Source organism: Facklamia sp. HMSC062C11 (genome assembly GCF_001810675.1).
In the GTDB taxonomy this organism is placed as follows: domain Bacteria; phylum Bacillota; class Bacilli; order Lactobacillales; family Aerococcaceae; genus Facklamia; species Facklamia hominis.
In genome coordinates this window covers 1-48562 of sequence record NZ_KV802407.1, presented here as the reverse complement: position 1 = coordinate 48562, position 48562 = coordinate 1, and the positions used below count along the sequence as shown (strand labels likewise).

The 48562-nt window shown below is 36.8% G+C and carries 33 protein-coding genes and 2 pseudogenes; 32 read left to right on the top strand and 3 right to left on the bottom strand.

The genetic code is table 11. The features are described from left to right. The first annotated feature begins 377 nt into the window (after window positions 1–377). Together HMPREF2758_RS06970 and HMPREF2758_RS06965 are read left to right on the top strand one after the other, a co-directional pair. Window positions 378–1238, top strand: a complete 861-nt coding sequence (locus HMPREF2758_RS06970) for a nuclease-related domain-containing protein (protein WP_070609765.1) — start codon at window positions 378–380, stop codon at window positions 1236–1238. A gap of 281 nt (window positions 1239–1519) precedes the next feature. Next, the gene (locus HMPREF2758_RS06965; protein WP_070609764.1) at window positions 1520–2449 is read left to right on the top strand and encodes a manganese-dependent inorganic pyrophosphatase; all 930 of its coding nucleotides are present in this window, start codon (window positions 1520–1522) and stop codon (window positions 2447–2449) included. A gap of 59 nt (window positions 2450–2508) precedes the next feature. Here HMPREF2758_RS06965 and HMPREF2758_RS06960 read toward each other — a convergent pair whose 3' ends face one another. Then, on the bottom strand, window positions 2509–4221 hold the full coding sequence (locus HMPREF2758_RS06960; RefSeq protein ID WP_070609763.1) for an Rqc2 family fibronectin-binding protein: 1713 nt from the start codon (window positions 4219–4221) through the stop codon (window positions 2509–2511). Between the two features lie 152 nt (window positions 4222–4373). On the opposite strand from HMPREF2758_RS06960, the gene HMPREF2758_RS06955 reads away from it, so the two are divergent. The 4 genes from HMPREF2758_RS06955 (at window position 4374) to HMPREF2758_RS06940 (ending at window position 8334) form a co-directional block, all read left to right on the top strand. Continuing rightward, on the top strand, window positions 4374–5318 hold the full coding sequence (locus tag HMPREF2758_RS06955) for a metal ABC transporter solute-binding protein, Zn/Mn family (protein ID WP_070609762.1): 945 nt from the start codon (window positions 4374–4376) through the stop codon (window positions 5316–5318). A 367-nt stretch (window positions 5319–5685) separates the two neighbouring features. Then, entirely contained in the window at window positions 5686–6672 is a 987-nt protein-coding gene (locus HMPREF2758_RS06950) for an ABC transporter substrate-binding protein (protein ID WP_070609761.1), read from the top strand. 2 nt (window positions 6673–6674) lie between these two features. Continuing rightward, the gene (locus tag HMPREF2758_RS06945) at window positions 6675–7556 is read left to right on the top strand and encodes an ABC transporter permease (protein WP_070609760.1); all 882 of its coding nucleotides are present in this window, start codon (window positions 6675–6677) and stop codon (window positions 7554–7556) included. 1 nt (window position 7557) lies between these two features. Then, window positions 7558–8334: an ABC transporter ATP-binding protein gene (locus HMPREF2758_RS06940; RefSeq protein WP_070609759.1), complete on the top strand. Its 777-nt coding sequence runs from the start codon at window positions 7558–7560 to the stop codon at window positions 8332–8334. A 767-nt stretch (window positions 8335–9101) separates the two neighbouring features. Here HMPREF2758_RS06940 and HMPREF2758_RS06930 read toward each other — a convergent pair. Then, window positions 9102–10271: a helix-turn-helix domain-containing protein gene (locus HMPREF2758_RS06930; protein WP_070609757.1), complete on the bottom strand. Its 1170-nt coding sequence runs from the start codon at window positions 10269–10271 to the stop codon at window positions 9102–9104. A gap of 239 nt (window positions 10272–10510) precedes the next feature. Here HMPREF2758_RS06930 and HMPREF2758_RS06925 point away from each other — a divergent pair, with 239 nt between their 5' ends. The 22 genes and pseudogenes from HMPREF2758_RS06925 to HMPREF2758_RS08765 form a co-directional block, all read left to right on the top strand. After that, on the top strand, window positions 10511–11665 hold the full coding sequence (locus HMPREF2758_RS06925) for a CapA family protein (protein WP_070609756.1): 1155 nt from the start codon (window positions 10511–10513) through the stop codon (window positions 11663–11665). 104 nt (window positions 11666–11769) lie between these two features. After that, on the top strand, window positions 11770–13422 hold the full coding sequence (locus HMPREF2758_RS06920) for an LPXTG cell wall anchor domain-containing protein (RefSeq protein ID WP_070609755.1): 1653 nt from the start codon (window positions 11770–11772) through the stop codon (window positions 13420–13422). A 62-nt stretch (window positions 13423–13484) separates the two neighbouring features. Further along, window positions 13485–13850 (top strand): DUF6568 family protein, encoded by a 366-nt coding sequence (locus tag HMPREF2758_RS06915; RefSeq protein WP_070609754.1) that lies wholly within the window; start codon window positions 13485–13487, stop codon window positions 13848–13850. Window positions 13851–13861: 11 nt separating this feature from the next. Next, entirely contained in the window at window positions 13862–14407 is a 546-nt protein-coding gene (locus HMPREF2758_RS06910) for a hypothetical protein (RefSeq protein ID WP_070609753.1), read from the top strand. 144 nt (window positions 14408–14551) lie between these two features. Further along, a complete protein-coding gene (locus HMPREF2758_RS06905) occupies window positions 14552–14992 on the top strand; it encodes a hypothetical protein (protein ID WP_070609752.1) in 441 nt (146 codons plus the stop codon). 73 nt (window positions 14993–15065) lie between these two features. Further along, window positions 15066–15659, top strand: a complete 594-nt coding sequence (locus tag HMPREF2758_RS06900; protein WP_070609751.1) for a uracil-DNA glycosylase family protein — start codon at window positions 15066–15068, stop codon at window positions 15657–15659. Window positions 15660–15672: 13 nt separating this feature from the next. Beyond that, complete coding sequence (locus HMPREF2758_RS06895) at window positions 15673–16674, top strand: acyltransferase (RefSeq protein WP_070609750.1); 1002 nt, start codon at window positions 15673–15675, stop codon at window positions 16672–16674. 108 nt (window positions 16675–16782) lie between these two features. Further along, window positions 16783–18621: a polysaccharide biosynthesis protein gene (locus HMPREF2758_RS06890; protein ID WP_070609749.1), complete on the top strand. Its 1839-nt coding sequence runs from the start codon at window positions 16783–16785 to the stop codon at window positions 18619–18621. Window positions 18622–18636: 15 nt separating this feature from the next. Further along, window positions 18637–19266 (top strand): sugar transferase, encoded by a 630-nt coding sequence (locus tag HMPREF2758_RS06885; protein WP_070609748.1) that lies wholly within the window; start codon window positions 18637–18639, stop codon window positions 19264–19266. Continuing rightward, on the top strand, window positions 19263–20096 hold the full coding sequence (locus HMPREF2758_RS06880) for an NAD-dependent epimerase/dehydratase family protein (RefSeq protein ID WP_070609747.1): 834 nt from the start codon (window positions 19263–19265) through the stop codon (window positions 20094–20096). Before HMPREF2758_RS06885 ends, HMPREF2758_RS06880 begins: the two co-directional genes overlap by 4 nt. Further along, a complete protein-coding gene (locus HMPREF2758_RS06875; RefSeq protein ID WP_070609746.1) occupies window positions 20096–21235 on the top strand; it encodes a glycosyltransferase family 4 protein in 1140 nt (379 codons plus the stop codon). The genes HMPREF2758_RS06880 and HMPREF2758_RS06875 overlap by 1 nt, the downstream gene beginning before the upstream one ends. 23 nt (window positions 21236–21258) lie before the next feature. Continuing rightward, window positions 21259–22380 carry a glycosyltransferase gene (locus HMPREF2758_RS06870; protein WP_070609745.1) on the top strand — a complete coding sequence of 374 codons (1122 nt, stop codon included), beginning with the start codon at window positions 21259–21261 and terminating at the stop codon, window positions 22378–22380. 12 nt (window positions 22381–22392) lie between these two features. Next, window positions 22393–23634: a hypothetical protein gene (locus tag HMPREF2758_RS06865; protein WP_070609744.1), complete on the top strand. Its 1242-nt coding sequence runs from the start codon at window positions 22393–22395 to the stop codon at window positions 23632–23634. Continuing rightward, complete coding sequence (locus HMPREF2758_RS06860; RefSeq protein WP_070609743.1) at window positions 23627–24664, top strand: glycosyltransferase family 4 protein; 1038 nt, start codon at window positions 23627–23629, stop codon at window positions 24662–24664. The genes HMPREF2758_RS06865 and HMPREF2758_RS06860 overlap by 8 nt, the downstream gene beginning before the upstream one ends. Further along, the gene (locus tag HMPREF2758_RS06855; protein ID WP_168163139.1) at window positions 24654–25673 is read left to right on the top strand and encodes a glycosyltransferase family 2 protein; all 1020 of its coding nucleotides are present in this window, start codon (window positions 24654–24656) and stop codon (window positions 25671–25673) included. Before HMPREF2758_RS06860 ends, HMPREF2758_RS06855 begins: the two co-directional genes overlap by 11 nt. A 52-nt stretch (window positions 25674–25725) precedes the next feature. Then, window positions 25726–26721: a glycosyltransferase gene (locus tag HMPREF2758_RS06850; protein WP_168163138.1), complete on the top strand. Its 996-nt coding sequence runs from the start codon at window positions 25726–25728 to the stop codon at window positions 26719–26721. Further along, a complete protein-coding gene (locus HMPREF2758_RS06845) occupies window positions 26718–28133 on the top strand; it encodes a lipopolysaccharide biosynthesis protein (protein WP_070609740.1) in 1416 nt (471 codons plus the stop codon). The genes HMPREF2758_RS06850 and HMPREF2758_RS06845 overlap by 4 nt, the downstream gene beginning before the upstream one ends. 90 nt (window positions 28134–28223) lie before the next feature. Further along, window positions 28224–29330, top strand: coding sequence for a non-hydrolyzing UDP-N-acetylglucosamine 2-epimerase (gene wecB / locus HMPREF2758_RS06840; RefSeq protein ID WP_070609739.1), 1107 nt, complete (start codon window positions 28224–28226; stop codon window positions 29328–29330). Further along, on the top strand, window positions 29323–29877 hold the full coding sequence (locus HMPREF2758_RS06835) for a hypothetical protein (protein WP_070609738.1): 555 nt from the start codon (window positions 29323–29325) through the stop codon (window positions 29875–29877). The genes wecB and HMPREF2758_RS06835 overlap by 8 nt, the downstream gene beginning before the upstream one ends. 240 nt (window positions 29878–30117) lie before the next feature. Further along, window positions 30118–31608, top strand: coding sequence for a DUF5677 domain-containing protein (locus HMPREF2758_RS06830; RefSeq protein WP_070609737.1), 1491 nt, complete (start codon window positions 30118–30120; stop codon window positions 31606–31608). Beyond that, window positions 31601–32671 (top strand): hypothetical protein, encoded by a 1071-nt coding sequence (locus HMPREF2758_RS06825; protein WP_070609736.1) that lies wholly within the window; start codon window positions 31601–31603, stop codon window positions 32669–32671. The genes HMPREF2758_RS06830 and HMPREF2758_RS06825 overlap by 8 nt, the downstream gene beginning before the upstream one ends. Window positions 32672–32877: 206 nt before the next feature. Continuing rightward, window positions 32878–33009: pseudogene (locus tag HMPREF2758_RS08765) on the top strand (hypothetical protein); the annotation flags it as partial. A gap of 160 nt (window positions 33010–33169) precedes the next feature. Here HMPREF2758_RS08765 and HMPREF2758_RS08870 read toward each other — a convergent pair. Further along, window positions 33170–33349: pseudogene (locus HMPREF2758_RS08870) on the bottom strand (transposase); the annotation flags it as partial. Window positions 33350–33850: 501 nt separating this feature from the next. Here HMPREF2758_RS08870 and HMPREF2758_RS06820 point away from each other — a divergent pair. From HMPREF2758_RS06820 to HMPREF2758_RS06805, 4 genes are all read left to right on the top strand, one after another. Continuing rightward, on the top strand, window positions 33851–34402 hold the full coding sequence (locus tag HMPREF2758_RS06820; RefSeq protein WP_070609735.1) for a hypothetical protein: 552 nt from the start codon (window positions 33851–33853) through the stop codon (window positions 34400–34402). An 867-nt stretch (window positions 34403–35269) separates the two neighbouring features. Beyond that, window positions 35270–38974, top strand: coding sequence for a YobI family P-loop NTPase (locus HMPREF2758_RS06815; protein ID WP_210384439.1), 3705 nt, complete (start codon window positions 35270–35272; stop codon window positions 38972–38974). Between the two features lie 243 nt (window positions 38975–39217). Continuing rightward, window positions 39218–40168, top strand: a complete 951-nt coding sequence (locus HMPREF2758_RS06810; protein ID WP_070609733.1) for a pneumococcal-type histidine triad protein — start codon at window positions 39218–39220, stop codon at window positions 40166–40168. A 285-nt stretch (window positions 40169–40453) separates the two neighbouring features. Continuing rightward, the coding region (locus HMPREF2758_RS06805; protein WP_070609732.1) for a Cna B-type domain-containing protein at window positions 40454–48562 on the top strand (8109 nt) is incomplete at its 3' end.

Genomic DNA, 48562 nt, shown 5'->3' with positions numbered 1-48562 from the left:
ATTGTAACTCTCAACCCCTTGAGAGTACTAAATTAGGGTCGAATTGTAACTCTCGGGTCTCTGAGAGTACTAAACTAGGGTCGAATTGTAACACTCGCCCCTTTGAGAGTACCAAATCAGGGCCAAATTGTAACACTCAACCCCTTGAGAGTACAAAAATATAAGCCGAGTGTTAATGCAAGCCTGTTTGAATGTACCAAGATTAGTTCGCCTAGTTATACTGGAGTCACTTAGAATACTGGTTTCCATTCAAATTCTCATTTTTTAATTCTAGAAGCTGTTGCTTTAAAAGTTCTTAAATTCTTCGATAACAAGAATTTTTAAGAATATAGCGCATTTGAGAACCTACTTAATATTTATTGTTAAGAGGTGAGACTATGCAAAAATTTCAACAGTTACAAGAATTGTATTATCGTGGTGCTTTAAAAAAGGGGAGTCCTGAATGGCGTGAGTATTTTGCTTTAAAATATGGGATTGAAGGAGAAGCGCAGGCCAATGAGTATCTCAAGCGTCATTTGCCAAAAAATATCAAATTGATTCACAATTTGAATCTTGATATCGCTGGTAAAACACAGATTGACTATTTAATTTTAGCTAGACATCTCTGGTGGGTCATAGAAATTAAAAATTATAATGGAGTATTGAAATATGAAAATCAACAAGCAACATTAAGAGGAGAAGCTTTCCATAATGACCCATTTGCTGCGATGCGACGTCGTATGACATTAGTTAAGGAATTAAGTCAACAAACACAAAGAAGTTTAAACGTTGTTGGTACATTTATTAGTATTCATCCTGAAGGGGAAGTAATCTGGGATAGTCAGGAAGCATTTGATATTGTTATGCGACACCAACTAAATCGATACCTCGTTCAAAAAATTCAGGATTGTAATTTAAACCAAGCGGATTATGTTCAAGCAGACATGGATTTAATAAATCAAGTGGTTAATCAAGAATTCGCTTGCGTGGATGACATCTCACAGGAGACATGGCAAGCACTAAGAAGGGGATTACGCTGTAATCGTTGCGGGAGTTTTAATCTTGAGATTGAGAATCGTCGTTTAACTTGTTGCGATTGTGGGGATCGTTCTTCTAAAAAACAAGCCATTCAAATTGCGATGGATCAATATCATGCACTCTACCCAAGTCGACCTAAGGTGAGTGTTCAGACTTTGTATTCTTTCATAGATTGTCAAATCTCCCGAAAAACCCTCTTTTATGCATTAAAAAAGGATTAGTCCTTCCAAGTTCCATTTTGATCCAATTAGAAAGCTCTATTCCTACTACTCTTTGCATATCGGATTTTGATCAAAAAAACTGAGTTATTGAAAAATTTAGCCTGAGCCAATGCAATAGGGCGAGCCATTCCAAAACCCGCCTTCAATCAATAAAAAGGTCGAGTCGCTCCATTAGCTATCCTAATACAATAAAAAGATTGTCTCATACCTAGCTAGCGTTTCACTTTTTGCTTAAAAATGATAGAATAGACCTAGTTTATTGATTATTAGGAGGAAGTAACATGACAAAATATTTAGTTTTTGGCCATAAGAATCCAGATACGGATGCGATTTCTTCAGCCTTGACTTTTGCGTATTTCTTAAATCAACAAGGTCATGAAGCTGAGGCGGTTGCTTTAGGTGAAGTGGCGGATGAACCTGCTTTTGCCTTAGAAAAATTTGGCTTCGATAAACCCCGGGTGGTCAAGACGGTTGCTAACGAGACGACCCATGTGGCTTTAGTAGACCATAATGAACCCCAACAATCAGTGGAAGACTTGGATCAAGTTCAAGTAGACTATGTCATTGACCACCATCGTATCAACGGCTTTAATACGGCTCAACCTCTATACTATCGTTGTGAACCGATTGGATGTACAGCGACTGTCTTATTCAAAATGTTCCACGAATATAATATAGAAATTCCGGCTAATTATGCTGGGATTATGTTATCCTCGATTATTTCCGATACCCTCTTATTAAAATCACCAACGACCACTCAAATTGATATTGATGCTGCACACAAACTGGCTGAAATTGCTGGCGTAGACCTCGAAGAATATGGTTTGGAATTCTTAAGAGCGGGCGCTGATCTCTCTAAACAAAGTGATCTATCCATTGTGGATGGCGATGCTAAGAACTTTATTATGAATGGCCAAACAATTCGGGTTGGTCAAAGCAACGTGATCGGCTTTGATGAAGTGATGAAGCGTAAAGAAGGCTTGCTAAAAGTCATGGAAGACAAGCGTCAAGAATTAGGCTTGACCCTTTATCTCCTAGTGATCACCGATGTACTGGAATCCACCTCAATTGGTTTAGCAGTGGGGGATGATATTCGTATCCTAGAAAAAGCCTTTAATACGACCATTGAAGATCAAGAATTTGAATTAAAAGGCATTGTGTCACGTAAAAAACAAGTGGTACCGCCATTAACGGCTGTCTTTGGCGAATAATTCAATCTATAAATAAGCCACCCAAGGGATCAAGATTGATCCTTTGGGTGGCCTTTTGATTAGTCTTCTTTAAGGGTTAGTTGTTGGACTTTCTCCTGACTTGGGGTGACATAGAGTGTCTGCTGTCCTTCATAAATAACAAAACCGGGCTTGGCACCATTAGGTTTGCGAAGGCTCTTTACTTGGACGGTATCGACGGGGACATTGGCTGATTGAGAAAATTTTGAATAATAAGCGGCGAGCATGGCTGCTTCTTCTAGGGTTTGGGCTGAAGGCTTATCCGATTCAACAATCACATGCGCCCCCGGGATATCTTTAGCGTGAAGCCACCAATGATTTTTGCTAGCTTTTTTGAGAGAGAGCTGGTCATTTTGTTGATTATTCCTTCCGACATAGATCATCACCCCATCACTCGACTGATAGCGGCGAGGTTTAGATTGGATTTGAGCCCGCTTTTTGGTTTTGGAAGGTTTTTGAGAGACGTAGCCTTGTTTAATGAGTTCCTGCTTGATCTCTTCGACATCTTCTAAATCGGCTTGGCTCAATTGGACCAAGATCCCTTCCAGATAATCAATCTCTTCTTGTGTCTTCTTCTCTTCGAATTGGACATACTTTAGGGCATCCCGGTATTTTTGATACTTTTTAAAATATTTTTGTGCATTATCAGTGGCAGAAAGTCGAGGATCTAAAGAAATCTTTAGGGGTTGATTATCGTTATAATAATTGGCTAAGGTGACTTCTTGACTGCCCGAAGCCACTTGATGGGCAAAGGCATTTAAGAGTTCCCCTTGGAGGCGGTACTGGTCCGCCGCTTGGGCTGTTTTTTTGTCCTGGGCTAGCTTCTTAAGTTTCTTTTGGTCTTTGTCGAGCACTTGGTTGACTTTCTGTAAGATCGACCCCGTTAATTGTTTAATGCGGTCTTGATGGATTTTTACTCGATAGAAGGATTCGAGAAGGCTAGATAGACTAGGGTAGGACTGGCGTTTATTGGCATCGAATTGTGGTAAGCTGAGGGCATAGAAGTCCACTCGATCTTCCTGTGGATAGAGGCTAGGATTCGGGTAGTCGATGGCTGATTTGACCCGTTCCAAAGCTTGATAAGCCGATAGGTCTTCTTCCTTCATCCAATAGGCAATACTTTCTGCTAGGAGTTTGCCCATCCCCTGGATAAGTTGATAGGCGAGACCGTCCTTGAATTCAGCCTCATGGGCTTGACAGAAGCTATACAGGTCAGCTTCAGCTAAATCATAGGGATTAATCTGGGTCTCATTATGAGGTGGACGCTTGAAGCTTGCGCCTGGTGTCAAAGATCGATAGGCATTCAGGTTGGAGGGGACGTGCTTAATGCAGTCGATAATTGCTCCCTGGGCTTGATTAATCAGAATGATATTAGACCGCCGTCCCATTAACTCGAAGCTTAGGCAATAAGTCTGTTCCAAGCCAATCTCATCCCGACCTGAGAAGATAAAATCAATGATCCGATCATTCTGGTATTGTCTAATTTCTTCAAGCAAGGCTCCTTCTAAGTGCTTGCGCAACAACATACAAAACATGGGAGCCTGTTGAGGGTTGGCAGGCTTGTCCTGACTCAGATACAGGGAAAAATAATTGGCATGAGCCGATGCGGCCAGTCGATGAATTTGGCGATCTTTACGAATAAGGATCTGAAGTTCTTGTTCAAAGGGTTGGTATATTTTATGGATTCGACCACCTTGGAGTTGGTTGGTCAATTCTTGCGTCAATGCTCTGGTAAAAAAACCATCAAAAGACATGGTATCACGCTCCTTTTCTAGTAATCACAAGCGGATTAACAGTCCTATTTTACCGAAAAAAAGGCACTTTAGCTAGAAAAAGCTTGACAGAAACCTAGACGAGCCTTAAAATCAATAAGTAATGATTACTATTTATGTAAAGGAGTCAAAAAATGAAGCAATTATTAAAACATAACTTAAAAAAAGCTAGCTTAGTATTAATCATGGTCGCATTAAGCTTGGCAACAAGCTTGACAGGTCTGCAAGGGGTGCAAGCAGAAGAAGGAAAGCAGCTACGCATCGTCACTTCCTTCTATCCCATGTATGCCTTGACCAAGACCCTGGTTGGTGATTTACATGACGTACGGATGATTAATTCAGCGAATGGTATCCATGGCTTTGAACCCTCCGTCAAAGATGTAGCGGCCATTCAAGAATCGGACATCTTTATTTATCATTCGAATATTCTAGAATCCTGGGCCAAAAAGCTAATGGGAAATTTAAAATCTTCGGGTGTTGAAGTTGTAGAAGCCTCTAAAGGATTAGAAATGGAAAAAGTTCCAGGACTGGAAAATCTAGGCAAAATTAAAGGCATGAAAGAAGAATCCTCATATGACCCTCATACTTGGTTGGACCCGGTTGAGGCAGCGGATGAGATTCAATTAATTGCCGATGCATTGAGCAAGATTGACCCAGACAATGAAGCAACTTATCAAGAAAGAGCTAAGGCCTTCAAAGAAGAAGCTGATTCCCTAGTTAGTGAATACCAAGACAAGTTCAATGCTTTAAGTAATAAGACTTTTGTGACTCAACATACTGCCTTTTCTTATTTGGCACGCCGGTTTGGCTTGGAACAATTAGGGATTGCTGGGGTATCTTCTGATATCGAGCCAGGATCAAAAAAGATGATTGAAGTACAAAAGTTTATTCAAGACCATGCGATTAAGACGATTTTTGTAGAGCCTAATGTCAGCCCTAAGTCGGCGGAGACGATTGCTCAAGCAACCGGTGTCGACGTTCAACAGATGAGTCCTTTAGAGAGTGATCCTCAAAATGATAAGACCTTCTTGGAAAATCTTCGTCAAGTCCTGGAAACGCTCTATGAAGGATTAAAATAAGAAAAAATTGACAATATTATGAGAAAACCTTTCATTTTTCTTGACAGAATGAGTTTTATCTTATAGACTAGACTCAAGTATTAAGAAAGGGGTCTGGTTATGAAGACAAGGATGATCACAACTCAAAATAATTGGCAAAGCTTGCTGAGATAGGTTGTAGACTTGGATTCGTCCCTGGATACAGCCGTAGTTTAGTGTAACTACTTTTGTATCTATGAGGCCAACCTTTCCAGTCTACCCATAGATATGTGGACCATATACTATGCGGTAGGCGATGATATCCGTTCATGAGGAGCTAACACGCAGGGTATGTGTGTTAGCTCTTTTTTTGAATCAATGATGGAGTCAGTATAGAAAGGATCTCACTATGAAAAAAATAATAATTGTATTTAGCTTATGTTTCTTAGCCTTTAGTTCAGTCCTATTGGGCAAGCCGTCCAGTGTACAAGCCAAGGATCAAAATTTGTCGATTGCGATCGTTCAACTTGTCTCGCATCCTTCCTTGGATCAGATCAATCAAGGGATTATTGATCAACTTCAATCAGCGGGTTATCAAGAAGGCGATAATCTTCAGGTTGATCAGGTTAATGCCCAGGGAGACCTCAACCTCCTGCAGTCCATGAGTCAACAAGTCGTGTCAAAGAAGCCTGATCTGATTTTTGCCATCACGACACAAGTCGCTCAGAGCTTACAGGCAGCGACGTCAGATATTCCTATCATTCTAGCGGGGGTGACAGATCCAGTCGCAGCTGGTTTGCTTGATGACTTGGAGCATCCAGGGGGTAATATTTCGGGAGTGTCGGATTTGATTCCACTGGAAGATCATTTTAAGTTGATGTTAGCGATTGATCCATCCATTAAGAAACTGGGTTTGATTTATACGACATCGGATGATTCTGCCAAGGCCACCTTAGAAAAGGCTCAAGAAGCTGCTCAGGCAGTGGGAATCGAATTGGTGACTGAAGGAATTAGCCAGGCACTCGACTTACAAATGGTCGCCGAAAAATTAGCCCCTCAAGTGGACGCTTTCTATGTAGGGGCGGATAATACGGTAGCAGCAGCCTTTGATAATTTACTGACGATCACGGACAAGGCTAAGCTGGGTATCTATCCATCCATTGATCAGATGGTCAATCAAGGAGGAGTGGCTGCCTTAGCGATTAACCAGGCAGAAATTGGCCATTTAGCAGCTGATTTTGCTTTAAAGGTGGTTGATGGTCAAGCCATTGGAGACCTGCCGGTAGCTTACTTGGATCATAAGGAAAAGATTTTTAACAGCAAGACCCTTAAATTATTAGGCTTAGAACTTCCCGAGGATCAAGCCCAAGACTTCAAAGACGTGGCAGGTGACTAGAGATGGCTCTTTATTATTCAGCATGTATTCAAGGAATCCTATGGTCCTTAATGGGGATGGGATTATATATCTCCTTTCGGATTCTAGGTTTTGCCGATCTGACTTCGGAAGCTTCCTTTACTCTGGGGGCTGGAGTAGCAGCTATCTTAATTCAGTCCGGTTATTCACCGCTTTTGGCTACGCTGTTAGCGATTGGAGCAGGAATGTTGGCTGGTTTGGTGACAGGCTGGTTGACGACCTTCTTGGCTATTCCAGGATTATTAGCGTCTATTATTACGATGACCGGACTCTATTCAGTCTCCTTGCGGGTGATGGGCCAGCCCAATTTGTCACTTAGAGGCAGTGATACTTTATTTAGTCTCATGGAACAGGTGGTGGCATCGAGTGATCTGGCAAGATTGGTCCTAGGCTTGGTCTTTGCCTTACTGGTTGTCGCCATGTTGTCGCTGCTTTTTAAGACGGATTTGGGACAAGCTTTAGTTGCTACAGGAGATAACCGGATCATGGCTGATTCCTTGGGGATTAATACGCATCGGATGCTTCGGTTGGCTTTAATGTTGTCCAATGGATTGATTGCTTTAAGTGGGGCTCTGGTGGCTCAAGATAATGGATTCGCTGATATTCAATTAGGGAATGGAACTGTCGTGATTGCCTTTTCTGCCATTGTCATTGGCGAGGTCATCTTCCGTCAGCAGCTGTCCTTAACTAAACGCTTGATGACGGTGGTTTTGGGGGCGGTTATCTATCGCTTGATTTTAGTAGCTGTTCTTCAATTAGGTTTTAATGCCAATGATTTCCGCTTCCTATCGGCCTTTGTGCTAGTCCTATTCTTAGCCGGCCCAAATCTCATCAAACGCTATTTCCGACAAAAGGGAGGTTACTAAGATGGCCTATTTTGAATTATCAGATGTCAGCAAATATTTTAGAAAATCCGACGGCAAGCAGGTATTAGGTCTGGATCACATCAACTTGAGTCTTGAAAAAGGGCAAGTTCTGGCCATTATAGGGACCAATGGGGCAGGCAAGTCCACTCTTCTCAATAGTATCGCGGGTAGTTTGGCGATTGATCAAGGAACGATTCAGATTGATGGTCAAGAGGTGAGTCAATGGGGACCACAAAAAAGAGCCAAGTTAATTGGTCGAGTCTTTCAGAATCCATCGCACGGGACTGCACCTCGGATGACGGTTTTTGAGAATCTGGTACTCGCTCAAAAGCGAGGTCAGCGCCGCTTATTTAATTTTTCCTTGACGGAGGCAAATCGCCAAGCACTGGCTGAGGAATTAAAGGGCTTTGGATTGGGCTTAGAAGAAAAGCTTGATTTGCCGATGGAATCTCTATCGGGAGGCCAACGGCAGGTCGTCTCTCTAATCATGGCTATCTTGAATCGGTCCAAGTTGCTCTTATTAGATGAGCATACTGCGGCCTTAGATCCTCGGATGGCTCGTCAGGTGATGGAGGACAGCCGTCGTTTGATTCATGAAAAGGGGCTCACGACCTTGATGATCACCCATCATTTGCAGGATGCCTTAGATTTTAGTGATAAAATAGCGATCATGCACCAGGCTCGCATTGAACACGTTTTTGATGGGGAGGAGATCCAGCAGCTGACTGCCGCTGAATTAATGGATTATCTCAATCAATTAAGCTATCAAGTTGGATAAATTGGATGAAAAAGCTCGCTAACCCGGTGTGGGTGGCGAGCTTTTTTGGTTTGTGATGGGGGGCTATTTTGCTGTTTGTGTGAGTGATAATAGAAGTGAAGTTGTAACACTTAGTGGTGTGAGAGTAACAATTTGGGGTGTGATTGTAACTCTTGGTGGTCTGAGAGTAACAAACTGAGGTGGAAATGTAACTCTCGTGGTTGTGAGAGTACCAAATTTGGGTGTGATTGTAACTCTGGATGGTCTGAGAGTAACAAAACGAGGTGAAAATGTAACTCTCGTGGTTGTGAGAGTACCAAATTTGGGTGTGATTGTAACTCTGGATGGTCTGAGAGTACCAAAACGAGCTGGAAATGTAACTCTGGTTGAGTTGAGAGTAACAAAATGGGTTGAAAATGTAACTCTTGGTGGTCTAAGAGTAACAAACTGAGGTGAAAATGTAACTCTAGTAGTCGTGAGAGTAACAAACTGGGGTGGAAATGTAACTCTGATTGGTCTGAGAGTAACAAAAAGGTTTGGAAATGTAACTCTTGGAGGTCTGAGAGTAACAAACTGAGGTGAAAATGTAACTCTCGTGGTTGTGAGAGTACCAAATTTGGGTGTGATTGTAACTCTGGATGGTCTGAGAGTAACAAAACGAGGTGAAAATGTAACTCTCGTGGTTGTGAGAGTAACAAATCGGGGTGGAAATGTAACCCTCGTGGTTGTGAGAGTACTAAAACGAAAGGTAAAAGCCCGATCTCAATGAAAAAGGATCGGGCTTTAGTTTATTTAATGATGGATTTGGCGTACTGAGAAGGAGACTGGTTAAATTCTCGTCGAAAGGCCCGCGAGAAGTACTGGATGGATCCGTAGCCTAGTTTTTCGGCAATTTGGGATAGGGTTAACTGGGATTCGTAGATGTACTGCTTGGCTTTTTTTAATCGAAGTTGGTTGATGTAGGACTTGGGTGATTTGCCGGCGTACTTATTAAATAGAGCTTGAAGGCTTGACCGTGATAAATCAAATTGGTCGACCAGTTCTTGCACTTCATGCACTTCAAGAATATGGGTCTCCAGGTAGTCGATGATCGCTTGGAAGGTCTCATCCTCATAATTATCCCGCATAGAAGTCTGAGGAAGTGCATGTCCAGCTTGTTGGGCACCATTGATACACTGAATAAGAAGAATATCCAGGATAGCCATGACCTCATCATAGCCGTAAAGCTTAGCCGGTGATTGTCTTGATAATTGAATGAAACGTTCGATCAACTGTAACTGTCGATAGCCGAGCTTAAAGGGACGAAGGCAGAGGCTGTCAGGAATCCCCTCCGCCGCAAATAAAATGGATACAAGGGTAGTGAGGCCATCTTGCTTAAAACTAAATTTAGGGCGATTTCCTGGAGGGGTTAGCCAAGCCATACTTGATTGGAGTGTGACGGGTTGGGCACCGACAGGATGAATCTGGACCTGTCCTTGATCAACGATCACCAATTCATAAAAGTCTTGTTGTCCTCGTGGAATAACTTCGCCACTGGCATAAGCTTGATAATAGCTGGCATAAATCTGCTTTAGTTGTAAGGTTCGACTAGGAAGCTGAGCCTTGATCCGCTTGGGACTCGTAATGATCTGGGGTTCTTCATTTTGGGTCGGCTCCAAATAAACCTGGCAATGATCTGTGAGTGCTAAGGTATTAAAGAGGACATGCGGTTTAATCTGGATGGACCCTTGAAGAAGAAAATATAAATAATCATCATAGGCGGATAACTCTGGTGCAATGACTAAGAGGGCTAGTCCCTTGTGGTCACTTAGACTGACAGGACGATCAAAGGATAGGAGAGCTTCTGATTGGGAGCGTTGAATGGTCATCAAACGATGATAGGGTCTTAGCTGATGGACCGCCTTGGCCTGAAAGCTAAAATAAGCATTGGATTGATTCAAAGTAGTCTGCAGGTACATGGTCGCGACCGTCCTTTCTATCTTTCTTCTATTATAACTGAAAAAGACAATAAAAAGCATAAAAACATACGACATTAATTAGTTAATTATTTATCCTTTTTAACAAAAGTCGTTCAAATACCTTAAATCCTAGTTTCTTCTATTGGAAGAGCTTCATTTTTTTGCTTAGGTCATGGTATAATAACATTATTGGATACATGGTGAAACGGTAAAAAAATCTAATAGTAAGGACAATGATTATGTTAAAAAATATTCAAAAACTTATCTTAGGCTTATCCTGTGCCTTCTTTCTAACGGCCTGTCAGCAGCCTAAGAAAGAACCGGTTGCTACGGTAAGAGAAGAAAATACGGCGACGACTCAAGAAGCCATTCCTGGTGCTGGAAATACGGTGACGATCCGATCAATCGGGGATATCCTCCTTCATGACGGTGTCTACTATAATGGTCAACAAGGGGATGGAACTTATAATTTTGATTTTATGTTGGAGCCGGTCGCTCCTTATCTAAAGAATGCAGATATTACGACCGCTAATATGGAAACCATTGTAGCTGGCCATCAATTAGGAGTCTCAACCTATCCGCAATTCAATGCCCCAGAAGAGATTGTTGATACACTCTTGAATGTTGGGGTTGATATTGTCTCGCATGCTTCCAATCATACGGTTGACTTTGGAGCGGCGGGGGTTCATGCCTCGATTAAGACCCTCAAGGAAAAAGGGATGCCTTATGTGGGGGCTTATGAATCTTGGGATGATTATAATCACTTAAGAATTCTGGAAGCCAATGGCATCAAGGTAGGCTTTTTAAATTATACCTATGGAACGAATGGTCTGCCCGTACCAGAAGATGAACCTTATCTAGTTACCTTGATTGATACCGAATTGATTCCTTTAGAGATTCAACGTTTGAAGGAATATTGTGATGTTGCTGTCGTGATCTTTCAATTCGGCGATGATGCCATGTTACCTGTCCAGTCACAGTTGGACTTGACCGATCTGTGTATCAAGGCCGGAGCTAACTATGTTTTGGGTGGTCATCCTCATATCATGCAACCCTTCAAACGCTTTGGAGACTCTCAGGTGGCCTGGTATTCACACGGAAACTTCCTATCTGGTCAGATTAAGCCTTACGAAAAAGTAGGTGGAATTGGCGAAGTGACCTTCAAAAAGCACGAAGATGGATCCATTACGGTAGAGGATGTGCGGGTCATGCCGACCTATAACTTTGGTTATCCAGAATGGAATTCCTATCTAGTGGTACCCCTAGCCCAAGCCCAAGAACGAGGCCTTTATAACGGGAATGAGATGTTGAACGAAGTGAAACAACGTTTTACCGAATATGATAGCAGTGTCAAAGTGGTTGATTACCTCGATGATACGCCAAATGCTGAATAGATTTAGTCAAGAATTCAGGCTGTCTCCAAAAGGAGGCAGTCTTTTATTTTGCGACTTAGCGCAAAACACCTTTAGCAGACTACTTATAGTTTGGAGGTGTTAAAATGGGTAATAATAAAGAAAAACATCGCAAGCCAATGATGAAAGCCTGTCTAGCAGTGGCGCTAATTCAAAGCCTGAGTCCTATGATATCAGTTAGGGCTTATGCTCAAGAGGGGATTGATTACGACCAGTTAGTATCGCGAGAGGCCTGTCAAATTCTCTTAAAGGGTGAGGGACAACTGAAGGAAGCCGACCCCAGTGCCAGTCAAGCCCAAAATCAATATGATAAGAATCAAGTAAGGATGACAGCAATTAATGAACGCTATCAAGTGATCAATCAGGAGATTGCTCAATTAGAATCGGGTTCCGTTAATTCCTTAGCGGAAGCCAAGGCAGCGATTAGTGAGATTGTCGACACGCTTTATGAAGAATATAGTCTTGCGGATAAGCAATTTGATCAATTGGATTCAGACCAGCAGTGGGCAATCTTGAGTCAGGACGAACGTTTGAGCGAGTGGTTGACCTACCAAGCCAAGATTGAAGGTCTCATCCAGGATTATGTAGTGGAACGGAATGAATTAGAGGGGGAGTATCGTACCTTGAGTTATGACAACGAGACCTTAGCGGCTTCTTTGGACCAGGACCAATCTGCCCAGGCACAGTTAAATCAGTGCCAACTCTATCCCTATTCCGTAAAACGCATGGCTCCAGAACACTTGATGTTGAATCCATCCAGTGCCTCCTTGTCGGACTATTTATTGGATGTGGACCAGTACCTAGGCCAGCTGGTCCCTAAGGCCTATTCTAAACTTTCCTACCAGGCGATCTTTGATATCTACAATAAAAAGACCAGTCTGGAAGAAATTAAGCAATTCTTAGCCGACAAATCCTTGAAGAAGTTGGATGAAGACGCCTTTGCAGCTTATCAGTATGCCCGTGAGCTTTCACTCTTTGATATTCAAGTGATTGCGGCTTTGGCTTTGCAGGATTATTATCAGACCAATAACAAACAAGTCTATCATGCTTCTTACTCGAACTTGTTGAATCTCAAGGAGCGCCAGCTTGCTTATTTTTATAGTTTGAACGAAGAAGTTTTCGAAAAGCTCAAACAGGGCTTGGCCAACTATCTGAATCAAAAGGGCTTTACCAATGATCAGACCATCCAACAAATTCGTAATCTCCATCAACGCTATCAGATGAAGTTGGTCTTATTTGACCCTAATCAGGGACAATGGAAGGCAAATCCAGCTAAGGAATCGGGCTATTTTACAGAATTTGCCAACCAGACCTTGTGGCAGACCCCGCAAGTCGACAATAAGGGGAATCCCATTCAGACCAGCACAAATCAACCCGCAGAGTTACCATTATTGACGTCGGACAAGAGCTTGGAGCCATCAACCCCTTCTGTTAATAAGGACAAGTTAGCTCACTTAAAAGACAAGTTAGACCGAGCATCTGAAGGATCTAGTCAGGCCAAGAGCCAATCGCTGGCCAAACCACCGAGTCTGAACTTGAAGAAGAAAGAAGCGGATTCCACTACTCAGGAGGCAAAGAAGCCTAAGAGCTTGGAGGATTCCTTGCCGACTACCGGGGAACAGCGTTTTTATTTTTATCTATCTTTAATCGTCTTACTGTTAGGAATTGCGGTCTTGATCTATAATCGCTATCTTAAACGTAAGATCAAGCCACCGATGGATGAGGAGGACTGGGACTAAGTAGTCGCTATTTTCCCTGACATCTTGTATAATAATAATACTTAGAAAAAGGGGGAATTATCATGACAACAGAAAATGAATTCTTACAAATTGCTCAGGCTGCCTTCCAAGCAGTGGATGCGGAACAAGCGCAAGCCTTATTAGAAAAAAAAGCAGGAGACTTGATCTTTATTGCACGTGAGACTTGTCCTTACTGCCGTAAATTCATCAAACGTTTGGCTAAGACCACTGAAGAGCACTCAATTCCAGTCTATTTCTTACATAGTCAAGTCGATGATCCCGCTCAAAATGAAGCGACTCAAGCCTTAAGAGATCGCTATGATTTAAAGACGGTACCGTCTTTAATCTATCAGGATCAAGATGGCATTCATACCGTGTCTGACTCTAGTATGAAACCCGAAGAAATTCTAGCCTTCCTCAACCGTTAGGGAGGCGCGAGATGAAGTCAGAACCTAAGTCCAATGCCTCGTACGGCCCCAACAAACGGGTTGTCTGGCCCTTACTGGCGATTATCCTATTCTCGCTAGGGATGCTTCTATGGTTAAACCGCCAACAGGAAGCGAATTCAGAGCTTGAAAAAATCCCCAGTCCGGAAAGTAGTTCAGTCACTTCTGAACCTTTGTCCCAAGATCCGAAAGGAAGGGTATCCAGCAGTCTTACTGAATCGAGCCTTGAAGAAGAGGATGAATCAGACAGTTTAGCTGAACAATATGCCAAGCTTCCTAAGGCTGAGACCTATTCCAGCATTGAATACCATGAAAATCAAATCCATGATCCGCATGTTCGGCGGGCTTTTGAGGTAGTGATTGAGCGTCTCAAGGACGAAGGCAAGTATTATTCGAGTGTTGACTATGAATTAACGGTCTTTCCAACCTTGGACGAAAACATCTCTAATCTGAGTGTGGACGAACGGTATGCCGACCGGACGGTTCATCGAGGTCATTACCGATTCGATTATCGAGGTAAGAAGGTCACGCGTTATTAAGGCTTATTGAAAAGCTCCTCAGGGAGCTTTTTGTTTTTGCGGGATCCATCTGATAAAGCACTCAATCAATTGACCGCTAAATATTGAAAACGATTTACAAATAACTTATAATGGACTTGAGTACAGATGGAAAGGAAGGATTGTATGACACAAGTTTATACGAACTACTGGATCAATCGCCGTAACAATGTAGTCAAGGAGCACGGATCTTATGCCAGTGAAGAGGCAGCTAAGCAAGGAATCTTTGCCTGGTGGGAGCTGCAAAAAGATAAATATCATGATGTCGAAGAGCGCCGTACTAATTCAGGGGCTTTAGAGATCACTTATGGAGATGATAATTATTATTATCGGATCGTGAAGCGGGATGTTGACTTTGAACTTCCACCGTTGAAGGTTAAGCTGAGAAGCTCGGGCGAAGTCGATAAGTTGCGCAAGCAATTATCGCTCGATGACGAGTATTATCTCTTTGAAGAATTGGCAGAACCTTACCGAGACCGACTGGTTGAAGCCATGGGCGATGGTCGCAAGGTGCAAGATTATATCTATGATCAACATGGACGCATGATTTCCAGTCTAAAAAAATAACCCCTCAGCGAGTGGCCTGGCTACTCGCTCTTATCTTTGTTCGCTTTGCTAAGGCAATTAGAAAGGATCTATTATGAAACCATTATCCCTTGAAGCGATTCACCAAGCTATCCAACAAGATCCAGCCAACCAGGTCTTTCAAGAAAAGGGCTGGCAACCCGTCTATCAAGCGGGAGCTGGGGCAAAGCTTGCGATCATTGGGCAAGCGCCTGGTATTAAGGCCCAAGAAGCCCAGATTCCTTGGCAGGATGCCTCTGGAAAACGCCTACGTGAATGGCTGAATCTTTCTGAAGCCGTCTTTTATGATCCGGATCAGGTGGCCTTGATTCCGATGGACTTCTATTATCCAGGAAAGGGGAAGACGGGCGATCTGCCACCGCGTAAGGACTTTGCTTCCAAGTGGCATCCCCAGCTTTTTCAAGCTATGCCAGATCTGCAACTAACCATTCTGGTAGGCAATTATGCCAATAAAGCTTATCTTAAAGACCGCTATCACAAGAACCTGACCCAAACGGTTCAAGACTATCAAGACTATCTGCCTCAGTATTTTCCCTTAGTACATCCTTCACCCCTCAATGGACGTTGGCTTAAACAACATCCTTGGTTCCAAGAACAAGTCGTCCCCGTTCTCCAAGAGCGAGTGGCTGACTGCCTAAAAACTCATTAGAAAGTAGCTTACTATGTCAAAACGTTATTCGAACTTCGACCACCTTCGGGCCTGGTCCATCTTAGCGGTGATTATCATCCATCTAACCGCTCCGCTTGCTAAAGAGCAAGCCCCATTGGGGATTGTCCTCAATCAATTAGCTCGCTTTGCGGTCCCTAGCTTTCTCGTTCTATCCGGTTGGGGACTCGATATTACCGATGCCTTCGACCGGTCTGATCATTATCTGGATTATCTTTGGACCCGCATCAAAAAAGTCTGGCCAGACTACCTGATCTGGTCCTTGGTCTATGCTTTGACGCACTTTATCTTGGCGGGACATCCTTTAACGATTAAGCAATCCCTGGTCTATTTACTAAATGGAGGCTTTTCCTATCATTTATACTTTGTTCCCTTGATTACCGGTCTATATATCTTATATCCTGCCTTTGTCTACCTGACCAATCATCCAGGCCTTTATACGGCTTTCAATTTGATCTTTATCTTCCAACATATTACGGATGATTACTTAGGATACATTCCTTTTGATTTGCTACAGGACTATTATACCTATGCTTTTTGCTTTGCCTTTGGAATTTGGTTGAGTCATGACTTCGAAGCTAAGATTCACTATCTCAAGCGGGGTAAGCACTGGGCCTATGGGGCGCTCTTTACCTTTACACTTTTTACGGTCTTTGAATCCTTGGAAAGTCAAGGCGCTGTCTCAGCTACAACCCGTCCTTTTGTGACCTTTTATGCCTTATGCTTGATCCTTTGCTTTATGGTGACAGACTTAAAGCCTAATCGCTTCTTTAGTTACTTGTCTAAGTATTCCTATTTTATTTACTTGTCCCATGTCTGCATGGTGGAAGTGATCGAAGCCTTCATCAAGCTTCCTAATGGTTGGATGGGAACCAGTCTCTATCTTGGAGCGAGTTTGTTGTTGGTTTTAATCTTTGAATTTGCCCTTATATACCTAGTCAAAGGAATAAAAGGGTGGATAAACAATAATAATGAAAGAAAATCGACTTTATCGTGAAATAAGGTCGATTTTTTTATGGGGTTATGATTAAATAGAAAGAGAGTATCAAGTTTGTGAAGTTGCTTTGCCAAAGGGCTAGCGACTGAAGGATTGGGAGGGTATTAGATGAAGGAGTTCCTACATCGAATTAAATTAACACGCCGTCGTAAGCAGGCCATTATTATTGGGAGTGATCTGGCCTGTATTTTATTGAGTGCGGTATTAGCGGCTTGGATGGTGGCCTATTATGTCCAGACGAATTTCTTTGCTTATGGCTTTATTGCTTTGGCTTATTTTTTAGCTTATGCGGCCTTGTCATTCTACCTTCATAACTTCTCGGGGATTGTGCGTTTCTTCAATATCCGGGATGCCCGTAGTCTGATCCTGATTAATCTTTTTGCTTCAGGGGTCAGCTTCATCCTAGGGAATCTTGTACTAAGGGCGGTATCTAATCGCTATATCTTCTTGTTGACGGTCTTTGCGATCGGATTGATGATTCTTAGTCGGATCCTATGGAAAACCTATATCGACTGGAAGAATCTGGTCAATGCTGGACGTCAAGAGGATGCACCCAGATTGCTCTTAGTCGGTGCCGGGGAAGGGGCCAATATCTTCATTGAGAACTTCGCCAAGCACCCAGACCGATTTTCGATTATCGGTCTCGTCGATGACGATCCCAATAAGCAGTCGACTTATCTGCGAGGAGTGCCCGTTCTAGGGGCCATTGACGATCTGCCTAAGATTATCCCGAGTCGGCGGATTGAGACCATTACGATTGCTGCTCCTTCCCTCAGTTCCGAAAAAGTCGAACAAGTCCTTAGATATGGGAATGAATATGGGGCGAGTGTGAACCAGATGCCGGAAGCTGAGCGCGTCCTTTCTGGTGAATACAAGATGCAGATGAAAGAAATTGATATTGCCGACCTCTTAGGCCGGAAAGAGATTCACTTGGATGATCAACCAGTGATTGATGCGATTGGCGGCAAGGTGATTATGGTGACCGGGGGTGGTGGATCCATCGGATCTGAGATCTGCCGGCAAGTGCTTAAATTCGGTCCTTCCAAGCTCTACTTTGTGGGGCACGGAGAGAATTCTATCTATCAACTCGATCAAGAATTAAGTCAGATGAATCTTTCACATATTCAAACCATCCCAGTGATTGCGGACATTCAAGATAAAGAGCATATGGTAGAGATTATGAACTTATATCAACCAGATATCGTCTACCATGCGGCAGCTCATAAGCATGTTCCGATGATGGAATATAATCCAACCGAAGCCGTTCGTAATAATGTCTATGGGACTTACAATGTGGCCTATGCCGCTTCCAAGGCGGGCATTGAGCGCTTCGTGATGATTTCAACGGATAAGGCCAACAATCCACCCAATATTATGGGAGCCACTAAACGCATTGCTGAAATGATTGTGACCGGTATGGATAAAGAAAGTAAAACCACCTTCTCGGCTGTTCGCTTTGGGAATGTCTTGGGATCTAGGGGATCAGTCATTCCACTCTTCAAGAAGCAAATCGCCGCTGGAGGCCCGGTCACGGTCACCCATCCCGATATGCGCCGATACTTTATGACCATTCCTGAAGCTAGTCGCTTGGTGATTCAAGCCTCAGCCTTAGCTGAAGGGGGCGAACTCTTTATTCTTAATATGGGTAAGGAGGTCTATATTAAGGATCTGGCTCGTAAGATGATCGCTTTATCCGGTTACCGGGAAGAAGAAATTCCAATTGTCTATACCGGTATTCGTCCGGGTGAGAAGCTCTATGAGACCTTGATCATGGATGATGAAGTAACGGATAAGAAGATTGACGAGAATATTTTTGTCGGCAAGGTAAAGAACAAGAGTCTAGAAGAGATCAAGACCTTTGTGGAAGGGTTAGACCTATCCGGGAAGGATAATCGGTTGACAGATAAGGTGACGGAGTTTGTGCATCGGGAAAGTAATCGGGATTAGAAAGAGGCTAGAAAGATGTATATCCATGTTAAACGCATTATAGACTTTATATTGTCTATGTTGGGCTTAATAATACTTAGCCCTCTTTTTCTGATTTTAGCTATCTGGATAAAATTAGACTCTCCAGGACCGGTCTTCTTTAGACAAAAAAGAATAGGTATTCATCGAACTTTCTTTGATATTTATAAGTTTAGAACGATGCGGACAGATACTCCTCAGGATATGCCTACACATATGTTGAATAATCCACAGGCTTTCATTACCCGATCAGGCGCTTTCTTAAGAAAAACGAGTCTCGATGAACTCCCTCAATTAATTAATATTTTAAAAGGGGAAATGGCTGTCATTGGACCGCGACCTGCCTTGTGGAATCAAGATGATCTCGCGGAAGAACGCGATAAATATGGAGCTAATGATGTGCTTCCCGGACTAACAGGTTGGGCTCAAATTAATGGCCGTGATGAATTACCCATTCCTATTAAAGCCAGACTAGATGGTCAATACATCGAAAATATGGGGATTAGAATGGATCTTAAGTGCTTCTTTGGGACGATTCTCAGTGTTCTAAAAAGTGATGGAGTTGTTGAAGGTGGTACGGGAGCCATTGAATTAGCTAAATCTGAACTCAAGGAGGGAGACCAGTGAAGCGAATCCTTGTAACTGGTAAGAATTCTTATATTGGGGATAACTTTACGCATTGGATGAATCAGTGGCCGGATAACTATCAAGTGATTCAAGAAAGCTTAATCGGCCAAGGCTGGAAGCAGAGCGATTGGTCGAATTATGAGGTTGTTCTTCATGTTGCAGGCCTTGCTCATAATTCAGCAGATCCTCAATTAAAAGATCAATATTACCGAATTAATCGAGATCTAACGATTGAAGCCGCTAAAAAGGCGAAAGAGGCTGGAGTCAAACAATTTATCTTTATGAGTAGTATTATTGTGTTTGGCAGTAAAGTTTCTCGGATTACAAAAGAAACGCTTCCGAATCCAGATAATTTCTATGGAGATAGTAAGCTTCAAGCTGAATACGGACTAGAAGAACTTATCGATGATGACTTCAAAGTTGCGATTGTACGACCACCCATGGTGTATGGACCAGGATCAAAAGGGAATTTCCCTAAGTTGGTAAAAATTGCAAAGTTTACTCCGATATTTCCAGATTATAATAATAAACGAAGCATGATCTATATTGATAATTTAATGGCTGTTCTAAAAGAAGTTGTCGATCGGGATGGTTGGGGATATATTCATCCACAAAATAAGGAGTATGTAAAAACCAGTGAAATGGTAAAACTTATTGGTAAAGCGGCAAACCATAAGATATATTTTGTACGATGGTTTAATTTTGTGATTCAAGCTATGATAGGAATTGGATTGATCAATAAGGTGTTTGGGGATTTGTATTATGAGGAACATATTGATCATATAACGGATACTATATCCTTGGAAGAATCAATAAGAAGGAGTATTTGATGAAACGAGCTTTAATGTATGCTTCAGTGGCATCCATGATTGATTTATTCAATATGGACAATATTAGGATTCTTCAAGAATTGGGTTATCAGGTTGATGTTGCATGTAACTTTGAAGAAGGTAGTATTACCTCCGTTGAAAGAGTTAAAAAATTTAAACAAGAATTAGAAAAACAAGGAATTAGGTATTTTCAACTACCTATTCCACGTTCAATCACTCGAATAACAGATATCTTAAAATCTTACAAATTGACCAAAAAATTAACTAAAGAAAATTATGATTTAGTTCATTGTCATTCGCCGATTGGATCAGTTATTTGTCGACAAGCTTTTAAGAATACACAAACAAAAATAGTATATACTGCCCATGGATTTCACTTTTATAAAGGGGCTCCTTTAAAAAATTGGTTAATATTCTATCCCATTGAAAAATATTATTCCAGATGGACGGATGTCTTAATTACGATAAATCAAGAGGATTATGATAGAGCTAGGCGTCAAAAAATGGCAAAAGTAATTGAATATGTTCCTGGGATAGGGATTGATCTCAGCAAGTATAACAATGGATCCCAGTCAAAAAGTACCCTAAGAGCTGAACTATTACTTCCTGATGAGGCATTGATTCTAACGTCGGTTGGAGAATTAAATGATAATAAAAATCATCAGATTGTTATTAAAGCCCTTGCTGAAATTAATGATCCTAAAGTTCATTATATTATCTGCGGTAAAGGTGATAATAGAGATAACTTATTAAAATTAGCTAAAGAACTTAATGTATCAGATAAAATACATTTGTTAGGATTTAGAAAAGATATTCCAGAAATTTTAAACCAGTCTGATATATTTGTATTTCCTTCTTTAAGAGAGGGATTACCAGTGTCTTTGATGGAAGCAATGGCGTCTGGGTTGCCATGCATTGTATCAGATATTAGGGGAAATAAAGATTTGATTGAGCATGTGAAAGGTGGTTTCCTATGCAAAAAGAATATAAAAGAAGAATATGTTGAATATATTAATTATTTATTAACTGACTCTAAACTTTTTTGTGAGATGAGTGCATATAATAAAGCTAAGGTAAAAAAATACGATACTAATACTATAAATCAGAAAATTATGAAAATATACCTATCTATTTCATAAATAGGTAATTGGGAGTATGGTAAATGAGAGTAGTTTTACTTAGAAGTAACCCAGTGAATCCTGATTCTAGGGTTGAAAAAGAAGTGAATAGTCTAGTTGGGGCAGGTTATCAAGTTCAGATATTAGCGTGGGATAGAGAGAATCACAGGGATAGTTTATCAAATCTAGATTTAAAAAATGGTATAGTACCAATACATAGATTTGGTATACAAGCGAATTTTGGTGGCGGCTTTAAAAAAAATAGTATTCCCTTGATTAAATTTCAAATGCGACTTTTTTCATGGTTAACATGTCATAAAAATGAGTATGATATCATTCATGCATGCGATTTTGATACATCATTAACAGGTTTATTAATATCTAAATTATATAGTAAGAAATTAGTGTATGACATATTTGATTATTACGTAGACTCCTTTAATGTTCCTAATCTTTTAAAAGCTTTTATTGAAAAATTAGATCGGATGGTTATTAATCGGGCAGATGCAGTGATTTTATGTAGTGAGAAAAGGAAAGAGCAGATTTTGGGGACCAAACCGAAATATTTGGAGATAATCCACAATACTCCTGATATTAGAAATATTGAAAATGAATTAATTTCTCTTGACAGGGTTTCAAGTAGTAAAGTTTCGATTTGTTATGTAGGAATTTTACAAGAGGGAAGATTACTCATTGAATTAGGACGTTGTGTTAGCAAATTAGATAATGTAGAATTACATATCGGTGGTTTTGGACAACTTGAAGATTATTTTTTTCAGTTATCTCAAAGTAGTGATAATGTATATTTTTATGGAAAACTTCCTTATGAAGAAGTATTAAAGCTTGAAGCTTCATGCGATGTTTTAACTGCAATTTATGATAATTCCATAAAAAATCATAAATATGCAGCGCCAAATAAATTTTATGAGGGTTTACTGTTGGGGAAACCAATTATTATGGCTAGAAATACAGGAATGGACAATTATATTGCGTCATTTGGTAATGGTTGGATTATAGACTTTAATGAAGAGAGTTTATTTGCGTTATTAAGTAAAATAAGTAAAGATAGTCTGGCTTTTGAAAAAGCGAATGACTATAAATTAAAAATGCTTTTCGAATGGAGAAAAATGGAAATGAAGCTGATCAAATTGTATGGTCGGTTATAGAAAGGTAACCTGATGAATATAAAAAAGATTTTTGTTTATTTATATGCTTTTCTTCTAATTTATTTACCTGATTTTAGTTATTTAGGTAGTCTACTTAAATTATTCAAACCTTCGATTTTACTGTTTCTGCTAGCGATGATAAACATTATTTTACTAAATAGAAGACTTTATTTTTTTATTAAGAAAGCTAGAGTAGGTTATTTGTTTTTATGTATTTTATTAGCAACTGTTACAACAGTTTTGAGAAATATGTCAAATACTTTTTATTTTCCTGATTTAGTCTCACCAATACTATTAATACCGTTACTTGTGAATTATATTGCATTAATTATATGGAACGAAAAATATTATAAGAATTTAGACCTTTCTGATTTATTAATAAAAATAGGTTTAATTCAAACGTTTATTATGGTGCTTATGTATATTTTTCCTCCTTTTAAACAAATTGCAAATAACTTATATTTATCAGCCGGAGAATTAAGAATGGATTTAGTCGGGATTACTAATACTCGAATATATGGCTTAGCAAGTAATTATACGACAACACTTCCTTTTGTTCAGGCTCTTTTAGGATTGATAGCGTTGAAGAAATTTCACGATTCAAAAAGTTATAGATATTGGTTTATTTCATTAATCTTAGCATCAGGCTCATTACTTAACAATCGGACAGGTTTTATAGTTTATGCTTTTGTTTCTATACTATATTATTTATACTTATTATTTTTCGAGCGTATTAGTAAGTCTCGAAGACTATACGATACTTTTCTATTTTTGTGGCTATCTATAGTGTTAATGTTTTTTTTCAATACCGAACGTGGTATTTGGTTAATACAAATATTGAAAGAGATTAAAGATTTTTACATTCATGGTCAAGATAGTCAATATATGTTAGCCTTATCAAATCAGTTTATTAGATTTCCAGATGGAGTAGACTTGTTAATTGGAACAGGGCACAGGGCATACGGGGAGTTTTCAATAATTTTCCATGGCTTTCATTCTGATATTGGATATATTAATGATTTATTTAGGGGCGGAATAGTATATGTTGTATTGTTATATGGAAGTGTTATTTATACAATATTGCATAAGGTTTCGAGTAAATTATGGGGAGTATTATTTATAATTTTCTTGTTTCTTATCAATTACAAAGCAGAAGTTATTAATGGTAGTGCAGTTATGATGATATTGTTAGCTGAAGCTATTTTTGAACAGTACAAGAGTATGATAGATAAGGAATGTGTTGTTCATGAATAAAGTTTTAATGGTAGGTGATTTTAAGTCGAATGATGGCGTAGCTAATGCAAATAAAAATTTTGAAGCTGGCTTTGAACAATGGGTTAAATCAGGACAAATTTCTTATACTTATGAATCTGGGATAATCAACAGGATCATTGAATTTATTCGACTTTTCTTCAAGGTAGATGTTCTTTGTTTATGTGGAATCTCTAAAATTAACATTATTGCAATTATATTCTCAAAGATTTTTAGGAAACCAATTTTTTACCTTATGCATGGATATCCTTATTATGAACAAAGGGTTGAACAATCTTTAAGCAAATCAAAAATTGTATTTATTAGAATAAAAGAGTTTTTAAGGATATTTTTATGTAACGGTATTATTTGTGTATCCGATATGTTTAAAGAATATATGATAAGTCAATATCCATTTTTTTCCAAAAAGTTTTTTTGCGTTTATAATCCGATTTCTATTGAGAAAATATATAAACCAGATAATTCGATTCGATTAGGAAGTAAAATCATTGTTACTACTGGGGGAGGAAGGCGAATAAAAAATAATCTATCTTTAGCATATGCTATTGAATCTTTAAATAATAAATATCATCTCGATTTTCAGCTTTTTATTTTTGGAGGTGATGGACCACAAAGTCAAGAATTAAGTATGATTCCAAGCGTAAGATTGCATGAAAAAGTTAGTCAAGATACCATGTTATCCTTTTTTTCATCAGCTTTTCTTTACGTACAAAACAGTGAAATGGAGACTTTTGGATTAGCTGTCATAGAGTCTTTAATGTCAGGATGTAGTATTTTGCTATCTAAGAATGTTGGAGCTATTGGGGTACTACATAATGTCAGAGCCTCAGATATTATAAATAATAATAAAGATGTTCAAGAAATTAGTAAGAAGATACTAGAAATTTATAATAAAGGCAATAATGAAAGAATGCTGGCTGGATTAGATACTATTGCAATTGATCCCGTACAGTGTTCAGTTCAATTATATAAAATATTGACAGAATGGAATGATCAAGAGCTTGAAATTTAGTATTATAATGCCAGTGTATAATGTTCAGGATTACTTAGCACGATCAATTCAATCAGTACTTGATCAAAGTTATACAAATTGGGAATTAATTATTACAGATGACGGGTCTACAGATAATTCGGCAAGTATAATCGACTTTTATGAAAAAGAATATGTTAATATTAGATTAATTAGACAACAGAACTCTGGATCTGGTATTGCTCGTCAACGAGCTATTGATATTGCAACAGGTGATTATCTAGTTTTTCTCGATCCTGATGATTATATGTTATCTTCATCGTTGGAAAATTATTATAAGATTTTGAATAAATATCCTCTAATTGATGTGATTTTTAATGGATATATTCAAATTGTTTCAGATAAAAATGCGTCATCTCTAATAACTTTTAATTATCCACATAAATTAAGATTAAATAAAGAACAATTTATCGATAATTTCCCTAATGTTCGACAAGTATCTCTGCGTTCAATTTGGAATAAAGTGTATTCAAGAAGATTCATACAGAATAATAACATTAAATTTACTAGTCAGCGCGTTGGTCAAGATGCTTTGTATAATTATGAGGTTTTGAAGTATGTAAAAAACGTTTATATTAATACCGAAGCATACTATGTTTATGATACAACAAGGGAAAATTCAGCAGTAAAAAGTTTTCGTCCTGAAAAATGGAAGTATGAACTAAATATAGCAAAAAAATTTGAAAAATTAGTTAATAATTGGAATCGATCGGAGTTCTCAGAGTTTGTAAATCTTGAATACTGGTATGCACTATTTCATTATTTATTGAATATCAGTCATAAAGAAAATCCGGTTAGTTTAAATAATAAAGTGCGTGAATTATCGTGTATACTGAATGATTATCCTTCTATAAAGGTATCGATCAGTTCAATTTCTATAAAAGATGTTCATTCAGGTTCTGAAAAGGTTTTACTATTTTTATTAAAACAAAATATGTTATATTTAACGGTCATTATTAATAGCATATTAGCTAAACTAAGAAGTCATTGACTTTATTATCTAACTATTTATAAGATAATATGAGAGGAGCCTTTATTTGATTTTGAGTATAATTGTACCTGTATATAATACAGGTGTTTATTTAGAAGAGTGTTTAAATAGCCTTTTAAATCAGGGATTAAAGTCATCTGATTATGAAATTATTTGTATTAATGATGGATCTACAGATGATAGTCAAACAGTCTTAGATATGTATACGAGAAAATATTCAAATATTAAGGTTTTTAATCAAGTAAATTGTGGTTTAAGTGTTTCACGAAATCGAGGAATTGATTTGAGTTGTGGTAAATACTTATTTTTCATGGATAGTGATGATATTTTAGAAGATAACTTTTTATCTTATGTAATACAAAAAATGACCGATAAAAATTTACAACTTTTTTTGTTTGATGGTAAAAGTTTTTTGGATGGTGATGATGCTTCTTCTCTTTTTATTGATTATAATAGAGAAAAAAAATATGGATTTTATAGAAGTGGGGCAGAGCTTTTAAATGAGTTATCTAAAGATAGAAAATTTTATAGTTCTGTTTGTCTATATATTGTTGCTTCAGAACTAATTAAAAATAATATTAGGTTTATTGAGGGTATTATTCATGAAGATGAAGCATTTACAACAGAAGTTTTTTTACGTGCGAAGAATGTTTACCATATTAATTATCCAGGCTTTCAGCGACGGATAAGACCAGAATCGATTATGACCTCTAAAAAGACAAGCAAAAATTTTCAGGGTTATTATTATGCATTTTTGAAGCTAAATGAGCTACTTTTAAACTCTCAATTTAGAAAAAGTATGGGATTACGAATTCGAATTGTTGAATTGTATGAATCGTTGTTAAATATATATAATGAATTGGATGAGCCTGAATTAGAATTAATCACTTATGAGTTAAAACGGGTAAAAAATATAGCGAAAGAAAATAATTATTATTATTTTAAATGCTGGTTAAGACATTATAATGTATTTACAAGATTAGTGTTTAATAGTGTCGTGAAAGTGAGACAAGTATGGGCTGATAGATATATAAGGAGGAAAAATTGAATACACTAAGGCAAGGAATTATTTATAATACGATAGGTAGATATTCAAATTTAGCTATTTCAATATTCGTTCAAGTTTTCCTGGCTCGATTACTTTCACCAGCTGAGTTTGGTATTGTAGCAATCGTAAATGTCTTTTTAGTTTTTTTTCAAATGTTAGCAGACTTTGGTATTGGTCCGGCTTTAATACAAAGAAAAGATATTGATCGGGTTGAGATTAATCATATATTTTCTTTTTCGGTTTACTTTTCAGTAATCCTAGCTCTAATTTTTATTACACTTTCAGTTCCAATTAGCAACTTCTATCGGAATCCTGAATTAAAAAGTGCTATGCCGTTAATGTCAATTGTTTTATTATTTAATAGTTTGTTAATGGTTCCCCAAAATCTTTTATTAAAAGATAAGCAGTTTAAATTTGTAAATTTAACTCAAATTTTGGGAAGTATAGTAAATGGATTAGTGTCGATAATACTAGCTCTTTTGGGATTTTCTTATATTGCGATTATTATAGGTTCAATAGCTAGAGGATTTACGCAGCTAGCTATTTTTGTTTTTAGAACAAGGTTAAAATTTTCAATAAAATTTTCAATAAAACCGTTGAATAAAATTTTTAGCTTCGCTAAAAACCAGTTGTTATTTAATATTGTTAATTATTTTTCTAGAAATTTGGATAATCTATTAATTGGTAGGTATATGTCGCCTGATCAGCTTGGTTTCTATGACAAAGCATATCAACTTACTCTATATCCAAATACAATTTTTACAGGAGTTATTACTTCAGCGATTCAACCTGTATTTTCTGATTATCAAGAAGATCTCAGTAAAATTATGAATGGATATCTTAGTATTTCGAGAATTTTGGCTAACTTTAGTATTCCCTTGACGATTTTTGTTCATTTTGCTGGAAAGGATATTATACTGTTGTTATATGGGGATCAATGGGTTAATAGTGTGATTGTTTTTCAAATATTAAGTATTTCAATTTGGATTCAAATGTTGCAGGCTAGTACTGGAGCTTTTTTCCAATCTGCTAATAGAACTGATTTACTTTTATTATCAGGTGTCTTATCTACAACTTTTAATGTCATCAGTATTGTTATAGGAGTTTATTTAGGGTCTATTATTTGGATTGCTTTTATGGTTGTTATCAGTTTCTCATTTAATTTTATTCAAACAAATTATTTATTGATGAATAAAGCCTTTAATAATTCATTAATTAATTTTTTTATTATCTTAATTAAGCCTATTATAGTTGGTGTTATAACTTTATTAAGCTTTGTTTTATTGCCTAATTATAATTTTACACCTTTCATTAATTTGTTTATAGAAGGACTTATATTTATGGCTAGTTTGTGCATTGGTTTAATTCTTACGAATCAATTAAAGGATGCATTGAATCTTGTTAAGAAGTAGCAATATATATAAGAATATGAAGAAGTAATAAACTGAAAAAGAAATAATTGGAGTCCTAATATTTGAATATAAAGCTATTGGAGTGATTATATGAAAAAAATTATGCTTGTTTTTGGTACCCGTCCTGAAGCTATTAAAATGTGTCCTTTAGTTAATGAATTAAAATCAAGAGAAGAATTTGAAACTTTGGTATGTGTTACAGGACAGCATAGAGAAATGCTAGATCAAGTTCTTGAAGTTTTTAATGTTATTCCTGATTATGATTTATCTATTATGAAAAATAAACAGACTCTTTTTGATGTGACAACTAATATTCTGAATCGTATAAAGAACGTCCTAGATGAAGCAAAGCCAGATATTGTCCTAGTTCATGGAGATACTTCCACGACCTTTGTAACTTCTCTTGCTTGTTATTATTCACAAATTCCAGTTGGACATGTTGAAGCAGGGCTTCGCACCAATGATATTTATTCTCCTTTTCCAGAGGAATTTAATAGACAAGCAGTTAGCATTATTTCATCTCTAAATTTTGCTCCAACTGAACAAGCAAGAAAAAATTTACTTCATGAAGGTAAAGATGCTAGTAAAATTTTTGTAACAGGAAATACTGTGATTGATGCTTTAAGGACTACTGTACGTAATACTTATAGCCATCCTGATTTGGAATGGGTTGGAAATGACAAGATGATATTATTGACAGCTCATCGACGGGAAAATTTAGGTGAGCCAATGGCCCATATGTTTCGTGCGATCCGTCGTGTTGTAGATGAGCACACTAATGTTAAGGTGATATATCCGATTCATATGAATCCAAATGTTCGTAATGTTGCTGATAAATATTTAAGTGGGAGTGATAGAATACGCATTATCGAACCATTAGAAGTTCTTGATTTTCATAATTTTATGGCGGCATCTTATATTATCTTGACTGATAGTGGTGGGATACAAGAAGAAGCACCCAGTTTAGGGAAACCCGTTTTAGTTATGAGAAACACTACTGAGCGACCGGAGGGAATTGAAGCTGGAACTTTGAAATTAGTAGGTACTGATGAAGAAGTAATATACAAGAGTTTTAAAGCACTGTTGGAAGATCAATCAGAATATGAACGTATGAGCCATGCTAATAACCCTTATGGAGATGGTAAAGCTTGTCAGAGAATTGCAGATATAATTGAGAGAATGTTAAAAAATGAATAACATAGATTTTATATCAATATTAAAAGTATTAATACCCGTAGGATTTGGATATTTATTATCGATTATTAATTTATTAGGTAGGGCCTTTTATAATAATAGAAAATTCTTACTTTTTATTAATATGATACAAGAAGTATATCTGTTACCAGTTGAAAAACTTTTTGATGAGTTAGTATATGGTAAATATCATATACAACAAGAATTGATTAGAATAATAGATGATAGTATAAATAGGTTAGAATATTTGAAGTCTGAAGAAGTTATCTATTATGCTAAAGAAAATACTGGTCGAATGATTCGTTACATTGAATTTTCAAAAGCTTATCTTTATCAGCTTAGAGATCTATCAAAGTATTATTTCTTTAATACTATAAATCGCAATCAGATATCAGATACACTTAAGGATAAGTTGTTTATTGAAGATAAAGTGAGAGCTGCAAAAGAGCTTAAAAGATTTTATCAATTGAATTATAAAAAATATTGTAATTTTCAAATTGATAGATTTTTATGTTGGGAACAAGTTTTCGATAAAAGTAAATATGAATAGTATTTATTATAGTAAAAAATATCTGCATTTAGACGAATTAACCCATAGTGTAAAATTTCTTGTGTAATCTCCAAAGTCCATAGAAAAAGATAAGTTAGTACTATCTTTATGATAATCTATATCAAGTAAACTTATAGTAAATTGGTTGAATCTCTTCATGAACTTATAGAAAAAGAACAAAATAGTCCAGATGTTTTATAAAATTGACAATTAATAATTGTATTAAGATGAGGTAAAATCATGAGAAATAGTTTGTTAAGTGAGCATAAATTTAGTAAGAAAGAAAAAGGAGTTTTAAAAACACCACTCAGTGAACATGTGACCTTATTAGAAAAAGAAGTTAATTGGAATTTCGGAAAGTCTGCTGAATATATTTGGTTAGCTTTAATTCTTAATAATAGTAAAAATAGGAGACAAGATTTAATAAATTGCATGGAAATGTTTGATGATTTAAATAGCGTAATTTCTGATGAAAAGTTTAGTCTTCCCACATTATCCAATATCCTATCTTTTAATCTTTACGAGCAAAAGTATTTTGTTGAGATATTAGAAAGGTATGGTTTTATTGGAAAGTTAGCACCTCTTTCATTAATTTTGGATTCTAAATTTTTAGAATATAAACGAGCATTTAAATGTTACGTATTAACTATTGAAGAAAGGTTATCTTTATTGGAGGAAGCTATTCAAAAAACTAGCTCAAAATATTCACAATTATCAACCGATATTAAGTACCTAAATGTATACTTCTTAGCTGTTGTAAAGGATAAATTGAGATTTGTAAATGGTAGTACTTCATTTGTTCAAAATCTTAATAATTATTTAGAAATAGAGGATAATAATTTTAGAGAGATGATAGAAGTTCAACTAAGTAGTATTGACGCATCATTTGCTCAAGTGTTTTCTGACGAGTATAAAATCGCAAGTGAATTGTGGAATAAATTAGGTAAGTATTTTGACTGTGAGGGATTAGTATTGGAATTTGAGGAACAATCAGTAGATATGAACAGGTTTAAAAATGAAGTGTACAAGGGAGTAAAGTACTATAAAGAACTTTCACAAAATTTTTATCCTTTAGATGAGAGACTTTATGTTTTATCAGCTATTTTGATGTTTTCATATAAACGGTTAATAGAATTAGTAGACCATAATTTGTCTGAGACAATCTCAGGAAGAAGTATCTTGAGGTCATGCTTGGAGTCTTTGATGATTTCAAAATATTTATTGGCAAACGAAGAAAATATTCCTGATAGTAAGATTTGGGAACAATATAAAAATTACGGATTAGGAAATTATAAATTAATATACGAACGTTATTTCGAAAAAAATCCAGAAATCGAAATAAGACATATTAATCATAGTTATTTAAATTACATAATATCTGAGTTTTCAGATAAAGAATTTTTAGATATAGATACAAGATATTTTGGTGGTGGAAAGAATATAAGAAGTAAATTCAAAGAGGTTGGATTAGAAGATTTATACATTCATATGTATGAGTATGATTCGCAGTTTGAGCATGCAGAATGGGGAGCAATTAGAGAGAGCTCTATTCTAAAATGTGATACACCTGGTCATCATTATCATGGAATTTTAGATATTGAAAATGAGCAAAAGTTACCTAGTGTTAATAATGATATACAATTTGTTTTTAAAATGCATTTTGATATATTGGACGATTACTATCCTAATCCGCATAATTCATCAATTCAAGGGGAAAGTAAGGATGATTAATACATTAATACAAATACAAAATGATTATTTGAATTTGTTGGAGCAATATATTTCTAATCAGTATGACAATGCTAAACTTATATTTTTGGATGATATACAATGTTTTTGGTATAAAAATAGGAACATGATAACATCAATTGCAGACAATATTTTTCATGAAAATATCCCTTATATTATTACTGGGGTTAGTTACTATATTTTAGATGAAACGGAACAATATATTATATCATTATCAAATTCTATTCTAATTTTTGATGACCCTTTCCCTGATTATTTGTCCCAATTAAGAGTGTCTAGAGAAAATGAGAAGTTTGAGTCATTTAATAGAAAAATGGAGGAAATAATAGATAAAGGAATTTCATTAAGTATCAGTTTGTTGAAAAATGAAAAAAATTCTGTTTATATTATACCTATGAGACATCTATTTCCTTTTGATAAATTAAACATCAATGTTGATAAAATAATTTCAGATTTTTTTCTTATTGAGTTAGATAAGTTACCTTTCTCAGGAAATCTTGAAGATGAAGAAGTGATAAATGAAAATAATTTGAGAAATATTTTGTTGTTTGAATATGATAATCCATCATATCCCATCGAAACTCGTATAAGTGATTTGTTTGATTATATCTCTTTTGAATTCCCGACCTCATTAAATAAATATGAAAAGTTAAGAAGTATACTATTTGGTAATATAAGTCAGACTATTCATATAGTAATTTCCAGTATTCATTTTAATACAGCACCATTGTTTAAAAGTTTTAGACAATTACATGAATTCGTCTATATTATTGATTTTCTTATCAATCCGACACAAGATGAATTGATACCCAATGAGTATATTGATAAATTAAAATGTATAAGGGAAAAGAGTATAAAAGGCTATTTTACATTATTTGAAATAAACAAGCGTAAAGAAGAGTTTGATATTGAGGTTCTAAAAAAGAATGATAGTAATACGTCTTATAAAAGTTATATGGAGATGTTAGAAATTACAAATGATTACCATAAACTACAAATGGACATCAATAGAGGGTTAGATTTATTGATTTTAGAAGTAGACTAGAATAAAATTAATTATCTAGTTTATTTAAATAGTTTGTAATTTTATCAGTATTTTAGTAAGTATTGATAAATGTCAGCACGGTCTTAATTAAAAGAACATACATAAAATATTTGTTATTATGATGTGGGTGTAGTAACATAAAATTAACATAAAAAGGTGTTAAATAAGATTCTCAAACTGATTTTTGAAATTAGTGCATTTGTTTCAAAACAGGTTCATTAAGCCGTACAGACCGAATTGCTAAGTATAATCAATTGCTTCGCATTGAAGATGAATTGGGAGACTTAGCCCAGTATAAGGGGAAAAAAGTATTTTATAATTTGAAAGCTTTTAAATAAACGAGTTTTACAAATTTCTTAAGAAGTTAAGTTAAAAAATGAGGCTGTGACATAAGTCCACCAAAAACCGGCTGAATCGTTGATATTACAGGCTCTATGTCAAATAGGTTTGATGACTCAATTTCCGAAGGAATCAAGCAGCTAAATACTGCTTGATTGTTTATTTATTTCTTCTAGAAATATAAAGTTTTGCTATTAAAAGAATACGGTGACTGAAGTGAATATAATTGCGATATCCAAAGATGTTTCGTTTACGAACCTTGATCTTGTTGTTAATCCCTTCGATGGGTTAGTTACTTAATCGGGGGTGGTGACAGGTGTTGTTAATGGTCTTTAGATATTTGTTACATGATCAAATAACACGCTTTAGTCCTTTGGGAAAAGTTCTCGAATTAAGAGGATGTGAGTAAGATAGAAGTCAATGGCAATGGCTTTGACCGTTATTCCATCTAACGCGGTAGTGGTGCTTTTCATTGTCAGGTAACAAGCTTGACCAGCTGTATCTAAATAGGTAATGCGGTAAGATCACGTTCTAATTCTGACGATGGACTGTTTATCACGACATTAGGGTCATTTTTCCAGAAAATAGTAAAGGTACAAGATAGTTCTTTATGTTATTACTTGGTACCTTTAATATAAAGGACGTCTGTGTTTTATTAAGAAAAAGGGGAGGGTTGACGGAAGATAAAATTTCTTCCATCAACCCTATTTATTTTAAAACTCATTTTAAAAACTAATTAAACATCGATGTTGATTCATCATATCTTAAGAGTTATTATTGGTATTCCATATGTAAGTAAAGGGAGGCTATATTATTTTAACGCAAATTCAATTTGATGATTTGATTCGTACAATTAAAGCTTTACAAGCCCCTGAATATCTTGAGTGTATTCAAATCATTTCCGTGGTTATTTCTACCTTAAGTCTTATTATTGCCTCTTATCTTGGTCATCAACAAATTAAGCAGCAAAAAATTGAGAATGATAGAACATTCGAGTTAGATTATGCAGATTTTTTATATAGTGTTAATTATGTTTTTGAACTAATTAACACAATGGAGTCAGAGTGTGATGCCATTCATTTTCCATTATCACGAGAAAAAATAAACCAAATTGAAAATAATATGATTCGATTATCAATTGAAATCGCTCATATTATTGGCCGTAAAACTGATGGGTTTGGTAAGATTAAATTTGATTTACCGAGAGAGGATCAGTACTTAAGAATTCCTCTTAAATATGTTAAACCTAGTAATAATTTGGCAATGACAGTCAGTGAAAATTGTTCTAAGCTAAGCGATTATACCGAAGAAGAATTAGTTAAAGCTAATGAAGATATCATTAATATGGTGAAGTCATCTTATCATGGCTTAGAAAAACATATTCATTTGTGATTTTGATTAAGAATGAATATTGTATCTGGATACATTTACTGATCGCAATTTTCATTCCAATTAAGCTAGAAATAAATAGAATTGGTTTTCTGTTGAATTGGTGAGAATTTAAGAGTGCTGACTGTTAAAGTTATTGATTGAGTAGCAAAAACATGTTGCAAGAGAATAAAATGGTCACTAAATACACAAGATCTATATCAAATAGTATACAGATTGAATTTTCAGAGGAATCAAGTAGTTAAGTTCTGTTTGATTCCTTCTTTTTTGTATTAACCGTATGCATTCTAGAATCTTTCTTAATCACCAGTACTTGCTTTTTGCAGAAGATTTTTTTATTCAGGTTAATCGATAAGACTTCAATAATTGCAGTGATCAACTTGGTTTTGAAACCAATGATATATTGAGGGTGAAGGTAAGTGCGAAAAATACACAATATATTGTGCTTATTTAACGGAATTATGCAATATATTGTGTTTCAACCTTGTGCTTAATATTTCACATTGGTATACTTAGGAGTGTATTGAGAGTACTCGGTAACAAAAGATTATTAAGATATATTTTGATGGTTTGCCAAATTGAATTAAGGAGAAATATGAGAAGAGAAGAATTTTCTTAACTTTCTAAATGCATAATGATAGACGGTATAGTCTAGGCATCTTAATCCTTGCACTAAATACAGATTTATTAATGCTATTTAAATTTGGAGGTAGAATATATGTCTGTTTATCATTTTTACCAAGGAAAAAATGAAAACGAAGAATTAGAATTAAATCAACGGTATCACAGATGGTTAAAGGTGGGCAGTGCCTTATTCAATAGTTAGCAAGATTTGTGGGTAATTTAATTCAGATACAGGGGGTATAGATGATGAAAGATATAACACATAACGAATTCAATGCGCTTACTCCTGAAGTGTTAAAAGAAAACAATCCTATATATACTGAAGCACTTGATTATGCTTTTAGTAATGATGATATAAAAAATATCGCAATTACGGGTATATATGGTGCAGGGAAAAGTACAGTATGGAACACTTATGTGAGTCAAAAAGAATTAACTGATGTAATTACTGTTTCATTGGGAAATTATAAAAAAGGTAGTACTAGTGATGATAGATATTCAAATGTGGATAGTAATAAGGGTAGTTATAGTATTGAAAATCAAGAAAAAGAAGATATAGATGATGATAATAGGGTTGAAAGACAACTCATTAATCAAATATTATCTCAGATTGAATCAAAGAAAATTCCACTTAGTAAATATAGTTTTAAATCTAATAAAAGCAAAATGAGTATTTGTTTACAGTCATTAGCATTTATTTCAATAGTTTGTTCAATATTACTTTGGATAAACAGAGATACTTTTATTTCTTTTGTTAATGAGTCGTATAAAAATTTTAATGGCATATCTTTGATGAAATTATGTGGTTTGTTGCTATTTGTACCTCTGTTTTATTATTTGTACATATTTAATAGGGGAAATAAATTTAAAATTTCAAAAATAGCTTTTAAAGGTGCTGAAGCAAATGTTAATGATAATAATAGTGATGAGTCAGTATTGGATAGAGATATTAAGGAGTTAGTTTACTTACTGAGAAGTTCTAATTCTAAGATTGTTGTTTTTGAAGATTTAGATAGATATGATAATGCATCTATTTACACTAAGCTGAGGGAACTGAATTTTTTATTAAATAAATATGTAAAAGTAAATGACGAGAATGAATTTCCGATAAGATTTGTCTATATGCTTAAGGATAGTTTATTTTACTCCAAAAATAGAACTAAATTCTTTGATTTTATTTTACCGATAGTTCCTGTGGTAGATTCAAAAACATCAGAAAATGTACTTATTGAACTATTAAAGGACGTAGATAATGCTCCCGACAGAACTTTATTGAGTGATATTTCTTTATATGTGGACGATATGAGGCTTCTAAAAAATATTGTTAATGAGTATATTGTGTACTCTAAAATTATACCTTTAGGACAGATTGATCTGGCAAGTAATAAGCTATTCGCACTCATTACTTTAAAAAATATATTTCCAAATGAGTTTGATCTTTTGCAAGAAGATAAAGGTTTTATAAGGACTATATTTGATGAATTAGAATCCAAAAGAAAAGAAGAGGTTAGTAATTTTAAACGAGATCTGGAAAAGATTAATGATAAAATCAATTTTATAAATAGTAGAATTGAAAACGATAAATTTGATGCAATGGCATTGAGGATCTCGGTTGATGTAAGACCGATTTATACGCAAGATAAAACGATGTCACAGTTTTTAAAAGATTGGAGTCAAACACCTAATACCAGTGTCTATATCGATCATCCAGCTGGAAGTAGTAATTATAATTATAGTGAATTTGTAGATAGATTTATTTTAAATGATGATGAAAAGAAAGATTATGTTAAAAAATTCCCGGGAGACTTTTCTGTTGAACTAAATAAACTTAATTTAGATAGAGATAAAATAAATCAACAAATTAAAGACATTGAGATTTATAGTTACAAAGAAATAATTTCAAAGTTGACCGCTGAAAAAAGGGATGAGCTTTTTTCAATAAATGGTTTTGGTATTGTAGAAAGCCATTATTTTCCTTTAATTAGATTTTTAATTGTAGAGGGTTTGTTAGATGAGACATATTGGTACTATAAAGGGAATTTTAATATTGATACATCAAATGTGTTAAAAAGAAATGATGTAATTTATATTAAAGGACTAAAGGAAGGTAAAATCCTTGATATTTTTTTGGATGTCGAATCACCTAGTGAGATAATAAGCCGTTTGAAACCGTCTGATTTTAGTCGTTTTAATATACTAAATAAAAAAATATTTAAGGCGTGTTTAGAACAAACCAAAACGAATATGATATTAGCTATTGTTGATTCTGTCGATACATATGACAACTATGAAGATTTACTGAAGATTTTAGATGAGTTTGATTTAGATTTAGTAAGAACCTATTCTGGTATTTTATTGGAAAATAAAATAGATAGTCTTGTTGATACTTTGAGGGTTTCTGAAGATGAAAATATTCAAACTTTTAAAAACATACTAGTTTCAGTTTTAACACATAAAACTAAAACTAACTTAGCTGCATTTAAGACGTATATAGAACAAAACGAGAATATAATTTCTTTAATACCTGAGGAAGATTTTGAAACTTTTATCAATAATATTCGATCTGCAGGTATTAAATTTGAAGATGTGTCGGAGTCAAATTGCGTTAAAGAAAGATTAGCAGCTATTGAACAGATTCAGGCATATCAGTTAAATATTAAAAATTTGTTGTATATAACTAAAGAGATATTAGATAAGACTATAACATACGGAGATTTGCTGAGTGAGATTTATAATTCTGGGGAATTATCAACAAGCAAGGAATATATTGAAAAAAATTTTACTAGTCTTATATCAGATTATATCGATGAAAATAAGAGTAATAATTTATATACGAATAATGAAGAAATGCTATTAAAAATTATCAATTCCGATATTTCTGATGAGTATAAGTTAAAATATATAGAAAAGAATGAAACAGTAATTTCAAGATTAACTGATCTACAAGAAAGCTCAGTAACTACAGAAATACTTGATTGTTTATTACGAAAAAATAAGATTAAATTCTGTTCAGAAAATATAGCTGTATATTGGAACATGTCTGAAGATTATAGCAATGACTTTGTCGATTATTTAGATAATAACTTGACTAAAGATAATCATGAAGATATATTAAAAAATAATATTTCTATTTGTAATAACTTTATAAATAGTTCATTGGTGACTGATAAAATTTTTTACTTTGCCATAAAATTTGCAGATGAACGAATCAGTATTCTCAATCGAAATCTAACACAGAATAGAGTTAATTCTTTAGTTCACCACAAGTTGATTGAAGTGACGGAGAATAACATTGAAAAATTATTAAAAAACTCATATTACGATGAAATGATTTTGTTAGCAAATTATGATGAAGATGAGATAGAAGAAATTGTTATAGATACTCTATTAAAATATGATCTATCTGATGAGTTGATATATAGGTTAGTCAATAGTAATATTGCGATTGAAAATTCTAAGAAACTTATAGATTCAATAAAAGATAGTGTCTTAGTTGAAAAGATAAAGCCAACTGAAAAGTCTATCTTGAAATATATTATATATAGTGATTTATCCTTGACAAACATTAACTATATTTGCAAATGCTTTAATAATTTTGAGTTAAAAGATGAATTTATAGAGTCATTAGATAAGGAGGATAAATTAGAGAAATTGGAAGATGAGAATCTTAACGAATTTTTTATGCAGTATGTATTAAACTCACCAAATATAAAATTAGATACAAAAATAGCATTAATTGAAACAAAGATAAACAATGATTTAGATGTAAATATTTTGAAGCAATATATTTCATCGATTGAGGATATTGCTGAATTATCTATGGTTTGGAATAATAAACACCCTTTATTAGATAATAAGTATAAAGAAAAAATTGGACAAGCTTTAATAATCTCAGGGTATGTTAAATCTCGTAAATCCAAGGAGGGTCAACGAATTATGCCTACAAAATAATAGAATAATTCCACTATTGATACGCATTTATTATGGTATCAAGGAGAAATAGTTTCTACCTATTCATTTATGGCTCTATTTTAGATTGGGTTGATAACCCCATTTCCGAAGGAACCACGCACTTTTAACCGCTTGGTTCCTTTTTTAGACGCTCTAAAAAGTTTAGTCAAATCGCTTGACTTTACAAAGGGGTAATGATTATCATTTGTATATAGTAATTTTTACAATTTACAAGGAGGAACTATGAATTTCACTAAAAAATATCAATCAATCATCTTATGCTCTAGCGCGGCTTTTGCATTAGCAATGGCTCCTTTGGCTCAAACAACGCCAACGATCTTTGCCCAAGACAAGTCAACGGTTGAAGACAAAGACCATGATCACGATCACGACCATGAACATGATCATGAAGGACATGACCATGACCATGAAGGCCACGACCACGACCATGATCACGAAGGTCACGACCATGACCACGATCACGAAGGACATGACCATGATCACGACCATGAAGTAGCTGGAGAACAGATTGTGGTAGGGATCACGGAAGATGGTTATACAACTTCTCACGGTGATCATTTCCATGAGAATAGTGGCGAAGTGCCTTTTGATGCTATTCTTTCAGAGAGTTTGCTAGCACCTGAAGATTATCAATTCAACGAAGACGATGTCGTCAGTGAAGTGGAAGATGGCTATATTATAAAGAGCAATGGTGAGTACTATCTCTATGTAGAAGACCTCAGCAAGTCTAAGAATGTTCGTTCTAATGATGAGTTAGTCTTACAATCTTTTGGCCTTCATCCTGAAGTTGCTAAAGAGATTAAGGCGATTAAAGACCAATTAGGCTTGGATGAATCCAGTGAGATCATCTATGAATATGAACATACTCCGGAAGAAGTCGCTGAAGAAAAAGGTCTAGACTTAGAATTTATTGTTTTATATGTTACAGAAGAAGAGTATGTAACGCTTTACGGTCGCGACATCTATCTCTTCCCAGGACAAGCGCCAGAAGACGCCATCTTTGCTGAAACGGTAGCTGCGCCTAGTGACTACGAGTTGAAGGATGAGGATGTCCTATATGAGACTTCCGCAGGTAAGATAGTTAAAGTCGACGACAGGGTCTATCTGTTAGCTAATGACGGTCAAAGCCTAATGCCCCTTGATCAAGTCAAAGAAGGACTCCCACAAGCCTAGTTAGCCCCAAGCCCCCCAAGCCACCCTTAGTGGGTGGTTTTTTTATTTTGGGTTATTTCATTCATTATTCAATAAAAGTCAAGTTTTATAGTAGGGTTTGTTTTTTTTTAAAGTCTTTAAATCAATCCTTTGTTCAGAAATGCTTTTATTATTGACATTTTAATGTGAAAGAGCTTCTTTTTATACAATATAAATAGTATAATGTAGTCGTAATCAATTCGAATTGTCGAAAGGTTACTTGTTCGAAGAGGATATATTGGATCCCAAGAAAGGTGGTGATTGATAATGAAATTTAATATATTTAAGAACAAAATCAAGATTGCTGTAACAACAGTTGCTTTATTTTCAAGTGTGACGTTATCAACCATTCAGGCACAGGAGACTCAGCCTGATTCGAGTGAGGTTCATCCTTCAACGAGTCAAGTGAGGTCGATTGAGCCCAAAGTTAATGAGGCGCCTCCCACAGTTCCGGCAGATCTGAATCAGCCAGCAGCTATAGAGGAAGAGCCTAACACGACTGTGACTCCACAGCCGTCATCGTCAGACGCTAACTCTTCGAAGGAAAGTACTTCCTCGACGGAAGAATTGCTTACAAGCGAGTCGTCATCAGAAGCCGATCCGGCTAACCAAGAGGACACTCGCAATCTTCCGCAAGCAGAGCCTGCAAGTTCTGATGATGTAGCGGTTATTGAAGAAGCAAAAACAGATTCTTCAGTAACTGAACTCAAGGAAAGTGACCCGGAAAAACCGGAGTCCGGCCAGGAACTAGCAGGACCAAGCAAGGAAGAGGCTCAAACTATTTTGAATCGCTATAAGGCAGCGGATCCTTCAGGAATGTCTAAAGAAGAACAACATTACTTGAAGCAAGCTATAAATGATGTAGACCGGCTCTTAAAGCAAGCTGAACCTAGCGAACCGCTTCAAAAAGAACGTTATCTCAAGGATCTTCAAGAAGCCTTAAATCGACTGCAATCCTTCCAAGTCACACCAGCGACTGAAGAAGGCAAGCCATCAACCTTAGTGGCACCTAAGAAGGAAGAATTGCTTAAGCACTTGAATGCCATTAAGGACCCCGCTAAATTAGCCCGTCTATCGGCGGATAAGGTTCAAGAAGCCAACCAGTTGATCTTAAAGGCTCAAGCCTTAGCGGATCAAAAGCAGCCTAACCAGGTAGCCTTGCATCAAATGATTGAGCAATTAAAAGCCTTTGAAGCTCACATTCCACGGGCGATGACTCATAAGGAACGCAATGAATTAGTCCCTGAACTGACTCAAACGGATAACATCTTGCGTGAAAAAATCAAGGCCAGTGCGCCAGAAGATCAAAAAGCGACTTATAATCAGTTAGCCAATGAGCTTCAAGCTAAATTAGCAGCTGCCAAGTCCTTGAATAATCTTTATGGTCAAGCACCAACCGATGAAGCGGTAGATGCTGCGATTGCTGATTTGAAAGCGGCTCAAAAAGCCTTTCAAGAATTTTTGAAGGCAAACCCAATGAGCATCGAATCCGATTATACGGTGGGCGATAGTGACCAAGAATTCAATACTTATCACAATAACCAAGGAATGCCTCAAGCTAAATTGGATAAAGATCAATACACGGTGACCAATAATGCGCCGATTGACCTAACCCTACAATTGGTATCCAATAAAGCAACGGGGCCTGTGGCTTTAGTAGTTGAGTTAATGAAGGGGGATTCAAACAGTCCGCTTACTTTTTCAGGAATTGATCTGCCAGGATTTAGCAATCATAAGATTGTATCCAGCGATCGTTCTGGCTCTAAAGTGACACTCTATTATGATGATGTGGCCAGTCGTTTCTCAACGACGCGACTTGTTTTTAATTTATTAAATGGTGAATTCCATGATAAGGCCAAATTAAAGATGTCGCTTTATCAGACTAAAGTGGATGAAGAGGGCAGGAGAATACTTCAAGGCGATCCGCTCGCTTCAAAAGAATTAAACTTCCTAATCACTAAGTCTGGCTACGAGGATATTGCCCATGTGGGACCTGGAGCGGAATTTGCTAAGCCGGGTTCTGGCAATTATTCCAACCCCTATGATCCAGATGCCGATTCTTATGGTCAAAAGGAAAAGAATGTTGAAAATCCTTTAGATGCAGGGCATGTAGACCAGAATGGCAAGGTCATTGATGATAAGCATACCAAGACCTTGGATTTCTTACATCAATTGGTGAAGGATGGTAAGTTTATCGATTCGAATCTCTTAGTAGCTGGGGGAGCCGATCCGATGGCACTTAATCGTGTCCGTGTGGAAATTACTATTCCAGAATCTGATGGGGTTAAGGCTAAGCACATCTTGAACAAGGAAGGGATTAACTTCTGCGAAAAAGATGGCAAGTTGATTCTTGAATTAGAAGCTAAAACCCTTGCTGGTAAGTCGATCTATAAATCAGGCGGAAAACTTTATGTTGATGGGCAAGCCATCGGAACCGTCGATACGATTACCGACGTGCTCTTCACGGATAAACAAGGACAACTTGTCTATTTGGATAAAGAGGGTAAGCGTCACTACGTTGTTAAAACTGAAGGCAATGTCTTGATGAAGGCAGATGGAAGTAAGAGTGCTTATCAATTCCAAGATAACCGCTTATTAAAAAATGGCAAGCTAGTTGCTCAGCTAGTTGGGGATTATCTTGTATCCTTGGGTGAAAAGCCTGAAGATCCTGTTCAATACTATGTGATCGAGAATGGGGAACTTAAGGCAGTTAATTCGGACCAAAAGATTCGCTATCAATGGATAGATGATCAGTTAGTCTCTTATGAGAAATCCTATAAGCCTTTAGCAGACAACATGTATGTCCGGACAAAAGAGGATGGCAGTAAGGAATTATTAGGTAATACCCAAGTTCTTGAAGGCCAATATCTCTATCAAGGAGACCGTTTCTACGGTAAGCTGCTTCCTCAAGGCGATTATGTCGTTGACAAGGATGGTCATGTCTTAGCGGATGCGACATGGCAAACTCGGGCAGTCTTTGATGTGACCGGTAAATACCTGGGACAAGCCAGCGATAATGGCGATGGGACTTATTCCTATCAAGGAGTGACCTTCTCTAATATCGGCAGTGAAGACCAACCTGTCTGGGCGGCTAGTAAGCCAGGTGAAAAGGTGGCTTGGCGTTTTGCCCTTAGTGCCGGAATTGATCAAGAAGGCTATGCGATTGATCAAGCCCAATTGAAGCAAACGACCGCAGATGGTTCAAACATTGTCGTGGTTGATAAGCTAAATCGTGTCTTAAGAAGTTTTACATTGGCTAAGAAGGATGGTACTTATATCCTGACTGAAATTACCGAGGATAAACCACGGCAAATTCAAGTGGCAGATAATCTACCAGATACGATTCAAGTAGGTGAAGGTCAAATCTATGTTGGACCAGGCAATCAAATATTGGATCCTAAGAAGATTACCGAAAATGCTATTAAGGATTATCTAGTCGATGAAGCAGGTAATCTAATTTCTAAATCGGGATTAAACTTGACGAAATTGGCTAACCGATTCTATACAGGTTTGGTTAAGCATTTTACTTTGTCTAAGTCTTCAGGATCATTCTATGAAGTCAAAGATAAAGACGGCAAGTCTACTTGGAATCCGCTTCCTGACGGCGTTCAGCAACTAGCTGGCCTACCTGAACAATGGGTTAAGACGGATGATGGTAAGGTTTATATTTACCGCGATGGTAAGGTCTACGACCAATCAGGAACCCTGATCCATAGTTCATCGACCATCAAAGCGATCGTGCAGAAACTCTGTGATGGTAGCGAAAAAATTGTTCAAGGTGATTCTATTTTTGATATTATCAATGGAACAGTCTTGAAATTTAAATTCCCAGGTTTTAAAACGGGGGATCAAGTTCACCACGTCTACCAAACACACTGGGAAGCCAGTTACTATGATCCGATCGAAAAGATCAACAAGAGCATTTTTAAGGATGGACAGTTTAACACCTTCCATACCTTCCGTTTAAGAGCAGCAGTGGTTCCAAATGAATTCAGTAAGATTCCACCTGTTGAATTGAGTAATCCATCTAAGCAAATGGACTTCGAGTTGTTTAACTTGATTTATCGTAGATTAGGCGACCGTCAACGGTCTAACTTCTTGTTACAATACTTAACACAAGAAGTCCTGAAGACGGCTGATCCTGAAGAAGCTAAGTCACTTAAGGCTAACTTTAAGGCTCTAACCGGTTATGAGCTTGGCAGCAAGGTGTTAACTACGGTTGAAGAAAATAAAGCTCGTGAATTGATGGATAAGTATCAAAAATTAACGGGTAAAGCGCTCAGCTTAAATGAAAAGGGTGACTTGGATCTTAAGCGTGAATTAGAGTGGATCTTGAATTACAACAATCAAAATACCCAATTCACCTATCCAGACCAATATGAGTCGCAATTAATCTTCCACGAGTCGAACCTGGATAACCGACTAACTTACAATCAATTAATCTTTAAAGCACCTGAAGCTGACTTGAAAGACTGGGAATTAGCAGCCTTAAAAGCAGGCCGTAAATTCGAAGTTGATCAAAGTCTCTTCGGTATTGATCAAGTTGAACGTTTGATGCTTGGGGTGAATCCTTATATCAAACGGTCGGACTTTATCATGATGGAAGCGATCGTGGATATCATGAATGAGTACAACAAGGTCAAAGCGGGTGGCGTATCCAACTGGTTATCCATTGATAAGCAAACGGGTCGCGTGATGATTGATTTGTTTGCTAAGTTCTATGATAAACAGGGTCGATCACCAATGATTGATCAATTTAACCGTGAACTTGGTCAATTGAAAGAGATCTTTGATCCTTCCAATACGCAAACTTCCGATATGGCAGCGATTGAAAAGGCCTTAGCTGAAGCTAATCTTGCCAGCGCTCCGAAAGGTTCATTCTGCTTGCATGATATTGTGATGGAATTAACTAAACGATTACCAAAAGAAAATCAAGCTGAAGCCGTCCAAAAATTAAAAGCAGATATGACAGCTTATCTTAACTCGATTAAGTTAGCCAGTGATACCAAGACACCTTACAATGCCTTGAATTCGGTCTTCAATGCCTTCCAAATCGTCTTTAAAAAGGGTGTGGGTGTTCCGGCTGGTCAAAACCGTAAAGTCCTAGTGACAACGGTGATCAAGCCGAAAGTCGATATTCCTTATACGGATGAGTATGGTCAAATGTTGACCAATAAAGACCTCTTAAAATCTCAAATCTTACGTGGTCTCTACCAAAAGGGTAAAGAAAAGGATGGGGTCTTTGATAAGGACAAACTTAATCAAGCAGGCCTATCAGAAATTACTGCAGATAAGTATGATGACTTGAAAGACGCTGAATTACGTGTCTTATTTGACTATCTTGCAAGGAATCTAGATAGCAATAAGGTTAAAGAGCTCGTTCAAAAGGATACTGAAAATAAATCTGCCTTTGATTATATTGCCAAGCTTGGTTCTGATTTGGCAGCAGAAGATCTCTTTGAGGCCAATGGTAAGATAATGGCTGATTCGAAGGGGAACTTGATCAACCCTAACTATGTCTGGAACGAAAAAGCAAAATCCTATGTTAATATTAAAAACTTCCTAGGTGACCAATCTGAACGTTCTAAAGAAAGAATCAAACTGATTGTCTACTATCTACATAAAGATGGCTACAATCGTCCATTCTTTGCTAACTCTGGTGCGGAATATGTGCTAGGCCAAGACGAGGAAATCAACCCTTGGAAACCGGGCTATTCTTGGAAGAATAAGTATTGTGGTATTGGCTGGGGACACTGTGTCACCGAGACTGGCGAAGAGCCAGGTCAAGAAGGCCAACCTTTTGAAAAAGAACGCAATAAGTTTTCTAAGAAAGGCTCTCAGGTAACAATTACCTATACACCGGAATCAGAAACTAGCGAAAATAACAACAAGATTCTGAAGAAGACCCAGACTAAAGGCTTATTAAAAGCCGGTGACTCGGTCGACTTTGAGATAGGGATTGGACTGGACATGCTAGACCGTAAGACCAGAGAAGAAAATGGTAAGATTGAAAACCTTGATAAGGACTGGCAATTGGATGAAGCTGATCGCAAACGTTATGGGGCAAATGGCAAAGGCTATTATGTCTTGAAAGATGGTTACATTTTTGATGTCTTGCCGAAAGACTTGGCCTTTGATAAAGATTCTAAAGTCAAGGTACTCACTCAGTGGCAACACTTGAAGCATTATGATTCTATTACAAAGACTTATGATAATGCCAATGCGACGATGACTGAGGAACAAATGAGAGCCTTTGAAAAAGGAATTCAAACTCATTATGTAACGAGTCTGAAAACGTACTATGAGTCCTTGCCATTAGACAGTCCTTTACGTCGATTAATGGAAAAGGCAGGTATTCATAACTTAGACCAGCACGGTATTGTGGTTCAATTGCCTGAATTTGAAGTGCCAAACTTCAATGGTAAGGGAGCAGACCTCTTCAAAGTGCTAGTAAATGGGTTGAAGGTCAAAGAAACGACTTGGGGTCAAAAGGATAATACCGGTCATTTCACGTCGACGCCATGGGCAGGCGGTTCGACCTCTCACTTTAATGTGGGTGAGGGCAAGACCCAAGCCAATAAGTATATTCGTTGGTATGTACCAGATAATTATGATAAGAAGTATGGTTATGATGGCAGTGCCAGTGAATGGTACCGAGGAACGGCTCAATTGAACTTTGGTCAACGTTACGATTATCGTCTCGAATATACCTACCAAGCTTTGGATACCGGTAAGTTCGGGGTTGGCACACAAATGCGTGACCTAGAAATCACCGACTTGTTACCACAAAAAGATAACAAGAATGGGGTTATGCCTTATCTAGTCGGCCCTGTTCAGATTGAACAATCTGCGGGTGCTCAATTTGAGATTTGGTATAAGGTCGGTGACGATTGGACGACTTCTCCTTCCGACTATCGTCAAGTCTCAGGAGTTCGAATCAAGCAAGTTTATGGTATGGGTGGTATTAATGTAGGCGATTCTGTTCGCTTCATTCTGCCAATGCGCGTACCGAGCTTGACCTTGAGAGTCGACGACAAGGGTAAACCAGTCTTTGATGAAGCAGGTAAGCCGATTTACGACGGATTTGACCGCTTAGACTTCGATCGACTCTTTGCGAAGAATACTTATGAGACCAATGATGGTACTAAATCGAATGAAGTCACCTTCGAATTAGATAAGAAGACCTTCATGCATTTCTATAAGATCTGGCAAAAAGAAAATCGTAAAGAAGACGGTAGTTTTGAAGTTGAGAACTTAGCTAATCATTCTCATGGAAGCATTCAAATTGACATCCATCAAACGACGCAAGATCAACTTGATCGCAAAGTAGATCCAACCGTCAAGAAAAATTACACTCATGCCTATTTGAATTACAAGAACAAATGGAATGGTGTAGTTACAGACCTTCCAACCGAATACAAGGCTTGGAAGATTGTGACTAAGGAAGATGGAAGCCAAGAACGCTCCCTGGAAAAACACCTAAGCTATACCTATCAAGTGGAAGAAAAGCTTAACAAGCTTGATGGTTATGTTCAATCTCAAAAGATCGAGACTGGTGAGGTTAAAAATGGAGAGGCTGTTGTTGGTAAAGGTTATCTGATTCGCAATATCTTGAATCAAATCACCGTTGAAGCTCATAAGAAATGGGTTAATGGTAAGGCTGTTCGTCCTAGAGAATTGGAATTACGATTGTTGCAGGATGGTAAAGTCTACCAAGGTGGTTCTCGTCGTCAAAAGCTTTCTCAAAATACGGATGAGTATCGCTATACTTGGTCCAATTTACCGGTTTATCAGGTCGATGAGAATGGCATTGTCAAACGGGATGAGCAAGGTAACTTTATCCGTCACAACTATACTGTCGTAGAGATTAATGCGGACGGTACAGAGTTAACAAAGTCGATCTACAAGAATGGCGATCATTCCTTTATCTTGGAAATGACAGGGAATATGTACGATGGCTTTAAGTTAACCAATACTTATCTGGTGCCTAAGACAGACATCGAAGCTAAGAAGAACTGGGTTGGTGGCGATCAAGTCCGTCAGGATGTCTACTTCCTACTTAAACGTAAAGCTGGAGATACGATTGATGATCAATTTGTTCAAAAACCTGCTAAGGTTTCCCAATCCAATCAATGGAAAGTTAACTGGAAGGAATTAGACAAGACGGATATCGATGGTAATGTCTATGTTTACTTCGTTCAAGAAGTGAATGAACAAGGCCAAGACTTGATCTTGGATCACTTTACCAAGCAAGAAAAAGGCTTAGAAGTCACTAACACCTACGAATCGCCTAAGATTGATATTGAAGCCAAGAAGATTTGGAAGGGTGGTCAACAAGCCCGTTCGAAAGTCTACTTCAAGCTCTTCCGTAAGCTA

Excerpts from the sequence above, each read along its gene's own strand:
- HMPREF2758_RS06970 (WP_070609765.1), top strand. The coding sequence starts at position 378 with ATGCAAAAATTTCAACAGTTACAAGAATTGTATTATCGTGGTGCTTTA.
- HMPREF2758_RS06965 (WP_070609764.1), top strand. The coding sequence starts at position 1,520 with ATGACAAAATATTTAGTTTTTGGCCATAAGAATCCAGATACGGATGCG.
- HMPREF2758_RS06960 (WP_070609763.1), bottom strand. The coding sequence starts at position 4,221 with ATGTCTTTTGATGGTTTTTTTACCAGAGCATTGACGCAAGAATTGACC.
- HMPREF2758_RS06955 (WP_070609762.1), top strand. The coding sequence starts at position 4,374 with ATGAAGCAATTATTAAAACATAACTTAAAAAAAGCTAGCTTAGTATTA.
- HMPREF2758_RS06950 (WP_070609761.1), top strand. The coding sequence starts at position 5,686 with ATGAAAAAAATAATAATTGTATTTAGCTTATGTTTCTTAGCCTTTAGT.
- HMPREF2758_RS06945 (WP_070609760.1), top strand. The coding sequence starts at position 6,675 with ATGGCTCTTTATTATTCAGCATGTATTCAAGGAATCCTATGGTCCTTA.
- HMPREF2758_RS06940 (WP_070609759.1), top strand. The coding sequence starts at position 7,558 with ATGGCCTATTTTGAATTATCAGATGTCAGCAAATATTTTAGAAAATCC.
- HMPREF2758_RS06930 (WP_070609757.1), bottom strand. The coding sequence starts at position 10,271 with ATGTACCTGCAGACTACTTTGAATCAATCCAATGCTTATTTTAGCTTT.
- HMPREF2758_RS06925 (WP_070609756.1), top strand. The coding sequence starts at position 10,511 with ATGTTAAAAAATATTCAAAAACTTATCTTAGGCTTATCCTGTGCCTTC.
- HMPREF2758_RS06920 (WP_070609755.1), top strand. The coding sequence starts at position 11,770 with ATGGGTAATAATAAAGAAAAACATCGCAAGCCAATGATGAAAGCCTGT.
- HMPREF2758_RS06915 (WP_070609754.1), top strand. The coding sequence starts at position 13,485 with ATGACAACAGAAAATGAATTCTTACAAATTGCTCAGGCTGCCTTCCAA.
- HMPREF2758_RS06910 (WP_070609753.1), top strand. The coding sequence starts at position 13,862 with ATGAAGTCAGAACCTAAGTCCAATGCCTCGTACGGCCCCAACAAACGG.
- HMPREF2758_RS06905 (WP_070609752.1), top strand. The coding sequence starts at position 14,552 with ATGACACAAGTTTATACGAACTACTGGATCAATCGCCGTAACAATGTA.
- HMPREF2758_RS06900 (WP_070609751.1), top strand. The coding sequence starts at position 15,066 with ATGAAACCATTATCCCTTGAAGCGATTCACCAAGCTATCCAACAAGAT.
- HMPREF2758_RS06895 (WP_070609750.1), top strand. The coding sequence starts at position 15,673 with ATGTCAAAACGTTATTCGAACTTCGACCACCTTCGGGCCTGGTCCATC.
- HMPREF2758_RS06890 (WP_070609749.1), top strand. The coding sequence starts at position 16,783 with ATGAAGGAGTTCCTACATCGAATTAAATTAACACGCCGTCGTAAGCAG.
- HMPREF2758_RS06885 (WP_070609748.1), top strand. The coding sequence starts at position 18,637 with ATGTATATCCATGTTAAACGCATTATAGACTTTATATTGTCTATGTTG.
- HMPREF2758_RS06875 (WP_070609746.1), top strand. The coding sequence starts at position 20,096 with ATGAAACGAGCTTTAATGTATGCTTCAGTGGCATCCATGATTGATTTA.
- HMPREF2758_RS06870 (WP_070609745.1), top strand. The coding sequence starts at position 21,259 with ATGAGAGTAGTTTTACTTAGAAGTAACCCAGTGAATCCTGATTCTAGG.
- HMPREF2758_RS06865 (WP_070609744.1), top strand. The coding sequence starts at position 22,393 with ATGAATATAAAAAAGATTTTTGTTTATTTATATGCTTTTCTTCTAATT.
- HMPREF2758_RS06860 (WP_070609743.1), top strand. The coding sequence starts at position 23,627 with ATGAATAAAGTTTTAATGGTAGGTGATTTTAAGTCGAATGATGGCGTA.
- wecB (WP_070609739.1), top strand. The coding sequence starts at position 28,224 with ATGAAAAAAATTATGCTTGTTTTTGGTACCCGTCCTGAAGCTATTAAA.
- HMPREF2758_RS06835 (WP_070609738.1), top strand. The coding sequence starts at position 29,323 with ATGAATAACATAGATTTTATATCAATATTAAAAGTATTAATACCCGTA.
- HMPREF2758_RS06830 (WP_070609737.1), top strand. The coding sequence starts at position 30,118 with ATGAGAAATAGTTTGTTAAGTGAGCATAAATTTAGTAAGAAAGAAAAA.
- HMPREF2758_RS06825 (WP_070609736.1), top strand. The coding sequence starts at position 31,601 with ATGATTAATACATTAATACAAATACAAAATGATTATTTGAATTTGTTG.
- HMPREF2758_RS06815 (WP_210384439.1), top strand. The coding sequence starts at position 35,270 with ATGAAAGATATAACACATAACGAATTCAATGCGCTTACTCCTGAAGTG.
- HMPREF2758_RS06810 (WP_070609733.1), top strand. The coding sequence starts at position 39,218 with ATGAATTTCACTAAAAAATATCAATCAATCATCTTATGCTCTAGCGCG.